Raw genomic sequence first — 57671 nt, forward strand, 5'->3', positions numbered from 1 at the left:
TATTGGTACGGCAACGCCTGCATATACACTTGATGTGAGCGGCGATTTCAGAGCGACAAAACTCTGGGATGACGATGCAAACTACTTTGCTGATTTGAAAAATGGAGGAAGACTTGGAGGAACGTGGCGGTTTGATGCAAACGTCGGTATCGGAACGGCAACACCGAACTCACCATTAGAAGTGAACGGAGACCTCCGTATCAGCGCAGGTTCGACAGGGAAAATTTACTTTGCCGATGGTACTTCCCTCAGTTCAGCAAACTTAGGCGGGACTGCTACAGGATTAAGCAACCCCGCAGACGCTCCGATTACGGCTGACGGTGACGGCAATGGCTCAGGCAGTATTGTGTTGAATACTGGCTCTACTGAAAGAATGAGGATTGCTAATACCGGCAACGTCGGCATCGGGACTGCGACACCAAGCGCAACGTTGACAATACAGGATAAGCCTTCAGGTGAATTTACTACGCAAGTAAAAATAGGTGGTACTCTTGTGAGTGGGCTCGCGGGGAGTGAATTTTCCGGTTGGGGAAATAATTTAGGTAGTTTTAGACCCTTAGGCTCAATTAAATTTATCATGGATTATGGAGCTGCTGACCCGAACATGAGTTCAAGTGTAAGATTCTACAATGCACAAGCATCTACACTTACAGAAGTAATGAGGATTGCAAACAACGGCAATGTAGGAATAGCGACAAATAGCCCGATTAGAACTTTACACGTCGATGGTGAGTTAGTCATTTCAAGACCTGATAATATGGCATATATCAATGTATGTGATAAATCCGGCAATGGTGGTGGAACGATATCTCTGCGGGGATTGACAGCGAATGGCGCGAATGATGCCCCTGCAAATATTCTTCTCAGCCCAGTAGGAGGCAACGTCGGTATAGGAACGACGACCCCAAGGGGACCATTAGAGGTTACAACTCCTTCAGGTAGCAACAAAGTAATCTTTGGCGCACCGAAGACTAACCTCTCAAATAGTGTGCTGTATTTCGACATTAATGATGCCAACCCAATAAATATTCAGGCAGCGGTTACCGGTAATTTCGCACATCCAAGGAACTTGGCTCTTCAAGCAATAGGCGGCAATGTCGGCATCGGGACGACGAATCCGCAAGCTCTCCTCTCCGTTGGTAATGTTACGGGACCGGGAATATCAGAGGCAACAAACAAAGGATTTATTGTCATCAACTCAAATGGCGCTGGTTCACCAACGGGAGGACAAGGACTTGAATTTAAGTCTTCCACAAGCAGTAATGGTTACGGGTGGATGATAAATTCCCCTGACTTAGCCAATGCAAATGTGCCTCTCGTTTTTTCTACTCGTGCCGCCAGTGCCGATTGGACTGAAGCCATGCGTATTACCAATGGCGGCAACGTCGGCATTGGTAAAACATCACCTGCCTACAAACTTGATGTCAATGGCATAATCAATGCAACCGATATTTATAAGAATGGTTCGCCATTAAGTTCAAGTCAATGGGTAACCGCCGGAAGCAGTATTTATTACAATTCCGGCAATGTTGGCATCGGAACAACAACCCCTTCTGCCAACCTTGAAGTTTCATCATCGACTTCATCAACTATCAAAATACAAGCTGGTTATGGTTGGAATAATTCCAGCCAATTATTGTTTATGAATAAGGATTTCCAAAGTTATCCGGCTGGAATTCGACTACGCATAAATACTAATAATTACAATAGTGCAGTATTATGTGTTTTTAATGGAGATTCAAGCTTTGGTACTTTTAGTGGAGTTTATATGGGGTTTCAAGATAATTATTGGTACAGCTGGTCCGACATGAGATTAAAAAAGGATATAAATGAACTCGATGGTGGTTTAGCCAAAGTGATGAAACTTCGACCTGTAAGCTACAAGTGGAAAACAAAAGAGAAGAGCAACGTCGGATTTATAGCTCAGGAAGTAGAAAAAATTATCCCAACAGCTGTTGATGTCCCGAAGAGCGATACTGATTATTATGGACTAAGTCAGGAAAAACTTATCCCCTATCTCACAAAGGCAATACAGGAACAACAGGCGTTAATCGAGAAGCAGGCGAACGAGTTGGTGCAGATGTCGGAACGAACGGCAGAACTGGAACGGCTCTACAAAGAACTCAAAGCCCGCGAACGCTAATCACTAATTGACCGAACACTTGAACTGAAACAAAAATGAAAGGTCAAGTCATGAAAAAGAGAACTATGTTTATGAAAATAACGGTGTTGCTTTCGTTGGTGATGTTTGTTGGCGGCGCTGTGTACGCGCAAACATGCGACCCGAAGTTCACTATCACTAATGTCATTCAGGTGAATGGCGCGGTATTGATGGGAACCGGTGAGAACAAATCTGCACTGACAGCAGGTGTGCAAACAGGATATGCAACAAAGAAACAGGCGACGAACAGTATCGCAACAGGATTCTGGAGTTTCATGTTGTTGGAACCGAAACCGCCGCTCGTCTTTGCAACCGATGGTGATGAATTGGATAAAATCACCGTTCGATGGAATCTTGTGCGCGACCCGGACGGTCCTCCGGTAACGGAAAACCAGGTGACACTGTACAAGAATGGAGTAGTGCTGGCAACTCCCAATGCGAATACAACTTCATACTTGGACTACAATGTTCAACCGGGACAACATTATGCATACGCGGTAACATCATCCAATACAATGGGTGAGAGCAGAACTGAATCCGATATTGGTTTTCTCAATCCCAACGGCATCGTTACCGGGCATATCCAAACGAATATGATGTCGGCTGTAGAAGGAGTCGAAGTGCGACTCACGCCGTTGCTCGGCAAGGCGCTCATGTTCGATGGCTCGAACGACTTTGTCGCACTGACCGACAGCGCGGTGAACGACTTCAGCGAAGGAACGATTGAAGCGTGGGTCTATCTCGGTGAGAACACGCAAGAGACAATTCTCTCGAAGCAGGAAGAAGGGGGACAGGCGGATGCGGTTTTTTCTATCGGCTACTTTGCCGATGCGAACGGCGCGCCGCAATCCGGCGATGCGGGAAGAATCTATTTTCACGGACACAACGGTGTGCAAGCGGCAAGCAGTTTCCGGACGCTGGAGATTTCGCGTTGGTATCATCTTGCTGTTGTCTTCACAGCGACAAACGTGCAGTTCTTCATTGATGGAAAAATGGATAACACCGTGTTCGGAAATTATTCTATTCCGCACAACACCGACCCGGAGAATCCGACCTTCGTGAAGTCAACCATTGGTGCGTGGCGCGGGTTGAATACCGGTTATTTCACCGGCATCATGGATGACATTCGTGTGTGGGATACAACACGAACAGAGAAAGAACTCCGCCGCGACATGAAACGAATTCTCAACGGCGATGAGCCGGGATTGGTTGGTTACTGGAAGTTCGATGAAGGTATCGGAGAAGAGTTGTTCGACGGAACGGCGAAGAACAAGGATGCAACGCTCTGCGGCGCGACATTTTCGGAATTCAAAGCGCCGGTCTATCATTCTGATTTCACCGACACACTCGGCAACTATGCAATTCGCGGTGTGAACTACGGTTCGGGAAAAACATTCTCGGCAATTCCATCCAAAGTCACCATCATCGGTCGCGCTCTGGAGTTTGATGGCTTGAATGATTACATCAACATTCCAAACACGAATTCGCTTAATGAATACATGACGACGAATGAGTTCACGCTGGAAGGTTGGCTAAAGCCGATGAAGATGATGGGCGCACAAAATATCCTTTCAAAGAGTGCGGGAACTTCCGGTTACAGCGTAGCGATGGAAAATCGCGAAGCGGTATTCTCTATCTATATAGATGGCACACAGCGCACACTCTCCACTCAACTCGATTCAAATGTTTGGCGGCACGTTTCCTTAACGTACAGTAGTGCAAACGGATTAGTGTTGTACAAAGATGGTGAGATTGCTGATTCACAATCAGTTTCCGGCAGTATCAGCGCGGCGAATGCTTCACTTCGCATGGGAGATTTTTCCGGTTTCCTTGACGAAGTACGAATCTGGAAAGTTGCCCGTACACAATATGAGATTCAACAAATCATGTATAGTACGACGCTGAACGCTTCGATGGAAACGAACCTTCTCGCATACTATCGTTTCAACGAAGGGAATGGAGACGTGATTTCGGATGAAACAGTGAATGGAAACTCCGGCACGTTGTTCAATGCCGATAGTACGATTTGGAGTGAAGATATTCCGTTAGATGAAAAGTTCGAGCATACGTTTATGCCGGAAACAAGAAACGTCACGCTCGGAGTGAACAGCCCGTTTGTTGATGATGTGGATTTCACTGACATTGCTCAACTTTCTGTAACGGGATTTGTGAAATTTGAAGGAACAAATTGCTTTGCCGATAGTGTGGAAATACTGGTGGATGGGATGAGTGCAATTCCGCGAGTCTATACAAATTCATCGGGAAAATTTGTAGCAGAGTTTGAGCCGGGTTCCACACATCGGTTGAGTGCCAAGAAAGGGAATCATGGTCTCATACCATCATTTCTTGAAGTGTTTCATATTACACAACCAGTTGTACTCAAGCAGCAATTTCAAGATACGACAAAGCGGAAACTCACGGGCAGTGTTGCTGGCGGAACATGCAGATTACCAATTGGCTCGTCATCACGCGTACGAGTGCAAAGCATCAGTGGTTGTATTGATACAACGGTCATGATGAATTCTTCAGGGTCGTTCACACTCAATAATCTCCCGCCAATACGATATTTAGTATCTGCCGCGCATGATGATGCAGGTATCAATGCTCAACTGGAGCAACAAGGGAAACAATTCTCATTGATTGATACGAATCAAAATGCTAGTTTTATTTATCGCGCTCCTTTACAGGTTCGTGTCGCGGAAGGATTGCCTGCAAATTCTTGTGGAGATATTGTGTTAAAGCAAGGAGATAAATACATTGTACGATTATTTGTTTTTGAGGATTATTTCGGAAATACATGTGCAATAGATACAGGAAAAATAATAAAAGATGATTATGTAACTCAAATCCTCGATAAAGAAATCAATTTCATAAATGGAATGGCGTACGATACAATTCAGGCTATGGGACCGAATCCGTTACCTCCGAATACCTGGAGAATAGAATATGTAGCAGTGGATAATATTGAAAGATCGGCGAGTACATTTCAGGAAGTTATCGTGACGGGACATCGTCCCCGTTCGCAGCAGTTTACCACAGTAAACCCAATGCGGCCAATAATGATTCTTCGCGATCCTCCTGGGGATAAAAGCTTCACTTCATTTATGAAGGATTCAACATACTCTGTCAAAAGCAAGGGATCATACCTTCATGCACATGGCGGTGGGGTAGAAGCTGCGCTTAAACTCGGTGTTTCCCTCACAACAGTATCGGGATTAGGATTTGCCGTAGAATTCGAGTCTGGTTTCAGGCATACGATTGGAGCAAATGTGGATTTTAATTATAAGTATCTTAATGATAGTGAAGTTGTTCGATCCACAACATTCCACTCTTCCTATTCGACAAGTCCCGAGGCAGACTTCATTGGGCAGGATGGCGATGTTTATATTGGCTATGCTTCAAATCTTGCTTACGGAGTTTCTGAGGTCATAAAATACGATACAGTAACATGCAACGTTGTCATTTCAAAAGCACTTTCGATGAACGAAAAAAACGCAACAACAACGTATATGTATTCTGAACGCCACTTGAAGCAGGCAATTCTTCCTCAACTCGATTCTCTCGGAGTATCTCCAACAATAACCGATTCAGCAAGAAAAGTCTATAAAGAACAAGCGAAACGATGGCGGCAATGGATTCAGTTAAATGCCGAAGAAAAGCAAACTGGTGCTAACCCTCAAAATATCACATGGGATGCAGGGGCGATCATTGAAAACAGCTATGCAGTGACGGACGAACGAACAATTAATTGGCAGGAAGAATGGGATTTGAATGAAGAAGTTTCGCTTGAACTCGGATTCGAATTCAATAAAGCGGGATTAACGACAAAGTTCAAGCAACATAATGAATTTAACGAAACATGGGGTGGTAGTACGGTGACATCATCAGCGAAAACATACACATACCATCTGGAAGATGATGATGCCGGAGATGTTCATTCCGTTGATGTTTATTCTACAAAAGATGGTCCTTACTTCAAATTATGGGGAGGTGCTACAAGTTGTCCTTGGGAAAGCACGACAGTGAAAAGGGATTTGGCGCAGATAAATGTTTTTCCATCTACTGCAATTAATGTACCTCCTGATGAGCCTGCCGTCTTTACGCTTATGTTGGGAAATGCAAGTGAGACCGATGAAGAGCGGGAATACAAACTCAGTGTTGAGCAGGCAAGCAATCCTGACGGCGCAATCATCGCCGTGAACGGCGTTGTGATTGAAGACGCAATTTCGTTCGAGATTCCTGCCGGACAGCAAGTGCCGGTGACGCTGACAGTCAGTAAAGGACCAACTGCGTATGTGTACGATGGTTTGGAAATGACATTCGAGTCTGCGTGTGATGCGAACATTAGTCAGACCGTGCAGTTCTCTGTGCAGTTCCATCAGTCGTGCAGTGAAATTGCATTGGAAGTTGTTGACCAAAGTTCTCTCGAACCGTGGCTCATTAACAAAGTAATGCACGATACAATGTTTGTGAAGATGTTCAACTACGAGCGAGAAGAATCGAACTTTGATTTAGTGCGATTGCAATTCCGTCCAAAAGGTTCGGTTGCAACTGCACAGTTGGTGAACGGGAAAATGATTCTTTCGGAAGAAATGTTTGAACCGCTCGGAACGAAACATACATCTGTACAACCTGTTTCAATGGTGGTGAACAAGAAAGGAAAAGGTGAACAGGAAACTGAATCGAACATGGATACTTGGATTACTATTCTCGAAATCCCGAAAGATAGTTTGCCGCAGTATCCGCAAACGTATGTTGTTGTTCCGTGGGATGTTCGTTTCCTTGCTGATGGAGATTATGAGTTGCGTGCGATTGCACAATGTCTCGGCGACCCGATAGTCAATGTTTCAACCTATCTTCCCGGTTTGATTGACCGTACTCCGCCGCAAGTCTTTGGCGTACCCGAACCCGGCGACGGAATGTATCAGCCCGGAGATAATATTTCCATCATGTTCAATGAACATATTGATTGCAGTATTCTCCATCCGATGAACAATGTGAAGTTGTTCAACGCACAGACTGGTCTTGAGATAGATAAGAATGTGTATTGCTTCGAGAATCAGGTCCTCATTACTCCGAACATTCAAGCGCGGTTTATTGAAAATCAAACACTCCGCGCGAAACTGATTGGCGTTACCGATGTGTACGGCAATGCCCGCGATGAAATCGTTGAATGGGAATTCTTCGTTGACCAAAATCCGATGCGATGGGATAATGCCGCCATCAGTCTTGTCATTCCGGAAAATCAAGGCACAACGTTCAACCGGCAAATTGTGAACACCGGCGGCTCGGCAATGAGCTTCGACATCACTGATTTGCCTGCATGGCTCACCGCTACACCGATGACGGGATACATTACACCTGGACAAACACAGGAAGTAACATTCACGGTGAGTCCGCAATTGGGTGGTGGCGTGTACAAAGACACGACGTTCGCGGCAACAGTACAAGGGGATGAACCGTTGCTTGTTGACTTGCGTGTTCTCTGTCCGGCGCGTGCGTGGTCAATTGACCCTTCAGAGTTTCAATACTCGATGACAATCACCGCGAAGTTGTATGTTGATGATGTGCTTTCGGAAGATACGTATGATAAGGTCGCGGCATTTGTCGGAGATGAAGTGCGCGGCATCGGGAATGTGGAATACGTTCCCGAACTTGAAACGTACGAACTCTTCCTCTCCATCTATAGCAATCAGACGAGCGGTGAAGAGCTTTCGTTCAAGATTCTTGATGCTTCAACGTGCCGGGAACTTGGTCAGATTGTTGAGCAATATAATTTCACAGCGAACACCGTTATCGGTACGCCTCTTGTGCCGGTAACGATTTCGACGACGACACAAATTGTTCAGCAACACAGACTACCGCGCGGATGGACATGGTTTTCGTTGAACACAGTCGCTACGAGCATGTCCACCAATACGGTGCTTGGCTCTCTCTCGGCAGAAAGCGGAGACATTGTGAAAAGTCAAACAACATTTTCTCAGTTTACTCCGTCGCTTGGGTGGGTGGGAACGTTAAGCACGTTCAACAATAAATCCATGTATCAAATCAAGTTGAGTAAAGTTGATACGATGCTCACCATCGGTTCACCGGTGAATGTTTTCAGAGATACCATTCCGGTTGTCGTCGGGTGGAACTGGATAAGTTATCAACCGCAAGTGAGCATGAGTGTGAACTACGCGTTACAATCACTTCAGCCGCTCAACGGCGATGTAGTGAAAAGTCAGTTTGCGTATGCGCAATATGTCGGTGGCATCGGCTGGGTGGGAAGTCTTGATTACATGAATCCGAAACTTGGCTATCTGTTGAAAACCGCAAGCGCGGGACGGTTGATGTATCCGGCGGGGTTGCCGTTGGTTTATCCGTTGGCGAAGGAAAAAATATCTGATGAACCTTCGATGTTGGTCGTGCAGAATCCGCCGGAAGGGTGGGCGATTAATCCGCATGATTTCCAATACTCGATGAATATCACTGCCATCATTACAAAGTCCGATGTTGATACGCTTGATGTTGTTGCGGCGTTTGTGAATGGAGAATGTCGCGGAGTTGTTCCTCCGTTGTACATTGAATCTCTGAAGAAATATTATTTCTTCCTCACCACGTATAGCAATACATCGGCGGGAGAACAAGTCGAGTTCCGGTATTACGAGGCGAGCGAAAACAAGACGTATAATCTTGCTCAACAACTGACTTTTGCGGTTGACGCTGTTCATGGAGAAGTTGAATCGCCGTTTGAATTCACGCTTTCACCATCGTCTGTTGATGAAAGTCCTGAACTTCCGACACAATTTGGCTTAAGTCAAAACTATCCGAATCCTTTTAATCCATTCACAATTGTCAATTATCAATTGCCAATTGACAATTATGTAACGATTAAAGTGTACAACGTTCTCGGGGAAGAAGTTGCTACGCTTGTAGATGGAGTTCAGGAAGCCGGTTATCAATCCATACGATGGAATGCAAGAGATAAGAACGGTCAACCGCTTTCGTCGGGAATATATTTCTACAAGATGAATGCAGGGAATCCTTCTTCTGGCACAGGACAAGGGTTCACTGATACGAAGAAGTTGATGCTGATGAGATAGAAAGAGGAATGTGCCACTCACTTTTTTCGTGAGAGTGTTACTGAACGTCTTTGCGAGCCCGCTTTAGCGGGAGAAGCAATCTCCTGAAACGAAACTACACGTATTGAGGAGATTGCTTCATCCCGTCCTGATAAATGATGGACGGGATTAGCAATGACAGTGTTACGGAATTTGGCAACAGGGCAATTGAAAGCAATAAAAAGAAAGCTGATTCCCCTGAAAAGGAGTCGGCTTTTTTGTTTCCCTTCTTTTCTGTTTGTACATTCTGCCAACTGTTCTCCAATCATCCTTCTCTGTTCTTACCAATTAACGCACTCATGATGTATTCACCATAACTAACAATATATTTTCAATTCACCCGCGAAAGCAACCGACGCATGTTTCTCTATTCTTTGATTAGAAACAGGACTCACCTTCCTACAAGAACACTCTTCTTGTTGTTTGTTTTCATTACCATCTATGCTGTACGGCTCTCAGCCCAGGAATTGTCATTGCGGTTTCAGCGGTTGACAGAGAAAGAGGGGATGAGCCATGCGTATTGTACGACGATTGTTCAAGACTCAACCGGCTTTCTCTGGTTCGGAACGTTCAATGGCTTGAACCGGTACGACGGGCAATCGTTCCGTGTGTTTTCGCATGACCCTCGTGTAACAAATTCGATTCCTGCCAATAACGTTCGTTTATTATTTATTGATTCAAAGAAGCGAATGATTGTCGGTACGCCAAAAGGCGCCACCATCTATGATGAAAGTACTCGTTCGTTTCGTCCTTTCCGTCTGAAGGGAGAGAACTCTCTTGATACTACCGTAACCGCATCGGAGATGATTGAAGACCGCTTGGAAAATTTATGGATTACCAACAGTCAGGGGTTAATGCGCGTCTCACCGACAATGGATGCACAGAAGTGGTTCAGATATTCAGAAGAAGATTCTCAAACACTGAGCGACAACAGAATAACATCTCTCTGTGTTGATTCATACGGAATACTTTGGGTAGGCACAAATAATGGAGTGAACAGGTACGATGCGGCAACAGAAACATTCAAACGATATTATGCCACAAAGGAGAACGGAACGATAAGTAATAGCATTATCACCTGTATCTATGAAGACAAACGGGGGACGTTGTATGTTGGAACGAACGGGAGTGGTTTTAACGAGTATCTCCGTGAGCAGGATGCATTTAGACGATTTATGATTGAGACGGGCAATAAGGGGAATCCATATAATCTGTCCTCGAATGCTATCACTTCGATGTTTGAGGATAACGAAGGAGTGTTCTGGATAGGTTCTGAGGACGGATTGATGATTTTCAATAGAGAACAAAAGCGATGTTCGATTGTGAAAAATAATCCGACAGACGAACGAAGTTTACTCCATAATTCGATTCTCCTCATTACAGAAGACCGTTCTCATAATGTATGGATAGCAACTGCGAGGGGAGTATGTAAGTACATTCGAAGACCGAAAGGATTCGATTATCTCTTCGACGCTTCGCCTTCAACCTATGAAGGCACGAATCTTATTATGGAGGTGTGTACAAATTACGAGGGGAAATTGTTTATCGGAACACGGGGCGCGGGGTTGAGGTCGTACAATCCTAAAACAGGAATGTTTGACCAATATCCGGCGGGTTACGGTTCGCCGGAGGCATTGAGCAGTACCATTGCATGGTCGGTGATAGAGGATAAAGATTCAACGCTTTGGGTCGGAACAGCGTGGGGATTGAACACCTTGAAAAAAGGGAAGCAAACGTTTGAACGGTTCGACCCGAATGATAAAGCATATCCTCTTCCGGGTACAAATATCGGCAGTATCATTCAAGACCATACTGGCGTGCTTTGGTTTGGGACAGAAAACGGAATCGCATCGTATGATTCCAAAACTCAGCAATGGAAGTGTTGGACAAAAGATGCTTCCGGGAATGAAAAACTTCCGGGAAAGGTTGTGAATGGTTTGTATGAAGATTCGGAGCGTCGGCTTTGGGCAGGTGCGGGAGACCGTCTGTGCCTGTATGACCGTTCGACTCACTCATTTATTGATTACGTTGAACAATCGAAGTGCAATGTGAAGTTCGGGATAAGTTTGATTACATGGATAACTGAATCGAGTCGCGGAACATTACTCATCGGCACGGATTTCGGAGTTGTAGAGTTTGATACACGAACGAACAGCGCAACGTACCTGATGAAAGAGGATGGGTTGCCGGATAATATCATTACAACCATTCTCGAAGATGCGGACCACAACGTGTGGATAACAACGCCGAAAGGGCTTGCTCTTTGGGAGAGGGAATCGAAAACGCTCACAACATTCAAAGAAGAAGACGGACTTGATGAGGGAAGGTTTGGCTCACGGGCAGTGGCAACAGACAATAACGGAACAATCTATTATGGAACAACGAACGGCATTATCGTTGTCCGACCATCGGAAGTACAAAAAAATCAGCATATCCCGAAGGTTGTCTTTACTTCGTTTAAGAAATTTAACAAAGAAGCGTTACTTGAACCCGATATCGCTCTGCGACAAAATCTCGAACTCCAATACGATGATTATGTACTCTCATTCGAGTTTGCCGCGCTGGAGTTTACTGGCGCGCGGGAAAATCAATTCATGTATAAACTTGAAGGATTCGATAACGAGTGGGTGAACAACGGGCATGAGAATTTGATAACGTACACGAACTTAGACCCGGGAAATTACACGCTCCGTGTCAAAGCATCGAACAACGACGGCGTATGGAACGAGCAGGGTGCATCGCTCGCCATTGTCATTCTTCCTCCGTTCTGGATGACGTGGTGGTTCATCACACTTTCGGTTCTTGTTGTTGGCGGAACAGCGTTCGGGCTTGTCCGTTCGAGGTATGTTCATCTGCAAAAAGCAAAACACGAGCGGGAAGTGTTCTCTCATCGCCTCATGGAGCAGACGGAAGAAGAGCGAAAACGGATTGCATCGGAACTGCACGACAGCATCGGTCAGCAATTATTGATTATTAAAAATACGTCGGAACTCGGCGTGAGGAAATCGAAAGCGCTGGAAGATGCTCTTAAACGGTTTCACGACATTTCTTCCATTTCGGAAAGCACGGTAAAACAGTTGCGGGAAATATCTCACAATCTTCGTCCGACGGAAATTGACCGCTTCGGCGTATGGCAGGCAATCAAAACATTGGTTTCAAGAATTGAAGCAACATCTGCTCTACGGTTCGTTGTGAATATCGGTGTGACTGATTCGGGATTTTCAAAGGAGACCGAGATGCACATTTTCCGCATCGTGCAGGAATCGGTGAACAATATCATCAAACATTCGGATGCGACTGAAGCAACGCTCACTGTTTCAAAAACAGACGGCTCAATCGCTCTGACGATTACTGATAACGGAAAGGGGTTCACAGTTCTTGTCGGCGATGGAATCGGTTTATCGAGTATGCACACACGGGCAAGAGCCATCAATGCACAATTTTCTATCAAAACTAATTCAGGAAGTGGAACGCGGATTCAACTCATCTTGCCCGCACCAATTAAGGAAGAAAAACTATGAACGACACTATTACCATTCTCATAGCGGATGACCATCCGTTGTTCAGAAAAGGTTTGAAGGAAATCATTGAAGAACAACCGCACTTGAAAATCATTAAAGAAACGAGTGACGGGAACGAGGCGTTGCAGTGTGTGGAGAAAGAGAAGCCAAACATTGCTATCCTCGATATTGAAATGCCGGGTATGAACGGGCTGGATGTTGCGCTCAAAGTTCAACAACGGCAACTCCCGGTAGATATTATCATGCTGACGATGCATGATAAAGAATCGTTTTTTAACAGCGCGATGGATGCGGGAGCGATGGGCTACGTCTTAAAGAACAGCGCCGTTTCGGATATTCTCGATAGCATTCAGAGTGTTCATGTCGGAAAATATTATATCAGCCCTTCCATTTCTTCCTTCCTGATGAATCGCGCGAAGCGGTCAAAGACCTATCAATGTAACGGATTGAATCAACTCACCGATATGGAGAGAACCATAATGCGACACGTTGCCGATGGAAAATCAACCAAAGATATTGCCGTGCGGTTGTGCATTTCGGTGAAGACGGTTGAAACACACCGGCACAACATCTGCACAAAACTCGACATTCACGGAACGAACGCTCTCCTTCGGTTCGCACTGGAACACGCTTCACAGTTGTAAACTGTTTCCGGTTTTCTGTTTCCAGTTGAAATAATCGGTAACCAGTTTCCAGTGTTAGGTTTCGAGTATCAAGCATCAAGAATTGAGCATCCGGGCTTGATATAGCCAAATTCCCCCTTAAACTATCCTTCAAAACAACCCCATCTTCTCAGATTTCAATGGGTACATGCTTTCATGGAGACAAAATCGGTGTCTTCATGGATTGAACCGCGCTTGGTTTTTCCGTTTATTGGGGGGGCGGTAATATAGTAATTCCAAGAAAGTTTGACTTCCATGCGGATAATGATAGTTGATGATAATGCGAAGATTCGCTCCATCATCCGCGATACGGTAGCGGAAGAAGGGGATGAAGTTTTTGAATATGAAAACGGTTTACAGGCAGTTGCCGCGTATGGAAGCGTGAATCCGGATTGGGTTCTCATGGATTTGCTGATGGACGCAATGGACGGTCTGACAGCCGCGAAACGAATTAGGGAATCGTTTCCCGACGCGCAAATCATTATCGTCACAAACTATGACGGTGTTCCCTTCCGCACCGAAGCGTATGCACTCGGCGCGAAGGCGTATGTGTTGAAAGAAGACATTGCAACGCTTCCGTACTTGATGAAGAATTTTTTTGAATCAAATCATGAACACTATGCTGTTACTTCGTAGCATGTGAAGATACGTGGTGGCGTATCGAAATTTATTGCCGTTGATTGCAATAACCATTGTTCTTTTTTCAATATCTCTCTTCGTTCTTTCTTAATCTAAGAGCGATTGCTCTCAAGCAAGCGCAATACATTTATCAGATGAACATCTGCCAACATTATTTCAATACTATTAAGAAAGGTTGATACCATGTATCGTTTAGTTATTTTTTTGATTTCTCTTAGTTGCCTCATCGCGATTGTCGGGTTGACGGTTGCACAGGCACAGAATGTTACCACGTCGGTTCAGGGCGTCTTGCGTGACCCGCAAGGTCGTTCGGTTGATGACGGAACGTATGAACTGTTGTTCAAACTCTACACGCAAGCCGCCGGCGGCACCGCGCTCTGGCAAGAAACGCAATCGAATGTTTCTGTTTCCCATGGCGTTTTCTCCGTGAAGTTGGGCGCGATCAATCCCATCTCGAATCTGAGTGCGACGCAAACATATTATCTCGGCGTAACGGCACCGGGCGCGGGCGAGTTATTACCCCGTGTAGAATTAACCAAAACATTTGCCGCGAACACCGCTGCTTCTGTTACAGGGCTGACCAATGTTGTTCCCTCTGACGGGAATGTTGGAATCGGCACGCTCACTCCCGTTTCCAAATTAGAAGTGTTGGGGGATGTCAAGATTAGTTCAGGCGGCAAACTCTATTTCCCCGATAATACATTTCTTGCCAGCGCACAAAGTGGAACGGCAGAACAAGTAACCGCCTCCGGCGATGCAAATGTTATTGCTGATAATGATAACAATGGAACAGGTAGCATTGTGATGACAACCGGTACAACAGAAAGGATGCGTATTTCAAATACAGGAAACGTTGGCATCGGGACGTTGAGTCCGGCGCAGCGATTGGAAGTTTCAAACGGGAACCTGAGAATTAACGGCGATGGGAACGGTGCATCTGGTATTACAGGAACACTCCAAATCACTTCGAGCAATTCGAATAAACCGTATATGAATATTACGAACGCCGGAAATGCCGCGCTACTGCTTGGCGCAGATGCAGATGCCGCTATTATTGGTTGGGATGTGAACGCACAGGATTTAGTTTTCCGAAGTAATGTAACATGGAACGCGTTTCCAAATACCGGAAACATTGCGATGACAATTAAAGGAAGTAATGGTAATGTAGGTATCGGAACGACAACTCCCGGAGAAAAACTTGAAGTTGCCGGAAGTGTAAAAGTCCATGGAACTGATTTCAAACTTGGAACGAATGACGGTCGTCCGATTGGAAACAGACCGAATCAAAGAGCATTGGTTCATGACACCGAAGATAGGTTGATAATTAATTATGGTGCTGATTTTGAAGGCGGAACCTATATTGATGGAAACGTTGGAATACAAACGAATTCCAATGAACCTCTCAAAGTTGTGAACGCATGGTGTGATGGGTGGTGGTGGAGAGATGCTTCAGATAGAATTTTGAAAAACGATATTCAAGACATGAGTAAATACGGTCTCAGCACGGTAATGAAAATGCGTCCCGTTTCCTATACATATAAGAACGATGAAAAGAAAGAACCGCAAATCGGTTTCATCGCACAGGAAATGAAAGAAGTTGTACCGGAAGTGGTGAGCGGTGAAGAAGGTTCGATGGGAATGTCGTACGGAAATCTTACGGCGGTACTTGTCAATGCAATAAAAGAACAGCAGAAACAAATCGAAGAGTTGAAGGCGGAAATTCAAGAACTGAAGAACAAGTAACGAGCAATCTTGAATAACTACATACTACTAACTTCAAGACAGGAATCACTATGAAAAACAAGAATAAGTTTTTGCAGTGGATGAACGCTCGACTATTATTCGGTTCCTTACAGTGTTGTCTCGGATTCTTCCTGGTTCTCACCTTTCTTTTTCCAAGGAATTCGACTGCACAATTATGCGACCCGAAATTCAGCGTTTCCAATCCAACCATATCCAACGGCGGCGCAAGCAAGATGCTCAACGATGACTATCAACTCGCGCTTACCATCGGACAATTTGTAACAGACACGGCGCGAAACGGTACATCGAAAAGCATTGCCTATGGTTTTTGGGGAACCATGCGCACCGAACCGCAGCCGCCGAATATCCGTGCAAGCGACGGCGACTTCGTTGACCATGTCGAAGTGCTGTTCGAGATTGTCCGGGACCCCATCGGTCCTCCCGTTACGGGAGAGACGATGAACCTGTACAGGAACAATGTCTTTCTTGCAACGCTTCCTGTTACGCAAACCGGCTACTCCGACTACAACACACAGCCGGGATATTTGTACAACTATGAACTCGTCGTCACCAATCGTTACGGGGCAAGCCGCAGAGGGAGCGATGTCGGTTTTGTCAATCCGAACGGAATAGTGACGGGACGAATTCAAACATCAATCCTCAAACCGGTTGATGAAGTGGAAGTGCGATTGTCTCCCACGCTCGGTTCTTCGCTCGGCTTTAACGGAACGAGCGACAGGATAGTTCTCACCGACAGCGCATACAATAATCTTTCATCGGGGACGATTGAACTGTGGGTGTACCTCGGTGAATATCAAAGCGGAACGCTCATTGCCAAGCAACACAAAGGCGGAGCGGCAAGCGGCGTTCTCTCCATAGGAAGTTATGCGGATGTGAACGGACAATTGCAATCCGGGAACGAGGGCTTTCTCTATTTCCACGGACACAACGGTGTTCCCGCCGCGGCGACTGTGAGCAATCTGAAGCTGAATAAATGGACACACATCGCCGTTACTTTCTCCACAACTGAATGTCGCTTCTATATTAATGGCGGATTGAACAACGTGGTGAGCGGCAATTATTCCATTCCGGATGATGTGCAACCGCTCGACCAAACAATTGTCAGAACGAACATCGGAAACTGGGAAGGGAAGAATAATTATTTCAAAGGGTATATGGATGATTTCCGGATTTGGAATACTATCCGTCCGCAAAAGACGATTCAGCAAAACATGAAACGAACGATGGGCGGTGATGAAGGCGGATTAGTCGCGTACTGGAAATTTGATGAAGGCGCAGGAACGAAGGCGTATGATTTATCGGTGAACAGGAACAAAGGAGAAATCTGCGGCGGCACATTTTCTTCGTTGTTCAAAGCACCGATTTATACAAGCGCGCTTTCCGATACGAACGGAAATTATTCCATCAAAGGAATTAATTACGGAAACGGAACAACGTTCTCGGCAATTCCTTCTAAGGAAACAATCATCGGACGCGCATTAGACCTTGATGGAGTGGATGACGAACTTTCAGCTCCTCCTGTCGGCGACACAGGTTTTTCACGCGGAACAATTGAAGCATGGATTTACCTGAACAGCAACGACGACGAACCGATTATTAATCTCAGGGTAGATGATGCAGTGACGAAGGGAATATTTTCTGTTGTGAATGGAAAGTTGCAGTTTACTTCCCAAGCCGGAACGACTGCTGAAAACGCGGCGACGTTCACGATGCAGGAATGGCATCATGTCGCGGTAACGTTTGATGAAAACGGTGTGCAGTTTTACGTTGATGGAGAAACCGGCTCAACAGTGAGTGGAAATTTTTCAATTGACGGCTCGAAAGATTTGGGAACGTTCACGCGAATCGCTTCGCTCGGAACAAGGTTCTTCAATGGAAGAATGGATGAACTCCGCGTGTGGAATGTCGTTCGCACACAGCAACAAATTCAGGCGAACATGAACGCGCCCATCGAAGGGCAACTCGCGGAACTCATCGCGTATTGGAAACTGAATGAAGGAGGCGGCAATACCGCAAGCGATGAATCGTTCAATACATACACCGCAATCATCGAGAATGCAGATAGTACGGTCTGGACAGATGAAATTCCGATTGAAGAAAAATTCGCTCACACATTTGCACCGGAAAGCAGAAGCGTTGCTCTTTCCCCGTCAAGTTCGCTCGTGAACGGAATAGACTTCACGGATAACTCGACGCTTTCGTTCACCGGCTTTGTGAAGTATGAAGGAACGAATTGCTTCGCCGAAGGGGTGGAAATTCTTATGGACGGAATATCAACTTCGCCCCAAACGTTTACCGGGAAGGACGGAAAGTTTATTATCGAGTTTGAACCCGGCTCAACACACAAAATCTATCCGAGATATAAAGAGCATAATTTCCTGCCGGCGTTTCTTGAGGTGAAGAACATCAAGCAACCGATTTTCTACACGCGTCCGTTTCTCAATCTGGAAAAACGAACCATCGAAGGATTCGTTGCGGGCGGAACGTGTAAACTTCCTATCGGAGTTTCGGAAGTGGAGATTGTCAGTGTGAACGGATGCATCAATGCTGTCGTTCAGACTGACCCGTTGAGCGGATACTACGTTGCAGGGAACTTACCTCCCATCAATTACAATGTATTTGTGCATCATCCGAATCCGGCAATTGCGTTTGATGGTGAACAGGTAAGCGTCGTTGATAGCAACATGGCGCACGATTTCATTTACCGCGCGCCGCTGGAAGTTCGCATCGAAAATATTCCGACAAACAATTGCGGCATGAAAGCAATTGATGAAGGAAAGAAAAAACTTGTTACATACAAAGTGTTTGAAACGTATGTGAACGGAGCTGAAATCAATGAGTGTCCGTTGGCAAGCGGCTTGGTTATCGTCATTGATAATCTAGGAAACATTCTCCGCACCGATACGCTCGAAATCGTTGCGGGCATCGCGAAAGATACAATCAAAGGCGGTACGCCCAACATTCTCAGCGGCGGCGACCATCCATATCAGAAAAATTTACAGGTGATTGCCATAGACGAATTGAACCGTCAGGTCTCATCGGAAGAGTGGTTGTACGTGTTCGGGGATAAAGCGAGACCGAATTTCTTCACGACAAAAACACCGCAAATTCCACTCTGGATTCTCCACGACCCGCCGGGAGACGAGAGTTACAGTTTCCTCACGCAAGACCAAACGATGACGAGTTCAATTAGTTTTTCCGCCGGGCGGGAAGAACTAAATGGCGGGTATGCCTCTGTTCACCTGGGCCCGAAAATTACAACATCCATCGGATTTATAGCAGAAACGGAACTCGAAGTTCAGGTCATTGCCGATTTCAATACAACAATATCGAACTCAATTCGACAAACATCTTCCACCGAGCAAACGTGGACAATGACAACTTCACAAACATTTTCCACTTCCGATAACGATGCCATTGTTGGCGGCGGCGGTGATGTATTCGTTGGAGGTGCGATGAATATGTTGTATGGTATTGCCGATATTCTTTCGCTCGATTCATTATGTCAGCCCGTTCTTACGTCCGATGCGATATTTATTCCTCAGGATTTTGCCACGACGTACATCTATACAGAAAGTCATATTCTGAACACGGTGATTCCTTCTCTGTATTTCCTTGGCGATACAACTTCCGCGCGGATGTGGGAGAAGGTCCTTCAAAATAATAACAACGCGAAAGCACAAGCACAGTTCATCAGGAACATCTCGTTCAGCGCGGGCGCGCCGTATGATAATTCGGAAATGACGGAACGTTCGATTACGCAAACGCTCGAAATGGAAATGAATTTCAATGAAGAATATGCCGTCGCGCTGGGATTCAAAATCAATGAAGTCGGAGTTGAAGGCGGTTACAACTGTGCAATTCAAACAACAACCGGTTCTTCTCAGTCTTCGTCTCAATCGAATGTGCAAACAACCGGCTATCATCTGGGCGATGATGATGCGGGAGATTATTTCACTGTGAACGTGAAGAAAGACCCAATTTATGGAACGCCGGTCTTTCAAGCGGTCTCCGGAGCGAGCAGTTGTCCGTGGGAAGAAAACACAGTGCCGCGTGAAGGAGTGGCAATCAATGTTTCGCCCAACATGCAAATCAATGTTCCTCCGGATGAACCTGCTGTCTTTACATTATCACTCGGCAACACAAGTCCGACAGGTGAAGATGCAACGTATAACATCAAAGTTGTTCAGGCAAGTAATCCTGATGGAGCGGTGATCGCGGTGAACGGAGTTATCATTGAGGATTTCCTCGCGATTGATATTCCTGCCGGAATGCAAGTACCGGTGACGATGACGGTGATGCGAGGTCCGGTTGAGTATAATTATGACGGATTGGAAATCATGCTCACCTCTGCGTGCGATGAACAAATCTTCGCAATGTCATCGTTCTCTGTCCACTACGAAGTGCCATGCAGTGAAGTGCAAATGGCGGCGCCGACAAACAACTGGTTGGTGACTTCCGAGAATCCTGATTCCATCTATGTAACGTTGAATGGATACGACAGGTTGAATCCTGATTTTCAGGACATTCGTTTTCAATATCGTATCGTTCCAAGTGCGTTGAATACATTTGGCGTGTTGATGGACGGAAACAAACTGATGATCAATCCCGATTTGTATGAGAAAGTTGGAACGCCGATCAAACCACCAAAAGAAAATATTGTTCAGAGCGATGGAACAATTACCGGGCTGTTAGATAATCCGTGGATAAACGCACGGGTAATTCCGAAAGCCGAACTGCCGACTGACCAAAACTATATGACATTTATCTGGGTTGTTACGCCCGATGTTGTCATGGATGGCGTGTATGAAATCAGGGCAATCTCGACCTGCTTTGCTCAGTCAATCAACGGCTCGTCTGCAATTATTCGCGGGCGCATTGACAGAACTCCGCCATCGCTTCTCGGCTCGACAGAACCTGTGGATGGTGTTCTTGGTCCCGATGACCAAATCATCGCTCGCTTCAATGAGAACATTGATTGCGCTGCATTGCATCCGTTGTTGAATGTTCATCTCATCAATTCAGGAACGGGCTTGGAGATTGATAAGACGATTAGTTGTCTCAATAACACAGTCATCGTCACACCGAATGTCCAAAATCGTTTCCTCGAAAATCAAGTGTTGAAATTATCCTTCACCGATGATGGAAGTTCGCCCGCGTCTGCCGTTCGTGATGTGTATGGAAATCGCATTCCGAATTCACTCAATTATGAATTCTACGTTGATAGAAATTCGATGCGATGGAGCGACCCGACATTCCAAACGATTGCAAACGAAGGGCAACCGATTACTTTCACGCGGCAAATCCTGAACATCGGAACATTCGCACAAAGTTATACGCTTGATGGTCTTCCATCATGGTTGACGGCAACTCCGGTGAACGCAATCATTCCCGCCGGATTCACACAGGAAGTAACGTTTACTATCAGCCCGCAACTGACAGGCGGTTTCTACAAAGACACAATCTTTGCAAGCACGGCAAACGGCGAAGAAGATTTATTGCTCAACTTCAGATTGCTCTGTGCGACGCCTGCGTGGTCAGTCAATCATGCGAATTATCAGTACTCGATGAATGTTGATGCACGGTTGTTTGTTGATGGAGAAGTATCAACGGACGGATACGATATGGTTGCGGCATTTGTCGGAAGCGAAGTACGCGGCGTTGGAAATGTTGCGTATGTTCCCGCTGCTACTGACTCGGAAAAATATCAGGTGTTCCTGACAATCTACAGTAATACAACACAGGGGGAACAACTCACATTCAAAGTGTGGGATGCTTCTACTTGTCGCGAACTGGGATTTGTCGAAGAAGCATATTCATTTTTGGCAGATGCGGTGTATGGGAGACCGGACAATCCGGTTCGGCTCACGGCGACAAGTCAGGTTGCTCAAAAACTTCCGTTGAATCAGGGATGGACGTGGTTCTCTCTCAATCTTCAGGCATCGAACATGGGAGTGAATTCACTGCTCAATTCCGTTGCGCCGACAACGAACGACATCATCAAAAGTCAAACATCGTTCAGTCAGTACGCGCAAGGGTTGGGTTGGGTCGGTACGTTGAGTACGCTCAATACGAAATCCATGTATCAGGCGAAACTCTCGGCGGCAGATACGATTGACTACATCGGTTATCCTTTGAATCTGTTCGCAAGCACTATTCCCGTTGTGCAAGGATGGAACTGGATTGCGTATCAACCGCAGACCGGTTACGAAGTCAATCATGCGCTGTCGCAACTGCATCCGCTCAATGGAAATCTGATTAAGAGTCAGACAGCGTACGCGATGTATGTCGCGGGGTATGGTTGGGTTGGAAGTCTTACGTTCATGAGCCCGAAGCAGGGATTCCTGTACAAGTCGTTGAATGCTGATTCATTGATGTATCCTCCGCCGGCTGTTGCTTCGAAAATTTCTCCTCAACAATCGGAGAAAGAATTTGTTCCGCTTGCAATGAACGGCTGGACATACGACCCGTATCAATTCCAGTTCAATATGCCGGTGACCGGTGTTGTGCAAAAAGATGAAACGGAAATTTCTGATAATGAAGACCTTGTTGGTGCGTTTGTGAACGGAGAGTGCCGCGGCGTTGCACAAGCGTTGTACATCGAACCGATGAACAAACATATGTTCTTCATGCTTGTGTACAGCAATATTTCATCGGGCGAAACAATCGAGTTCCGCTTCCTTGATGCGAGCAACGGAACTACCTACGCACTGGCAGAAGAACTTCCGTTCTCGCAGGATGGAATGGTTGGAACGGTGAGTTCTCCGTTTGTCTGGAAAGTATCTCATCCGCTTGCTGTTAGTAACGGGAAAGAATTGCCATCGGAATTCGGACTGAGTCAGAACTATCCCAATCCATTTAACCCGACGACAGTTATCAGTTATCAGTTACCGGTTGATTCGTGGGTGACGCTGAAAGTGTATAACGTGCTTGGCGAGGAAGTTGCGACGCTTGTTGACGGGTTACAGGTTGCAGGTTACCGGTATCATGAATGGAATGCGACGAGTAGTAACGGACAGCCGCTTCCGTCGGGAATATATTTCTATAAGATGACTGCCGGGGGTCTTTCGAATACGTTCACTCCAACATATTCGGAAACAAGGAAACTTATGTTATTGAGGTAGAAAAGAGAATTCATCGGGGCGGTGGGTTATACAACTCACTGCCCCGTTTGATAACTACATGCTACTACCGAGAAAAATACATAGTTTCATGTATTGAAATATCGTCTAAAATTGGGTAAAATTGGACGTTATAAATCGCCTCAATCATTTTTTATATGAATAAAACTTCTTCGCGTTTTTCTCTCTTGTTGCTGTTCGGGCTTTTGTTCCTCCTGTTCAGTCAGGAATTGTTGGCGCAGCCACCCTCGTGGTCGGTTGAGCCGGCTAACTTTCAGTACAACGCGAATGTCACGGCGATTTTTTTGTTGGATGATATCGTGAATGAAGATACGGCGAATGTGCTCGGCGCATTTGTGAGCAATGAAGTGCGGGGCGTTGCCCGAATCCTGTTCTCCGGCGGAGGGTGGAAATATTTTCTTACCGTCTATTCGAATGCTCTCAGTGGGGACACAGTGACGTTTCAAATGTATGTTGCTTCGCTCGATTCGATTCTCACTATCAAAGAAAAAATCAGATTCTTATCCGATTCGCTCTACGGCGACCCGGTCAATCCGGTGCAGTTACATGGCTCGGCATTGCCTGAACAAAGTTCGCTCTTCCTGCTATTACAAAAAGGATGGAACCTTGTTTCCGTTCCGCTTACAGTAAGTTCGTACTTGAAAACATCGCTCTTTCCCACTTCATCCTCCGATGCGTTTTTCTATTTGAATGGCTATCAACCGAAAACTACCTTGAAAAACGGAGAAGGATATTGGCTGAAGTTTGATGCTGATACATCGGGCAGCGCGCAAACAATTCAGTTGCAAGGGTATCCGAGAAGTTCAGACACGGTTAGTGTTTTCTCAGGTTGGAATATCATTGGTTCAATATCTCAATCTGTTTTATCCACACAAGTCGGGACGGTAAATACGACAATCACGTCACCGTTTTATGGTTTTAGTTCCGGCTACCAACAAGCCGAAACAATTCAACCCGGAAAAAGTTATTGGGTGAAGGTTTCTCAGGAGGGGAAACTTGTTCTGAGTTTAACGACAACCTCAATGCAGGTTAGTTCACAAGAAAGGTAATGTATGATGAAAGTATTGATTCAAACACAATTATTTTTTCTCATTCTCACATCGGTGTTTGCATTTGCGAACCCGCCCGATTGGTCGGTGAATCCGTCGAACTTCCAGTTTAACAGTACGGTGACGGGCGTGTTGTACGTGAACGATACGCTATCGCAAAGCGGAAATGTCGTCGGTGCGTTTGTCGGAAATGATGTGCGTGGTGTTGCAACACCGATTCGGGTCGGCGATTCGTGGATGTATTTCATGACGCTCTATTCGAACGCGGCAAGCGGTGAGACGGTTACCTTCAAAGCATACGTTGCTCATGCTGATATTATTGCCGATGCAAATGAAACGGTTCCGTTCGTTGCAAACTCGATTACCGGTTCGCCTGCGAGTCCGTTTGAGTGGCATGTCTATTTCAATTACGACTTCGCCCCGGTGTTGAGCGGAATCCCTGACCAAACAATTGAAGTCGGCGGGAGTTTTACAACGTTCGACCTCGATGATTATTTGACAACTCATGACAGCGATGACATACTGTGGAGTTATTCAGGTAACAATCAGTTTACAGTTTCTATAACACCGAATCACGTTGTTACCGTAACAGCGCCAAATGGATTTACCGGAAGCGAATCTCTCATCTTCACGGCAACTGACAACACCGCACATCAATATGCAGATTCGGACACTGCGGTGTTTACCGTTTTGCCGTTGGATATTCCGCCGCAGGTGAACGACATTCCGAATCAAACGATTGGACTTGGCGGCGCGTTCAATCAATTCGACCTTGATAATTATCTCACGCTTTCTGACGCAGGCGATGTAACGTGGAGTTATCAATTTCAAACAAGCATTGTCGGAACACCCGCTCCGACGTGGTCGGTCAATCCGTCTGCATTTCAATTTTCGATGAACATGACAGTGCGTGTTACCTCGCGCGGCAGTTCTGTTTCAGGTACAAATCATATCCTTGCAGGATTTTCCGGCAACGATGTTCGTGGAGTTACGCAGAGCGTATCGGTTGGTGACGGATATCTTTTCTTTTTGACATTATATGCAAACACTGAGGGGGAAGATATTTCCTTCCGGTTGTATGATGCGGCGACACAGGAAATTCTTCCTGTGTTTGAGAACGTGAATTTTTTACCGAATGCAGTCGTGGGTGAACCTGCAAATCCGTACCCGCTCTCAGCAGGAAATATTCTTCTCACGCTGGATGGCAACAATAATATCATAGCAACAGTCGTTGACCCAAATTGGGTGGGAAGCGAACAAGTTCTCTTTACCGCAACGGATGTCGGAACGCTTCACTCATATTCGGATTCGGATGCGATGACCTTCACGGTGATGAACGACCACACTCCGTTGGTAAGCGGTATCGCAAACCAAACAATCGAACAAGGAGAATCTTTCGCTTCGTTTGACCTTGATGATTATTTGTCAGAAAGCGATGGGGAGACCGTGACGTGGAGTGTCACCGGAAATACAAATCTTCAGATTTCCATCAATGGAAATAATCAGGTAACAGTTTCATCGAACAATGCAAACTGGTATGGAAGTGAAACGTTGATTTTCAAAGTGCAGGATGATTCTGCCAATGCATTCTTTGATACTGATACTGCAACATTCACCATCGAACCGCTTGACCACGCCCCGAACATCACGAACATTCCGAATCAGACCATCGGTTTGTTCGGTTCATTCCTTCCGTTCGATTTGGATTTCTATTTGCAGGAACAGGACGGCGATGAAGTTGAGTGGTCATTCGATTTTGTTACCAACCCGCGTGGATTCTCTTCGCCGACGTGGAGTATTAATCCTGCACAGTACCAATTTTCGATGAACATTACAGCGGAAATTGTCTCGCGCAATCAGACAGTGACGAATGGAAATTATGTTCTCGGCGCGTTCGTTGGGAACGAACTGCGTGGTGTAACAGAAGCGGTGCAGGCAGGAAGTACGTGGCTGTTTTTTTTGACAACATATTCGAACACAAATGGCGAGAATGTACATTTCAAATTATATGATGCCGCGTTGCAGGATGTTCTTCCGGTGAAAGAAGAAGTGACGTTCACGCCGAACGGTGTCGTAGGAGAACCGTTAGTGCCGTACCAAATGAGAGCGGGTAATATTTTGCTTTCGATGAATGCGTCAAACGAAATTACTTTTGAAATCGTGGACACACTCTGGACAGGAAGTGAAATGGTTCAGTTTACCGTGAGGGATGCACATCGTTCTCATCATTATACCGATGCGGATTTTGCAACGTACTCAATTCTGCCGGACCACTCACCGGTCGTTAGCGGAATTCCTGACCAGACAACTGAGCAAGGGCGTCCCTTTGCTTTGTTTGACCTTGATGATTACCTGCAGAAATTTGACGGAGATTCAGTTACATGGGGTGTAGGGTTCAGCACGAATTATTCGGTGAACATTAACGCTAACAATCAGGTAACAATTACGCCGCGTAACGCTCACTGGATAGGAAATGAGCCGCTTGTTTTTCAGGTGCGCGATGTTACAACGAACAGACTCTCTGACGTTGATACTGCTCTGTTTACAATTATTCCGTTTGACCATCGCCCGGTGATTTCAACTTCACTTTCTCAGGAAATCACCCCCTCGATGAACTTCACTTCGTTCGACCTCGATAATTTTTTAACTGAGATGGATGGGGATAACGTAACATGGAACTATTCATTCAAACCACCCGCACAGACAGACACGCCACCTTCATGGAATATCGTTCCGAGTAATTTTCAATATTCGATGACAATCACCGGAAGTGTTCGTTCACTCAGCAAAGTTCCTGCAAGCGCGGACAATCTTCTCGCTGTGTTTTCGGGGAACGAACTGCGCGGAGTTACTTCGCCGATGCAAGTAGGTGACTTGTGGTTATATTTCCTTACAGTGTACGCGAACACAGAAGGGGAACAACTTCGATTTCAATTTTATGATGCTACAACACAACGACTCCTGCCCGTCAAAGAATCGTTGCAATTTGTTTCCAACGCAGTGGTTGGCGCTCCGCTCACACCATTTCAAATCAACGCAGGATACATTCTTGCAACAATGAACGACGACAACGTTGTGAGTGTTGAGCGTACATTACCTGACTGGCTTGGAACCGAGTCACTTATTTTTGTCGCACAGGATGTCAGCACGATGCACGAATACACCGACACGTCGCTTGCGAACTTTACCGTAGTGTTGGATGCGTTCGGCAATTCTCAAACGAATCTCCTGTTTGGTGATATTCCGGTGACAACCACAAAAGCGGAAACACTTACCGTCGTCAACCAGGGAGTTGATGCACTTGAAATTTCTTCGGTGAGTGTTGATAATCCGGAATATGTTGTTACTCCAACAAACGCAACCGTTCCGTTTGGCGGGAGCGCACAGTTTATTGTTCGGTTTACTCCCACATCATCCGGACCGAAACCCGGCAACCTGACGTTCATTCATGATGCATACCGTTCTCCTCGAGTTCTTACGTTGACGGGAAGCGGACAATATCTCAACATCGTTGCAACGAAATACGGAAACGGCGACCTCACTCCGGTCGGAACGAGTGTTATCAGTTATTCCGGCGCGCAAGCGTATTCGGTCTCGCCGCATCACGGTCATCGTATTGACAGCGTAGTTGTTGACGGAACGAATCTCGGTGAGTTGACTGAGTACGAATTTTCTAATGTCATTGCACATCATTCCATCTCTGCATATTTCTCTTTGATACCGGCATACGGTGTCATGTATCGTACTGCAACTGCGTACGACTGGGCAACGCCTGTTGACCAGCGCGGATTGCGCCGTGCAATCAACAGGAGATATGACAAGGTTTTGTTTGAGTTTGATTTGACGGCTGATCAAACGAGACAACTACGATTAGAATTTAACATGAACGTACAGGCAGTCATCACGAAGGGAACAACTGTGCGTGATACTCTCATAGCGTTTACAGGAAAAATATATACAGGGAATTTGTCTGCTCTTATATCACAAGGTCAGACAATTCATATCACCGGTATCGGTGAGTTCGGCAGATTTATTACAAGCAAGTATGCATGGTCATCGAATGTTCTCAAACCGATTTTACGCCAGCAGTACAAACGGTTACAGTTGGGAATTCCGTTACCGAACTTGCACAACGTCGGGAAAGAAATGTTCGGTGTCGGACAGAAAAAAGGAGCATTCCCGGCAGGGTTACGGATTGGAATTGTTCAGGGACCAAGAGGCGGTGGTTCGGTTGTACACATGAAGTACGGAGATGTCATTAAGTCATTTGGAACTCAAACGGACACAGGATTGCTCCTTCATACAGAAGGACCACGATGTTTCAATGTTTTTGCGTCCGGTGATTCAATGACCAACCGGGAACGGAAACTCCCGCCAACGAAACAGAACAACAAACTTTTTGCAGAAGCATTGGCGCTGAAACTGAATATGGTTGCAAGTGCGACCGGAAAAATGCCGGTCGGGTTGGGTGAACTGACATTCAATGATACATCCGATGCAACCAATCTGTTCAACGGCTTTATGGTAAAACAGATTGTCGCCAAAGCAGATACGATGTTAAGTTGCTTGCCGCTTGCCGATGCAACGACAACGCTTGATGATATGTATGACGCAGTTGTTGCAATCAATAATTCTTTCCGTACGGATGGAAGGCTTGATACAATTAGTTTTGCAAAGACTACCCGCCTCACCGGTGTGAAGCGACTTGTTGATGTCTTGTACATGCACTCGACTCCGGGAGTTGCGACAAACATGTTGTTCATTGAAGATGAACTTGCCGAAGACGAAGAAGATGTGCCGGAATCATTTGCGTTATATCAGAACTATCCGAATCCGTTTAACCCGACGACGAATTTCGGATTTCGGATTGCCAATTTAGGATTGGTGTCATTGAGAGTGTATAGCTTACTTGGACAGGAAGTGGCAACATTGCTGAAGGATGAAGAAATGGAGGAGGGGGAATATGAAATTTCGTTCGACGCTATCAATCTTCCGAGCGGTGTTTATTTCTATCGCATTGATGTTGTTGGACAGGATGGAAGTCAATCCTGTTCTGATGTTAAACGGATGACATTGATAAAATAACTCAAATTCATTTGTAACGTTGAAGCCGGTTCCCGAAAGGAATCGGCTTTTGTTTTTCAAATCACACAAGTTTTCTCTATCTTCACTGCGCATGATTCACTCAGAAACAATTCTTGTCCTCGATTTTGGCTCTCAATATTCTCAGTTGATAGCACGCCGAATCAGGGAACTTGGTGTATATTCAGAACTTCAGCCGTTTAACATTTCAGTAGAAAAAATCAAACAACTGAAGCCGAACGGCATAATTCTTTCCGGCGGACCTTCAAGCGTGTATGAAGAAAACGCCCCGCATTGCTCGCCAGAAATATTCCGCATGGGGATTCCGATGTTGGGAATTTGCTATGGCTTACAGATGATTGCGTATCAACTCGGCGGCGAAGTTGACCCGTCTGCGAAACGGGAATATGGTCGGGCGGAAGTTATGTTTGATGATGCTACGGATTTGTTTGCAGGAATTGATGGAAACAAAACAACCGTATGGATGAGTCACGGCGATCACCTGACGAAATTGCCAAGCGGATTTGAACGCATCGCTCACTCGAACAATTCTCCCATCTGTGCGATTCGGAATAACGTGAAAAAGATTTTTGGAGTACAGTTTCATCCCGAAGTTATCCACACGGAGAGAGGAAAAGAGATTCTCGGGAATTTCCTTTTCAACATTTGTGAGTGTAAAGGAAATTGGAATGCCGGTTCATTCATCGAAAAGGAGAAAGAAGAAATCCGTTTATCTGTAGGGAATCAGAATGTTATCTGTGCCCTCAGCGGTGGCGTAGATTCTTCGGTGCTTGCAGTGCTGTTGCATGAAGCAATCGGCGACCAACTCTATTGCATCCACATCAATAACGGGTTGATGCGGAAAGAAGAAAGCGAATACGTCGTGAAACTGTATCGCGACACGTACCATTTCAATCTTGATTATGTTGATGCATCTGAAATATTTCTCGGCAAGTTACAAGGCGTGACCGACCCGGAACAGAAGCGAAAAATTATCGGGAACACGTTCATCGAAATATTTGATAATGAAGCACATAAAATCGGTAACGTTGGTTTTCTCGCGCAAGGCACGTTGTATCCCGATGTCATCGAATCAACCGCGTTTCGGGGACCATCGCACAAAATAAAAACGCATCATAACGTCGGCGGATTGCCGGAACGGATGAACCTGAAACTCATCGAACCGTTCAGAGAATTGTTCAAAGATGAAGTGCGCTCAGTCGGGCGAACGCTTGGAATGCCGGAGGAGTTGATTATTCGACATGCATTTCCCGGTCCCGGACTCGCCGTTCGCATCATCGGTGACGTCACGAAAGAAAAATGTAATTTGCTGAGAGAAGCCGATGCAATTTTTGTGAACGAAATTCACAAAGCAGGAATGTATGAATCGTTGTGGCAGGCGTTTGTGGTTCTGCTTCCTGTGCAAACCGTTGGAGTTATGGGGGACCAACGCACGTACGAGAATGTTGCCGCGCTTCGTGCTGTGACAAGTCAGGATGGAATGACTGCCGATTGGGCGCCTCTGCCGCACGAATTACTCGCGAAAGTTTCCAGCCGCATCGTGAATGAAGTCCGCGGAATCAATCGCGTTGTGTATGATATAAGTTCGAAGCCGCCCTCGACGATTGAGTGGGAATGATTTTTTTGATTTGCAAGGGTGCAGGGTGTAGAGTGCGCGGGCGAAATTATTGAGATATGCGATGTGGGATATGAGCGGTGAGCCATGAGCGCTGAGCAGTGATAAATGAAGCAATCACTATTCACAATTTACAATAACGCAATGAAGACTACCTGCAACAAATGACTAATGACGATTGACAAATGACTTCACACAAAGTACCAAGTACAAAGAACTAAGTACGAACAAAAGACGATTGACAAATGACAAATGACAACAAAAGAATAACATTTTTTGAAGAACTGAAATGGCGCGGATTGATACACTCTTTCTCGCAAGGCGTGGAAGAACATCTCGCGAAAGGAAATGTAACCGGCTACATCGGATTTGACCCGACGGCTTCGTCCCTGCATGTCGGTTCGCTGTTGCCGATTATGGGACTCGTTCATCTTCAACGATGCGGACACACACCGATTGCCATCGCAGGCGGTGGCACGGGAATGATTGGCGACCCAAGCGGGAAAACGCAGGAACGAAAACTTCTCACAAAGGAAGACATCGAAGCAAATCTCGAAGGTATCAAGAAACAACTTGCAAAGTTTTTGGATTTCGATGCAAAAGAAAATCCCGCGAAGTTGGTGAACAACGCCGACTGGTTGACAAAACTGAACATGGTGGATTTCCTTCGTGACATTGGGAAACATTTTTCCATCAATGAAATGCTCGCGAAAGATTCGGTGAAGAATCGCATCGAAAAAGAACAGGGAATGTCATTCACGGAGTTTTGCTACTCGCTCCTTCAGTCATACGATTTTCTTGAATTGTTCGACAGGTACAAATGCACATTGCAAATGGGTGGTAGCGACCAATGGGGAAATATCATTTCCGGATTTGATTTGATTCGGAAATTGCGCGGCGGCGACGCACATGGAATTGTGTTTCCGCTGATTACCACTTCAACAGGAACAAAGTTCGGTAAGACAGAAAGCGGAACAGTCTGGCTCGATGCGGAACGAACCTCGCCCTACAAGTTTTATCAGTTCTGGTTCAACACGGATGATAAAGATGTAGTAAAATATTTGAAGTTTTTCACACTTCTCGGTACCGAACAAATTGAATCGCTTGAATCTTCCATGCAATCCGCCCCGGAAAAACGTGAAGCGCAAAGTACGCTTGCTCAGGAAGTAACAAAATTGGTTCATGATAAGAACGCACTTGCCCAAGCGTTAAAAGCATCAAAGATTTTCTTCGGCGGAGAAATAACAGACGTAAGCGATGCCGAACTGGTGGACATCTTCAGTGATGTTCCATCGGTGGAAATCCCGAAGAGTCAATTCGAAGGAGAAGGGATGGCGTTGGTGGATGTCCTTGTGCAGGCGCAGGTAGCAAAGTCAAAAGGAGATGCGCGCCGTGCAATTGACCAAGGGGGAATTTACATCAATAACATTCGCACGAGCGGCGTGACGCAGAAAGTGGGAATGAACGAGGCAGTTCATGGAAAGTTTGTTGTTCTCCGAAAAGGTGGAAAAAATTATTTTTTGGTGAAAGTGGTTTAAATGATAATTCACCGCGGATTATACAGATTAATCGCGGATACGTCACGGATAAAATTAGGCTGGTTCAGTGTAAATCAGTGTAGTTTCCGTGTCATCTGTGGTTACATTATTTTACTTTGCTTGATAGCAGCGATTACTAAAGCGCAGCCGCTTCCTTCGACGGATATTTATCTTGCAAACATCTCAACCCAAGACTCACACCTCATAATAGATAACCCAATAAACGTCACGAATCGAAACGGCTACGATAACCAGCCCTCATTTCTCGGTCCAAAGTTATTGTTGTTTACTGCAATCTATGAAGATGAGCAAGCGGATATTTATACGTATAATATACAACATCGCTACATTACGAGATTAGCTCTGACGGAAGAGAGTGAATATTCACCAACTCCAATGCCTACAAGAGGATATTTCTCTGTCGTCCGGGTTGAGAAAGACTCGACACAAAGGTTGTGGAATTTTAATCCTGTGAATAGTACTCCCAATCTGATTCTCAAGACAATCAAGCCTGTCGGTTATCATTGCTGGATTGATAGCCATCGTGTGGCATTGTTTATTCTCGGTACACCGAATACATTACAGATCGTTGAACTTCAAACAGAGAAAGCAACAATACTCGATACGAACATCGGTCGTTCGCTCCATAAAATTCCCGGGAAAGAAGCGTTCAGTTATGTGAAGAAATGGAACGACTCAACGTGGTTCATTATTGAATATGATGTACAAACGAAAGAAATCAAACCCATCATTCAAACGTTGAGGGGGAGCGAAGATTATGTTTGGACTCCAAACGGTGAAATTCTCATGGGACGACAATCAAATTTATTTTGCTTCAAGCCTGAAACGGATTCGACATGGAGTGAGGTTGCAGATTTTTCAAAATTTGGTATCATGGACATCAAACGTCTCGCCGTTAGTCCCGATGGAAAAAGAATTGCAATCGTTGCAAATGATGCGGTGAAAAAGTAACTTCACTTCCATCGAACAATCGAATAATACTACACCATTTCAAATACTATCCGGAACTGTATGAAAACGAAATTCACGTGCTTCATCATTCTCTTTGTTCTTGTACTCACATCATGTCTGGCGCAGCCCGTCAGAATTACAATCAATGTCATAGCACCGTCTTCAACTCCAAAAGACGCAACGATTTTTATTGCAGGGAACGAACCAAAACTCGGCGATTGGGATCCGGGTAAAGTGAGCATGAAACAACTCTACGATTCACTCTGGACAACAGAACTAACTTTTCCGAAAGGATTATTCTTGGAATTCAAAATCACTCGCGGTTCATGGAACAACCAGGCAATGTATAAGCAAGGAGAAGTTCCGCCGAATACTCAGGCAACGCTGAACAACGACACGACGATTACGCTTCATCCAACGATGTGGAGCGATGAGGGGGAGAAAACCGGAGGCGGAGTTCTCGGAACCGTAACATATCATAAAAAATTACAAGGCGATGGATTGAAATACGAACGTGATGTGATTGTTTGGCTTCCCCCGTCGTATGAATCTGATACGTCAAAACGTTATCCGGTCTTGTACATGCACGACGGTCAAAATATTGTTGACCCGAACACATCGTTCATTGGCTACGACTGGCATGTGGATGAAGTTGCTGAGAGTTTAATCAAATTCAACAAGATGAAAGAAATTATTGTCGTTGGAATTTACAACTCGCCCGACCGTCGTGAAGAATACGCTCAAACGGAATTGGGTGAAGCATATCAAAAATTTATTGTCACGAAACTCAAGCCGATGATTGATGCGGAATACCGGACATTATCGGACAGAGAAAACACCGGAGTGATGGGTTCTTCGATGGGCGGACTGGCTTCGTTCCTTCTCGTGTGGAATTATCCTGAAGTATTTTCGATGGCGGGATGTCTTTCACCGGCATTTCCTGAAGAATCTATTAGTGGAGTAGAGCAATACAATGGAAACGAGAAAAATATCCGGCTGTACATTGATAACGGGGGAGTCGGCTTGGAAAAAGAACTTCAAATCGGATGCGACTTGATGCTTCCTGTTCTGCGAAAAAAAGGATTCAAGGACGGAAAAAATCTTGAATGGTTTCTTGATGAAAAGGCGGAACACAACGAGCGTGCGTGGGCAGCGCGGTTGTGGCGGCCGTTAATGTTCATGTTCGGCAGATAATCATTCACTTGGAATTATTATTATTATTGCACTTGCCCAGATGATTAGAATATGGTAAAGATTCGAAATTTCTCCGATGCGTTTGTTGCAGGGTTCGCGAAAGAAATACTTGAGTCTGAAACAATTCCTGTTTTGTTGAAAACTGATGGAAGGGGAACTGCGTGGGGAGAAGGGTATCCGCCAATGCACGCCGTTTATGAAGTATTTGTTGATGAAGAGTCGGCAGAAAAAGCGACTGAAATTTTGAAAGCATATCTTGGGGAAGAGTAACCGATACTAATCTTTTAAGCGCCGAATCTTCATTCGTGAATTGAGATTATAGAAATTGAAAAGTAGAAAAATATCAACGTCGTACAGTATAGTTTGGAAGATGGTGGAAAAAATTCCAAAAGGAAAAGTGGCAACCTATGGGCAGATTGCATCGTTCTGCGGATTGCCGGGACAGGCACGATTTGTCGGCTACGCACTTCATAATACTCCTTTCGGTGTAGAGATTCCATGGCATCGTGTTGTCAATGCACAAGGAAGAATTTCGTTCCCGAAAGAGTCCGTCAGTTACAAACGCCAAAAAGAACTATTGAAGAAAGAAGGGATTCTTATTATAAAAGAAAAGATTGATTTGGAATTGTATCGGTGGATACGGATGAAGTAAATCTCCCGTTCTCAAATCGTGTATCTGAAATTATTTAAGAAGTATCATCCGTTTCGTTTGAACGGATGATTCTGTTTGAAGTTGATAGAAATACACGCCCGCAGGAAACTTGTCCGCATCCCACCTCACCGAATATTCTCCCGCCGGTTTTTGTTCGTTGAGTAACACATCAATCTTCCTTCCCAAGAGATCGAATACGCTGAGTATAACAAATTCGAAATTGGCGATTCGAAATCCGAAATTCGTTGACGGGTTAAACGGATTGGGATAATTTTGTAACAGTGTCGTTTGCATCGGGATGGCTGGAGTTTCGGAGATTCCAAGCGCAGAGCCGGGAAAGAAAAATTCCAGAGCATCATCAATATGCGCGCGCCAATTCCCCCAACTGTGCCCTTCGTGATATTCATTGTACTGATATTCATATCCTTTTGATTGCAAAATCGGGATGAAGTTTCGTACCATCGGAACGAGAATATCAATATCGTACGTTCCAATGTCGAGATAGAGTTTCAAATCTAATGTTGCGCTATTCTGAAATCCGGAAGATAACGAACTGCCGATGTAACTTGATTGCGGTGCGGTATTTCCGAAAACATTCGGATAATTGAACGCGAGATACAGCGAGATATTTCCACCGTACGATGCCCCCATCACGGCGCGACTTGCCGGAGATTTTCTTGTTCGGTACCGGGAATCAATGTACGGCATTAATTCATTGATGATGAACGATGAGAATTGTGTTGTCTGGTTGCCGGCATATTCCGGTGTTCTGTTTACCGGAGGAACGAAGACCGCAATGATTGGTTGGATACGGTTTTGTGCGAGCAGATAATCAATCACTCTGTTCGCGTACGCGAACGAAACATATTCAAGCCCGTCGTGAAAAAGAATTATAGGGAAACTATCGCTTGAAGATTCGTAATTTGGTGGTAGATAGACTCTGACAGTTCTGGAATTATTAAGAATTGTACTGTGAAATGTTGTGTCTCGGAGAGTCCCATGCGCTATGTCAGAATAATATTGAATTTCCGGTGGTGAAACATACTGTGGCATACGCAGTTCAGAATTTCCATATCCTCCCGGCGCTCGGTTGGGATTTCGCGAGTCGGCTAACCAAGTACTTCCGTTCGCAAAGAACTTGTAATCTAAACGTGCATCGGATTCAAACTTCTTTGTAAGGTACCACAAATCAGTTGTAGAAAGTTTCAGCATAGAATATGAACTTGTGTCCCAGCCGTTCATATCACCAGGGATTTTTATTCTGTTAACGCTTCCCCGATAAATAAAATGCACCGTCGTATCATTTTCATAAAAGGGAAGTTGCGGATGTGCCGTCATGAAACTATCAACGATCGCAGTGCGTTCGTTGTATTGCGCGGCATTCACACGGTTGATGAAATCCTGAAATGTTTGGGAAAAAGAGCAGGGGGTAACAAGGATGATAAGAATCGCGATGTTGTAATAGTTCATGGGAAACTGTCAAGTTATAAGAAACTTATTTTCCCCACATAGGACTATGACCGTTACAAACGGTTGTGATTGATGTTCCGTCAAGCGTCATCAGTTGTATCAGGGATGTTCCTTGAATATCACGCTCCGAAAACAAGAGCAGTGTTTGCGATGGCGAAAGTTTTGGCTTGACATATTCAGGAGATTGATTCCGCTGTTCATGAAGTAATGTCTCATCCATTGTTAGCGGGTTGAGCGAAAACATTTTGTAGTAAATATCTTCATGCAAGATGGCGTGCTTTGCAGGGTTGTTTCCTTCAACAAACACCAGTTCGTTGTTCGGAAGCCACTCAAGTGCGTAAATCGTACCAACGCTTCTGTACGTTGCCCGTCTTCCGTTTGCAATAGTATAAATGAAAATTCTTTTTCCTTCGGAGAAGGAGACAAATGTTTCGTCAAGTGACCAAGAGACAATATCAACACAATCATTAAAGTTGATACCAAGTACTTCCTCGAATTCCCGGAGCGCGAACGTTTCCTGTGTCGTCAGGTTGATTAACCCGATTCCTTGTTCCTGAACGAATAACAGCCACTCTTCTGAAGGTGAAACGGAAAATCGTTTAATACCTTCGATGACTCCCAATCGTTTTTGCTTACCGTCTGTGTAGCATTTATAAATTGTATCGGACGAAGAATAAAAAAAACTATTATCGAAAATTGACCATTGCAAAGAAGGCGCGACGCGGGAATGACCGTTGCACGGGAGTTGTGTTTTTGTTTCAAAAACTTTTTCTCCGGTTTTGATATCAAGAACATAAAAATATTTTTCGGAACTGCTGAGAGGGCTATCATCCGGCGGATGTTGTTCTTCAACGATGAGAAAACTTCCATCGGCGCTGAGGGATGGTTGCAGTGCAGTTGATTCATCGAAGAGAGGTGCGATGAAATTGCTTTGTGTTGTGAAGAGTGAAGTTGAAAGTGGCTCTGTACATTTTCGTGAAAGGAAACTGCCGCCGTTCGAGGGTGATTCGCCATCACGGTAAAATATTGTCGTCGTTATATCTTCGTTCGGGATGTCAATAATGACGGGTTTAACGGAAGCGCAGGAAAAGAATACAAAGCATAGCGCTGAAAGAAAAATTATCAGATGAAGCGAAGTATTCATCGTTGAAACCGTTTGTTCGATTGGTGTTGTGTGTTGTTTACCGGCTATCGTATTGTTCATCATGGTTGCTCCTATAGATGATGGTAATAAATATTGTTTTAGAAAAAGATACTTCGATACGATGAAGAATATTCATGGTACGAAAGCAAAACTATCGCGTATGTTTGAAACAACCATTCGATTGAGGTGAAGATTCATTTCAATACATACGCCGTTTGTAAGAATCTAATCAAATCAAGATTCTTCTGCAAGATAATTAACAAAAGATATTATACAGGTTCGACTACAACCGCAGTTCCGTAACACAGAACTTCCGTCACGCCGCTCATCATTTCTGTTGTATCGTAGCGGACACCGATGAGAGCGTTTGCACCGATTTGCTGTGCGTGAAGCACCATCATCTCGAATGCTTCTTCGCGGGATTTCTCGCACAGTTCTGTGAAGAGAGAAATATTTCCACCGACGAGGGTTTGAAACGACGCGCCGATCGTCCCGAAGATGGAACGGGAACGAACGGTAATTCCCCGAACGACGCCAAGTTGTTTGAGGATACGGTACCCTTCGAACGTGAACGTGGTTGTCGTCATCGGGTGGCGCATAAGCGATTCTTTCATCGTCCGTTGCTGTTCTTCGGGGGAAAGTTTGTTGAAACACTCAAAGCAGATATTCTCTGTTTTAAGGTAATACCGTGATGGAAATTGTTTGCCGCATTTACTACAAGTAAGCATATAACTTTTTTAAGTTGTTGAGAAAAAGGAATTAACAAGGAAAGAACGAAGGGATGATAATCATTTCACTCGGGATTTCCATCGCATTGGATTTCTGTGCGAATGAAAAATAGCAAGTACTTGAATCTCCCTTGCCTCAATTTGATAAATAATAATGAACGGGAATCGTCTGATAACTGTTTTACGTGCCTCTCGATGACACCGTGGATATAAATGAGGGTCTCGTTTAATCCGTTGTAACGCCTCGTCAATACACAGCATGAATTCTGTATCGAGACCATTACGTTGTTGTCCGTACCATCGTGCGGCTTCCTGAAATTCCGTTTCAGCATCAGGATGGAACCGAAGCGTCATTTGAGACTATCTCTTATTGAGAAACTCCGACTTGATTTCTTCCCACGTTCGTCCTTGAGTCGGATTTTCCTTCAACGACTCGATTCTTCTGTCGAGTTCGTCATGTTGGCCCTGCGTCAATTCGAACGATTGGTTCTCCTGAGCGATGCTATCCCAAATTTCTTCAACGATGAGTAACCGCTCCGGAATGCTGAGTTTCTTTATTTCTTCTGTTACATTTGCTGACATGGATAAATTTCGATTATTGTTTTGCTAATGTTACAAATCTTGGGGCTGAAAATCAAATATCATTTGCTATAGACAATACTGAGCACTTTCGAGAGAGTTTAAATCGGTTCCTTGCAACCACCCTATAACCCCAATCAAACAAAGAACGAAACAACGGCAATACAGAAAGAAGATACACCGGAAATGTCCACCAAGTTTTCCTCAGTGTATAACGGTACACGTTTGCTCCTTCAATGAGAGTTCCGTCGTTCAATAGTAAGCGGACGTCTTGCAGTAGTTCAGTTTCGGTGAGGTTTAGTTTTTCTTTCACCCATTGTTCTTGTAACGGTGCAATCTCAATTCCCTTTTTTATCAGCAACTTTTTCAAACCAAGTACACCGCGACTGCATACACCGCAGGAGGCATCGTATAGAAGAGTACCGTTTGTAGTAATTGATTTCATCGCTCTAACTTTTTCGCTCAAAAATACAAAACCATCCAACGGAAATCAAACTTGTGTTAATTTCTGTCCCTTTTTTCTCCACAATCGAATCAAATACAAAACCACTCCCAGAACAAGCAGTACAAATGCATATTTGATTTCTTTTTCAAAATTATTTCTCATCACCAGAACATAAACAAATCCTGCAAAAGCAATCACTGCGGGGAGGGGATAGAGCCACATTCGGAACGGGCGGGGCATATCGGGCTTGCGTGAGCGGAGAACAATCACACCGGCAATCTGTGCAAGAAACTGAATGATGATGCGGATGACAACTAACGCAGCAATCACATCTGCCAGACGGAAGAGGCAGAAAAAGAGTGCGACAAATCCCAGCACAAGCAGGGAAACATTCGGGAAGCGGTGCTCAGGATGAACGCGTGTGAACGGCTTGAAGTAATCTCCTTCGAGCGCGGCGGCGTAGGGAACGCGTGAGTAACCGAGCAACAACGAAAAGACAGAAGCGAACGCCGTCAGCATGATGAGAACAGTTGCAAGCGAGCCAGCCCAATCACCGTAGAGCCGCTCCATGAAGACGGAAATGATGAACCGACGTGCATCCGAATTTGCCGTTTCACTCAGTTCCTGCCACGGAATGACGCCGAGAATGCTGATGTTCATGACAATATAAATTGCCGCAACGGCAAGAATCGAATACAAAATTGCGCGGGGAATAACTCTTCCCGGTTCTTTCACTTCGCCGGCGAAAAAGCAAACGTTGTAGTATCCCCAATAATCATAAATCGCAATGAGCATCGCGGCGCCGAGTCCATTGAAGAACGCGGAGTCAAGTGTAAATGCGTTCGGAGGAAAATCAAACGCACGTGCGCTGTTGAAATGCGTGACGCCCGCGAAAATAATCCATGCGATGGTGAGCATGACTGCCACCCAAAGATACTCGGAGATTTTTCCGATGATGTTGATTTTTCTATAGAGAAGAATGACGGCGAGCAGGCACGTTCCCATTGCAACGAACGTTCCGGGAGAAAGAACGATGCTGAATTTGAACAAACTCAGAAGCGGAAGAGCAAGTTCAATATCGTGCTGAAAGAGCGTTGTGCCGAGCGATGGAAAGAGATAACTTGCGTACAGCGAAAGTCCGATGCAACCGGATGCAATCGAAAGCGGCGCACTGAATGTTAGTTGCCAGATAAACAGGAACGACATTAGTTTGCCCCCTTTGTCGGGATTGTAGATTTCTTTCAGGTAGCGGTACGAGCCGCCGGAATTCGGCATTGCCGCGCCAAGTTCCGCCCAGACAAGTCCGTCGCAAATAACAAGCAACGCGCCGACAATCCAGCCGAGCATCGCTTGCGGTCCGCCCATCGCCGCGATGATAAGCGGAATGGTAATGAACGGTCCGACGCCAATCATGTCAATCATGTTCAGCGCGGTTGCGCTTGGAAGCGTTACACCGCGGATGAGTTGATGTTTTTCTGTTTCCTGTTGTTGAGTCATGATTTTCTTTGTGTGCTTCGCGTCTTCTTTCGCGTACTTAGCGGTAAGGATTTTTTAACCGCCCAACGGGTCGTAGACAAAGTACACGAAGGAGACGCTAAGGTCGCGAAGTATTTACTTTCCTTTTTGAAGTGAAAGAAGGTTGAAGAACAATTTCATGGCGCCTTCATTCATGTTTCGTAACTGACGGTACAACGCAAGCGAGCAATACGTGTACGTTCCTTTTCCATATCGGGCAAACAGGAGAGATGTTGAAGGTTGTTGTTCCTCTGTATCGCTCATTGAAAGTAAACGTTCGTAGCGTGAAGATGTTTTTGTTGTGTCATCGCTCGGGAGATAAATGTTTCGCTCCTGAGTCCATCCGCTACAATCACTCTCAGATATCTTATTAGGTGAATTGAATACTTCATGCTCAGGCTTGAGGATGGAGACAACAGCATTTTCTTCAGTAACACGTTCACTTGTCAGCGTAATCGGATAGGGAGCGAAATTCTTTCCGTTCCAATCGTTTGGTTTATGATAGAAGCAAATCAGATTTCCTCCGTCGTTGACGTACGAAAGCAATCGGTTGTTGTAAACGACGGCATCCGGACGGTACTCGTATGTTCGCAAATCAAGCAGGATAACAGAGTACTTACTCAAATCATCAGAGGCAAGATGATTTGAATCAAGCAACTCGTAGTTGATGTTGAACAACGAAAGTGTTTGCTCTACACTATTGTCATACGTCTTTACTAATCCGACAACAATATGTTCTGCATGTTGCGCTGTAACTTCATTTGTTGTTCTTGGTTTGATTTCAGGAAGCTGTATCTGAGGAAACGGAAATTGAGTGAGTGGAGGAATTTGTTTTTTCGTTGATGATATCCCTGAAAATAAATCCAAAGAATCAAAAGGAAATCGTTCTTCTTCCCGGACAAGATAATACTTGTGCTGACGGAAAAACGGTGACATTGAGTCAAGTGTAATCTTGTCCATCCCTTGTGAGCGATGCTTGTTGAGTGAGTTCAACGCAATCTGCTCAATGGTTTCTCCGGTTGCATTGCGTTCACTGACATCAATTGTTACCAATGAATCGGTTGGGGCATTTCCGCGATTCAGAAATCTGAAAAATAATTTTTTCGCTTGCCAGAGGGTGACATCATCGTTCAACTGCTCCGGATGAAACAGAGGGTCGGCCGCTTTTTCAAATGCTTCATACGCGGAGATTCCAACCACCTGGTGATTGCCATGTTGACGGTTCGGCTTGGTTGTAATCGTATCATGGTTCGTTATGATAACATCAGGTTTCAATGCTCGAATAAGATAGACAAGTCGTGCCAGTACGCTATCTTTGCTTCTCCACATCGAAAAAGTTTCTTTAGCAGTTTTGGAAAATCCGAAATCTGGGAAACCAAGAAAGAAAACATCGCTTTCGATAATTTTTACAGCCTCAAGCGTTTCTTTCGTTCGTAACACTCCTAACTCTTCTCCCAACTCCGAGCCGATTTCATTTTGTCCTCCCTCACCGCGTGTGAAAAAGATGCTGTATGTTTTCACACCTTTTATTTTTGAATAATACGCGAGGGTTGCACCGTCTTCATCATCGGGGTGAGCGGAGAGGGAGAGAAGTGTGAGAGTGGGAGAGTTGCTTTGTGCAAAGGTTTGCCAGGAACAAAACAGGCAAAGAAAAAGAACGTGGGCAACAATTCTACCTTTGTTCTGAATATCAATGAGAATAGGAGCGACCATGATGGGAACCAATTTACCGAATCCAATCCTGATTGTCAACAGTCCAAATTGCCTCCCTACAATTCAATTATTGACTTGAATATGATTCAATCGGCGGGCACGAGCAGACAAGATTTCTATCTCCATACGCGTTGTTAATTCTCCCAACCGCAATCCAGAATTTATTTCTTTTTGTGTGAGTTGATGGAAAGACGGCTTTCTCGCGAGAGTACGGAAACTTCCATTCATCACTCACAACCATTGCTGCGGTGTGCGGTGCATTCTTTAACACGTTGTTTGTTTTATCGTACTTGCCTTGAATGATTTCTTCAATTTCTTTCCGGATGGAAATCAGCGCGTCACAGTAACGGTCAAGTTCCTCCTTCGATTCGCTTTCCGTCGGTTCAATCATTAATGTGCCGGGAACGGGGAACGAAACTGTCGGCGCGTGGAAGCCATAATCCATCAACCGCTTTGAAATGTCTTCCGCTTCGACTCCGCTTTGTTCTTTGATGACTCTCGTGTCGAGAATAAATTCGTGCGCAACACGCCCGTTTATGCCTGTATATAAAATCGGGAATGAAGATTCCAATTTCTTTGCCATGTAGTTTGCATTCAGCATTGCAACCTGTGTCGCTTTCTTCAATCCTTCAGAGTCCATCATGCGGATGTACGCCCACGAAATCGGGAGAATACTCGGACTTCCCCACGGCGCTGCAGAAACAGTGCCGAGCGTTTTTGTACCGCCGCAAGGAATAACAGGATGCGAAGGAAGAAATTCTGCAAGATGTTGCGCTACGGCAATCGGTCCCATTCCGGGTCCGCCGCCGCCGTGCGGAATAGAAAATGTTTTATGGAGGTTGATATGACAAACATCCGCGCCAAGTTCCTGTGGTTTGCAAAATCCAACCTGCGCGTTCAGGTTCGCGCCATCCATATAGACTTGTCCCCCATTGCGATGAATGATTGCACACATTTCCTTGATGCCTTCTTCAAACACTCCATGTGTTGAAGGATATGTTATCATGAACGCGGCAAGATTGGCGGAATGTTGTTTTGCTTTCGCTTCCAAATCGTTGATGTCAACATTCCCATTCTCCTCACATCGAACGAGAACGATATTCATTCCCGCCATCACCGCGCTTGCGGGATTTGTTCCGTGTGCCGATGTCGGAATCAAACAAATATTCCTGTGTCCTTCTCCGCGCGATTCATGAAATGCTTTGATGACTAACAATCCCGTGTATTCTCCCTGCGCACCGGAGTTTGGTTGAAGCGAAACAGCAGCAAAGCCGGTAATCTTCTTCAACATTCCTTCAAGTTGCCTGAATAATTCCTGATAGCCCTGCGCTTGTTCAAGAGGAACGAACGGATGCAGACCGCCAAACTCTTTCCACGTAATCGGCATCAGTTCTGTCGTCGCGTTCAATTTCATCGTGCAGGAGCCGAGCGGAATCATACTCGTTGTGAGTGACAAATCTTTTGCTTCAAGTGAACGGATATAGCGCAACATTTCCGTTTCCGAATGATGCGAGTTGAAGACAGGATGTTGCAGGTAGTTTGATGTTCGCTTCATCAACCCAACGTAACCGTGTTTTTCTGATTTTGCAATTTCATTCAACGCGAACGGCTGGTGACTTCCTTCAGCAAAAATACTCCAAAGCGTTTCCACTTCTTCCGTCGTAGTCACTTCATCGAACGAAACACTGAGTGAACCATCTTCAAAATATCTCAGGTTGATGCGCTTCGATTCGGCCGCGTGCTTCAATCGTTGTTGCGTTTCTTTGCTTGATTGAATTCTGATTGTGTCGAAGTAATCATCATGAACAATCGTGTATCCTAATTTCTTCAACCCACGAGCAAGAATTTTTGTCAGATTGTGAACCTGCTCGGCAATTGCCTTGATTCCATCCGGTCCATGATAGACGGCGTACATGCTTGCCATAATTGCAAGCAATACCTGCGACGTGCAAATGTTCGATGTCGCTTTCTCGCGGCGAATGTGTTGCTCGCGTGTTTGCAGCGCCATGCGCAACGCCGGATTTCCCTGTGAATCAATCGAGACGCCGATAATTCTTCCCGGAACATTTCGTTTGAATTCATCTTTTGTTGCAAAGAATGCGGCATGTGGTCCGCCGTAGCCAAGGGGAACGCCGAATCGTTGAGTGTTGCCGAGCGCAATGTCCGCGCCAAATTCTCCGGGCGGAGTGAGCAAAGCAAGCCCTAACAAATCTGCCGCAACTGCAACCATCGCGCCAACGGTGTGTGCCTTCTCGATGAACGAACGATAGTCATACACAGCGCCATCGCTTGCCGGATATTGTAACAACGCTCCGAACATCTCTTCGGTAAACATCATTTTTTGCCATGTTCCGACAACGACATGAATATTCAACGGCTTCGCACGTGTGAGTACGACGGCGATTGTTTGAGGATGGCAATCATCTGAAACAAAGAACGTATTCTTTCCCGCTTTCCCCTTGATGTTGAACATCATCAGCATCGCTTCTGCGGCGGAAGTTGCTTCATCAAGCAATGATGCATTGGCAACAGGAAGCCCGGTTAAATCAATGAGCATCGTCTGGAAATTGAGCAACGCTTCCATCCGTCCCTGCGCGATTTCTGCCTGATAGGGTGTGTATGCAGTGTACCATCCGGGATTCTCAAGAATGTTTCGCTGAATGACCGCGGGCGTAATTGTGTCATTGTATCCCATGCCGAGCAACGAACGATACACGTTGTTCTTCGAAGCGATTGTCCGCAGTTCTGCAAGCGTTACTGATTCGCTTGCCGATGGGAAATTGAGTGGAGAGTTCGTTCTTAAGTTCTGAGGAATGACGCTCTGAACAAACTCATCGAGCGACGATGCGCCGACTGTTTCAAGCATCTGTTTGATTTCTTCTTCATCGGGTCCGATGTGTCGTTGGGAAAATTGTTCGTTCGGGGATAATTGTATGGACATATACTCTTCAGGGATTTCAAAAAATCAGGTCAAAAAAAATTCCGTCTCACACGTGAAACGGAATTTCTTCCAAAAACTATTTACCTATCTGCTCTCGATATTGTTGAGCAGTCAACAGTGAGCCGAGTTCGCCGGAGTCGGCAATGCTCAGTTTGAGCATCCATCCTCCTTCGTATGGTTCTTTGTTGACAAGTTCGGGAGTCTTTTCAAGTTGAGGATTCACCTCGACCACTTCGCCGGAAATTGGAGCGAACAAATCGGAGACTGCTTTTACCGCTTCGACTGTCCCAAACGCATCACCGCGTTTGAACTGTTTTCCAACTGCAGGCAGTTCGACAAACACCACGTCGCCAAGTTCACCCTGCGCATATTCCGTTATTCCGACAACACCGATATTTCCTTCGATGCGAATCCATTCATGTTCACTCGTGTATTTCAGTTGTTCAGGAAAATTCATTTCATCACCAATGGTTATTGTTACTTTTTAAATTTATCACTCTTTTCAATATAACTCGTGTCGTAATCCGACTTTTTGAACACGTCATCATTCATTACCTTCCGGTGAAATGGAACTGTGGTGTGAATTCCCTCGACGGTAAATTCTTCCAGTGCGCTCGATGCTTTTTGGATTGCCTCTTCACGGGTTGGCGCGTACACAATCAATTTGGCGAGTAATGAATCGTAGTACGGAGGAATCCGGTAACCCGTGTAGCAATGTGTATCAACGCGAACGCCATAGCCGCCGGGAAGATGAAAACTTTTAATCTCACCGGGAGACGGACGAAAATCGTTTTCAGAATCTTCCGCATTGATGCGACACTCAATGGCATGTCCCAGAGGTTTATATGCTTTTTTCCGTAAGCGCGCGCCTGCCGCAATCTCAATCTGCATCTTGATTAAATCCATCCCTGTCACCATTTCCGTCACCGGATGCTCAACCTGAATTCGTGTGTTCATCTCCATAAAGTAGAAATTCCGGTTCTTATCAACTAAAAATTCGACGGTGCCCGCGCCTTCGTAATTTACACTCTTCGCGCCTTTCACTGCCGCTACGCCCATTTTCTCGCGTAATTCCGGAGTAACAATCGGTGAGGGACTTTCTTCAATCAGTTTTTGATGACGTCGCTGAACGGAACAATCGCGTTCATTCAGGTGAATTGCATTTCCATATTGGTCGCCGAACACTTGTATCTCAATGTGGCGCGGTTGCTCGACAAACTTTTCTATATACACGTCAGCATTGCCGAATGCCGAACCCGCTTCGCCGCTTGCCATTTGAAATGCTTTTTCAAACTCGCTCGCTTCACGAACGATTCTCATTCCTTTTCCGCCGCCGCCCGCAGTTGCCTTAATCATCACCGGGTAACCGATTCCGTCTGCAATTTCTTTCGCTTCGTTGATGTCGCGGATAATTCCATCACTTCCCGGAACGACCGGCACACCGGCTTTCCGCATGGTCTCTTTCGCCGATGATTTATCTCCCATTGCGATAATTGCTTCGGGTGATGGTCCGATAAATTTTAATCCTTGTGCCTGACAAATCTCCGCAAACTGGGAATTCTCAGCAAGGAATCCGTAGCCGGGATGAATTGCTTCAGCGTTCGTAATCTCAGCGGCAGAAATTATTCGTGCCATATTAAGATAACTCTCCTTACTTTGCGGCGGTCCGATGCAAATTGCTTCATCGGCAAACTTGACGTGAAGCGAATCGCGGTCTGCTTCGGAATACACGGCAACCGTCTTAATTCCAAGTTCTCGGCACACACGAATGACACGGAGAGCAATTTCTCCTCGGTTCGCAATCAGGATTTTTTTAAACATCACTTACTGTATTTTTTAATAGGTCGGAATAGTATTGTCAATGGTCATTAGTCATTAGTCATTAGTCATTTGTGAATTCACAGTCAACAATCACTAATCACCAATCACTAATCACTAATCACCATCACGCGGGTTCGATAAGGAACAATGGCTGATTAAATTCAACCGGTTGTGCATTATCAACAATAATTTTGACAATACGGCCAGAAACATCCGACTCGATCTCGTTCATGAGTTTCATTGCTTCGATGATACAAAGAACGCTTCCTTTTTGTACCATTGTTCCGACTTCAACATACGGGTCGGCATCCGGTGCAGGTGAACGATAGAATGTACCGACCATAGGAGATTTGACTTCGTGATACGTCGCCCCAGGTTTTGCTTGAGGCGTTGCTTCGGCTTTCGGCATTTCAACGCTTGCAACAACCGGCGGCTGTGGTACCGGCATCGGAACGGAAGCAGGTGAGGTCTGAACTATCTGCGGCGCGTTCTTCGCTATCCTGATTTTCGTCCCCTCTTCTTCTATGAGCAGTTCGTCCACTGTGCTTTGTTCGAGCAAACGGACTAATTTCTTCACATAATTGATATCCATGTTCTCACCTGTAGTTGGTTGGTTAATTTTTTACTCGTTCGAGATAATCCCCCGTGCGTGTATCTATTTTTAATAAATCACCCTCGTTGATAAAGAGCGGCACATTGACCATCGCTCCGGTTTCTACCTTTGCGCGCTTTTGCGCTCCGGTCGCCGTATCGCCTTTCACTCCCGGTTCTGTTTCCACAACCTTCAACACTACCGATAAAGGAATATCCACGGAGAGAACATTCATTCCGTCCATCAACATTTTTACCATCGCTCCCTCTTTCAGAAATTGTGCCCCATCGCCGACCAACTCTTTGTCAACCGACATCTGGTCATATGTTTCCTGGTCCATAAAATTAAATCCCGAACCATCGGCATAGAGAAATTGAAATTCCCGGTTTTCGACGCGAATCTGTTCCACCGCTTCGCCGGCGCGGAAACGGATTTCGACCACTTTTCCTGATTTGATATTTTTCATTTTAGCGCGGACAAACGCCCGCCAGTTTCCCGGATTGACATGCTGGAACTCTACTATCGTCCAGATGTTGCCATCCATTTTAATACACATACCCGGGAAAAAATCTGATGTTGAAGCCATTAAAACTCCTTAGAATAGAACAATGTTGCAGAAATAATGTAATTAAAGCGGGAAAAGATAGGAAGAAAAGCCTACAAAAGCAAAGGGGAATTATTTCCCGATGTGCGTTTTGAGATATGTGATGTGGATTTGAGAAGAAAAAAGAAGCCGACACTTTTTTAAGTATCGGCTTTCTCAAATCCATTGTCGTAAGGTTCAACTGATGGTAAAAGTGCTGATATTCTACTCCATCACTCCACAACTCACCAATCACTCGTTAACCAATGAACGATTTACCGAAGCAGAAGAAGTTTCTTTGTTTCAAAGAACGTCTCCGTTCTTTCCATGCTTTCTGCACGCAGTTGATAGAAATACACTCCGCTCGAAAGCGATGATGCATCGAACTCAATTTCATACTCGCCTGCATCCATCGCGGCTTGGCTCAATAGCGTAGCGACTTCTTGTCCGAGAAGATTAAACACTTTCAATGTAACCAATCCGAAATCCGAAATTCGGAATCCGAAATTCGTCGTCGGGTTGAACGGATTCGGGTAGTTCTGGTACAATTCAAACGAGGTTGGCTCGAACGACATTTCGGTAAATGAATTCAATGCCTCCATCGAAGCGGCGTATGATTTATCAAGGAAGGGAATTGTCTCCAAACCGATCATGCCGGCAAAACGTAATCCCTGTCCCGTTACGACCGAGTCGCCGTTTATGAAAGCAATCGGGGAGTAGAACGCATCGTTCACTTCGTTAAGCAGTGAACGTAACTCTTCCAGTTCAGCGATTCCTGCTGTCGCGTACGTTCCGCCGGGTAAAGGTACCTCAAGATATTTCGTCAACACAGAATCAACACGATTCGCGATTTGTGTCAATGTCATTCCATCCCATTCACTTCCTTCTGAAACATAGACGAGCGAATCCAATCCTTTCGGGGTAATGCCTAACTTGCTCGAATACAAATTCAGTTTAAAGACTGCAAATGCCTGTGCAAGCGGATTCGTGTATGCTTCCGATGTTGGCCGCAGTTCTCGGATAAACCGTTTCTTTTTGCTTGAACCTTCTTTTCGAACCGTGTCGAACGGTGCGTTGTACGCGATGTTTGTGTGTATCGTTTTGTAAAACTTTCCTACATCCGTACCGCGCCCGAAGCGCATCCAGCCGTACCGCATCGCCGCGCTACCGGTTTGCGGTAATCCGAGATAGACTCCTTTTCTTTTATCGTACCGGTAGACAACTGAATCGCGCCAATTAGCAACATTGGGAAGAACAGCAGGTTTGCCTGCCAACACTTTTATTTTGTTCGCCTTTGCCGCGAGCGCTGTATCGACGCTGAACGTGCGGAACTTTACGGTGTCAGCGCCGCGCCCGCTCAGGAAAACTGTATCGGGAGAAGTTATTGCATCGTGTGTGAAGATGAGCGCCGTATTGGTCAATCCGATGGATGTTGGAGTAAACGTAATCGTGAATACCAGACTTCCCGATGAAGCAATGACACCGCTTGCCGGTTCTACAGTAAATTGTCCATCGTTCGAAATAACAGACGAAATACTCAACTCCGCATCACCGAAATTTGATACGGTGACACTGTCGATTGCTGATTCACTCACTAATAATTTACTGAATGAGAGACTTGAGGGAGAGGCATTGAATCCGGGAGAAACGCCTGTCCCGCTTGCTGTTACTAAATGCTGAGAGCCGGGCGAATTGGAAGCGAAGTATATGCTTGAACTCTGAGCGCCGGTTGAAGTCGGCGTGAATGCAACAATAAACAGTTGTGAAGCGGAAGGCGCGAGTGTCGCAGTCGTTGGTGAAATCAGGAACCTCACATTGCTTGTTGAAACATTAGTAATGTTCAAAGTTGCAGTCCCGGTATTTGTCACCGTCAATGTATCGTACGCTGTATGCCCGACAGTTACGTTGCCGAACGAACTCGTAGAGGAATCAATTGAGAATTGCGGCAACGCTCCGGTCCCATCAACGCGAATCGTATCTTTGACCGATATCGAATTACTGGTAAAAATAATATTCCCGGTTTTCGCTCCGCCTGTGGTCGGATAAAACGTGATGTAAAATTTCTTCGATGATAACGAAGCGATAGAACCATTGAGCGGAGTTACGAGGAATTGATTGTTACTCGAACTTACAGACGTAATAGACATCGTTGATGAGCCGAGATTGGTTACAGTAATACTGTCCCGTTTTGTTGTGTTGACATTCACCAATCCAAACGCCAGCGAATCGGGGGTGGCGGAGAAGACAGGGTCAACCGAGCCGACATTAATCATTATATCGTCAAGATAAAGTGATTGTCCATTGTTATCCTGATGCTCAAACGCGAGGAAGGAGGGACCGGTGTAATCATTCAACGAAACAACAAACTGCTTGTAGGTTGTCGAATAAACATTCGGGTCGCCGAGTGTTGTATCGCCGGAGTAACATGCGTACAATGTATTAGTAAAACTTGTAGAGATACTGTCGGTCTGAGAAAGTTTGATATAGAGTGTGTCGGGTTGTCTATCCTGTATAAATTCGCGTCGTACATAAAAACGCACTTCTTTCGTCCCGACATAACCGAGCGAAAACTTTTTCGAGATGAGCATTTTTCTTCCGGTTAATCCGGCGGTTTGATACCGGTTGAACGCAGCAACGCTTCCGCTTCTCGGAGTTACCGATGTTTTTCTCCATCCCGAATCGCCGAGAACGGTTCGCGCTGTCCAACCTGATGGTGGAAATAATGCGCCGTCGAAGTTTTCATAAATTCCCGGAATGTAATTCACGAAATTTTTCCCGCCGTGCGTTGTTCCGTCCGTGATGGTTAACTGATAATTTCCGCTTACCGGAGTCTTTAATGTCCATCCCGGCTGTTGTTCGACTGTAACAGTGAATTGCCCGTCTTTGATGTTTGCGAAAACATAGTTCCCGCTGGCATCGGTTGTTGCAGTTGCTGTACTGTCGCCGGTGAGATTGATTGTCCAATTGCTCAGTGCAACATCGCCCGCGTCATTTGTTCCGTTATTGTTTGCATCGAAGAAGGCAGTGCCGTAAATGCTACCCGTTCCCGAACCCATCGAGGTTTCCCAAAAACCTCTTCCGTATGTTGCTGCACGGAGTTTGTTCGAAGCAGTATGGAATTCCAATTCGTTCACTACAACATTCGGCAAACCGAGTGAGAAGGGTGACCATGAAGTCCCGCCGTTCGTTGTGCTATAGACGCCCACATCTGTTCCGACAAACATATTATCAGTAGATGTCGGATGAATCACGATGCAATTTGTAGGAATGCTCGGCAATCCGGAAGAGATACTTGTCCATGAACTTCCTCCGTTGGTTGTTTTATAGACTTTCGAACTTCCATAACCGGAGATTGTAACAAACGCAATATCTTTATTATTGGGGTGAACAGCGATATATGTTTTTGATGCGGATGGGAGTCCACTCGTAATATTTGTCCACGAACTTCCACCGTTCGTTGTTCGGTAAATCCATGAATAATCTCCGGCGTAGATGGTGTTCGTATCGGACTTTGCAATAGCTATTGAGGCAAGTGTTCCTCCGCTTAATGCTCCGCTGATAGCGGCCCAGTTGGTTCCGCGATTAGTTGATTTATATACTTTCGTCGTTCCGACATAAATTGATTTCGGGTTGATAGGATTGATAATGTACGGAGTAACCCAACCACCGCTTTCTCCAAGCCCGCCTGAAATATATGAAAAGGAATTACCTCCGTTTGTCGTCCGGTAAATATCTCCGTAGTACAATTCTGCGTAACCGATATTCTCGTCGGAGTAATCAATCAGAGATTCCATTCCATCGCCGCCGAGAATTTGTTCCCACGCGCCGTTTAGCACACGATTTGTTCCGTTATCTTGTGTACCACCGAAAATTCTGTTCACGTTTGTTTGTGAAACGCCGAGACGATAAAATTGTGTGATGGCAAGTCCACTACTGATATCGCTCCATGATGAACCGCTGTTCGTTGATTTGAACACGCCGCCATCGTTGCCGACAAACAATGTTGCATTGTTGGTCGGGTGAAATGTCATCCCGTGTTGGTCTGCATGTATATACGGATACCCTGCGCCGGAATACCAATGTGTAATTTTTGTCCACGAAGTTCCACTCGTTGTTGATTTATACATGTTCACGCCACCAACATACACCACTGCCGCATTTGTCGGGTCAACATCAAGCACTAAATCATACCAGCCCTGTCCGTCGCTTCCTGTTCCGTCCCACGAAAGGATATTCGGCGTGTTTGATTGTAACGACCAACTTGCACCCGCGTTTGTTGTCTTATACAAACCATAAAATCCATCTGTTGCATTCACATACAAAGCATACACTGTTGAAGGAGAAGAAGCCGCAACGGCAATCCCGATTCTTCCGGGAGGACTTGCAGGCAACCCGACGCCGGATAACAGAGAAAAAGTTGCGCCGCCATCTATTGATTTGTAAACACCGGAATTGTTTTTCGTTGCATACCAAACTGTCGGGTCAGTTTTATTCACTTCAAGGTCACGAGAGGTTCCCGATGAAACCAACGACCAGTTCGTACCAGCATTCGTTGTCCTGTAGATTCCACTGTTCGTTGTTGCAAGTAAAATGTTTGAATTGGTTGGATGAGCAACGAGAGCCCGAATTGTTGCTGTTGATGATGTCGAGTAATTCAATCCTGTCGTTGACCATGTAGTTCCACCATCAACCGATTTCAACACACCGATGCTGTACGTATCACCCGCATCCGCATCGCCGGTTGCCATATACATAATGTTCGAATCGTTCGGGTCGAACACGATAGCCGTGACGCCAAGCGAAGCGAGTGCATCAGTGTTTGATGTCCACGTTGTGCCGCCGTTTGTTGATTTCCACAATCCACCGGAGGCAGAACCGGCAAATATCATATTCGTGTTTGACGGATTTACGGCGACGCAATTCACGCGTCCCGCGCCACCGCCGCTCGATGGAACTACCGATGGACCGATAAGTGTCCATCCAGCCGCGTTCACATCTTGTGATGAATATTGAGCACTATACTCCTTCATTCTTTGATAAAGAATATCGGAGGCGGGTAAATCACCGTTTTCGTCAACACGTTGTTGCCAGAACCACTCCCACCGTTTGAACTGTTTCCAGCCTTTTCCTTTTGCTTTGGTATCTTTTCCTTCCCAGTATTGATTGAATGCTTGTTGAAGTGAATAAAGATTCCGTTCGTTCGTTCCCGGTTTTTCTTTCCATGCCTGTGCATGGACAAATGTGAAAACGAGAAAAAGGGTGGCTATAAGGTTGAATAATATTTTACGCTGCATGAAGTACTATAATAATTGACAATGAGATAGTGCTAATCTACAAAAAAGAAATGGAATTAATTGTGACAGTTGTTGTCTCAATTATTCTTTTACCTTGATAGTAAATCAAAAAGAAAAATGAGTGTATCCGGATTGTTGGGCGACAAAAAGAATAGCAACATAACCATCAGTATCCGAAAATTAATTGTAGGGTAGTTCCAAAAACTTCAATAAAATGTTTAACCGCAAAGCACACAAAGAATACGCAAAGTGGCGCAAAGAAAATAGGGTTTTTGGAACTACCCTGTATCCTATGTTTGACACACTATAAAAAAAAGAGACTGTCAATTGATAAGAATATTAATTGACAGTCTCTTTTGTGCTGTAAAAAAAAGATTACTTCTTGCCGACTTTCTCTTCCCGCAGAACCTTCTTCGCAAAGTAAAACACCATGAACGCGACGATAACAAAATCAATCAAAGCGCCGAAAAAAGGACCGAGGAGAAAATGGAATGGACCAATATCAAGCGTGGCGGTTCTCCATGCACCGCCGGGAATAAAGAAGGTCACAAACGGCATCAGGAGTCCGTCAACTGTTGATGTAATTAAGGAGTTCAGTTTGCCACCGATAATAACTGCAATTGCAAGACCGACAACGCCGTACTGTTTTAAAAAATCAATAAATTCTTTGAGCATGTGAATATTCCTTGTGATGAGATGTTAGAAAAATGTGTAACTTAAACCCAGAGCAATCGTTTCTTTGAATTGTGTGCGTGGCGAGACTTTCTTGTCGTTGAGCAGTTGAAGATTGAGGTTCGCACTTATGTATTTACTTACCTTTGCGGTAATAGAATTATCCGCTCGTAAGACAGTTTCATCGAACGATTTCAAGGGGGAGAAGAATTCTATCTTTGAAGTGAAAAGAAGATTCTCTTCTAATTGCCATGAAATATCCGTAACCAATTCAAGTCCACCCTCAATTCGAGTTTTTTCAATCTCGGTTGTTGTTGTCGGATCGTCAGAGTATTGATTGTAATTTGATGTAATAATTTCTCTGAGCGCTACACCAAATCGAGTTTTGAGTTCGGTGATAGGTTGGTAACCAACGCCAAAACTTTGCGTTAGGTAGCCGGGGTCGAAAAATTGAGAGACTAACGAATCACTTCCCATGTTATCGTAGATATACCCGGGAGCGAATTGTGATTTTACCGTTGTCGCGCCATAGGGATTAATAAACGTTCCAAGTTTATACGTAACGATGGATTCGAAATCAATTTTATCTTCTGTTTTTCGAATGCCCTGAGACCCAAGTCTTGTTTGGCCGAACGCTAATTTATAGGTGTTTGCCCAAACAATTTCATCTCCTTCACGGGAAGATTTTCCATCAATAACTATAGTCCACGCGAGAGCGTTTTCCCCGCCTTGAGCCCAATCCGTGAGCGCTACTTGCGTCAAATTCAAACCCGAAACGAGACTGTGTTTCCATTTTGTTGTTTGAACACTATCTGTTTGTGCGACAACGATAGTTGTGAGAAATAAGAAAAAAAATAATGAGATAACCTTCATGCTTTGTTCCTAAAAAAATGTGGTTAGAGTTGAAATAAAAAGGAGAGTGCCTGTGCGGAAGGCACAGGCACTCGAAATGAAAAGTTATTTTGTGCGGAAGAATTCTATGCGGCGATTTTTCTGCCGACCTTCATCCGTTTTGTTGTCTGCTATTGGATTCTTTGAACCGAATCCTTTTGTTGTAATGCGGTTTGCCGAAATTCCTTTGTTGACCAAGTATGCCTTTACAGATTCCGCGCGTTCTTCGGAAAGTTTCATGTTCTTGGTTCTGCTTCCGACATTATCTGTGTGTCCCTGGATTTCAACTTCGAGTTCAGGATTTTCCATGAATGTGTTGTACGCTTTCTCCAGTGCTTTTTCAGACTCAGGGGAAATATCAGCGCTCGCTGTTTGGAAAATTATTCCTTCTAACACGAGGTTTTGTCCTTTTTCAATTTTGATGGTCTCTTTTGGAATATCATCCTTTGCCTCCAACGGATTCGTTCCTCGTCCTACTTCCGTACCGTCGTTCACAGTTCCGTTGTCCGAATCAGCGACGAGCGGATTTGTGTTATGCTTCGATAATTCATCGTTATCTGAAAGTCCGTCAGCATCGCTATCGGCTTTTTTCGGATTTGTTTTATGTTTGTTGAGTTCGTCACCATCATTCAATCCATCCCCATCGGTATCTGCTTTTGTCGGTTCGGTATTGTGTTTTGAAATTTCATCAGCATCGTTTAATCCATCTTCATCCGAATCCGCTTTGTTCGGATTGGTGGAATACTTCTTCGCTTCGTCCGCATCAGATAAAATATCGTTATCCGTATCTGCTTTCTTCGGGTCTGTCTGATAGTTATTGACTTCTTCACCGTCTTTCAAACCATCACCATCGGTGTCGGGATTTCTTTTGTCTGTACCTAATTCTTTTTCCTGGTCGTTCGTTAAACCGTCGCCATCTGCGTCTGCAGAACCGCTTTCAATTGTAGTCATCAAACCGAGGAGAAAGCCAAGGTAGTTATCGTTTTTAGAATCTGTTTCCGTTACATCGAAATTGTCTGTTGAAGTTAAATTATATCCGACGTTCGCATCGAACGCTACGTTATCCGTGATGTAATAAACCAACCCTACACCGAATGGTAAGTTGCCTGCCCACCCATCGGTTTTTCTGTTTTTATCAGCATTGTTCGGAACTTCATCAACTACGTATCGAGTTGTTCCATACCCTGCATATGCATACGGATACCAACGTTCAAAATCAAGCGGGTGAACAAGGAGTCGGGCATCAATCGGCATGAGAAATGTGCTGAATTCACTGCCGGAGATTCTTCCCATCCCGCCGCCAAGTTCAAGATGAAATTGCGGGGATAGTCCGTAGCGGAGGAATGTTCTTCCTTGGAATCGTAACTCCTCCTCAAATTCTGTGGAGCCATAAATTCCACCGTAATCAAGTCCGGCGCTCAATCCCGATTTCTCAATTTGGGCGATGAGTGGAATAGTCGTTAATAAAAAAAATACTGAAAGAAGAGTAAAATATTTAGTCATGTTCAAATTACCTGTGTAATTATATTGTGATTGAAAAGTGAAAATCGCTTAACCAATGAATATTCATCAAAATTAGAAGTTTTCAGTCAATGGTAAACAGGAAAACCTGCGTAATTTACAATTCCGAAACTAAATAAAGAAATAAAAACATCTCTCCCGGCAAATTTTTTTTTGACTGAATTTGAGCTTTGAACATGGCAGGAAAAGATGAATACGATGGTAAGATAACCCTACACAGAGAGCCTTCGGCTGGTACGAAGGCTCTCTATGATTCTCAAGCACCAATCCACACAGTTGGTGCGTGAGTTCCCCAACACTTGACTATCTAAGCGACTTCAGGTAACGCGTAGATTTTTGGTCCCATAATATTGTTGTTCACTGCTTCTGCATCGAATCGATTTAGTTTATGAATAACCTGTGTCACGCGTTCCATACTTGTAAGAATACGTTGAGTTAAATCTTTATAATCATCCGTTCGAAGTGGATGCGATGAGTTAATGATGTCAGAGCAAAGTTTGATGATAGCCAACGGATTATTTAATTCGTGGTCAATCGTGTGAATGATTGTTTGAATTGCATCAAGTCGTTGTGCGCTTATTTCAAGTTCCGAATTTTTTAAACGAAACTCTTTTTTCTGAGAGACCGAAACAATGGTTTTTTCCAAC

33 protein-coding genes (2 of these 33 cut by a window edge) are annotated in these 57671 nt (G+C 45.1%); 15 read left to right on the top strand and 18 right to left on the bottom strand.

The window, feature by feature from the left end:
• The 15 genes from HY960_05165 to HY960_05235 all read left to right on the top strand — a co-directional run.
• A protein-coding gene (locus HY960_05165; protein MBI5215122.1) for a tail fiber domain-containing protein crosses the window boundary here: on the top strand, positions 1–2143 show its 3' portion. 920 nt of this gene lie to the left of the window's left edge; 2143 of the gene's 3063 nt are visible here — the last part of the coding sequence; its start codon lies off the left edge, out of view; it ends in the stop codon at positions 2141–2143.
• Between the two features lie 50 nt (positions 2144–2193).
• Entirely contained in the window at positions 2194–9246 is a 7053-nt protein-coding gene (locus HY960_05170; GenBank protein ID MBI5215123.1) for a T9SS type A sorting domain-containing protein, read from the top strand.
• A 434-nt stretch (positions 9247–9680) separates the two neighbouring features.
• Positions 9681–12785 carry a hypothetical protein gene (locus tag HY960_05175; protein ID MBI5215124.1) on the top strand — a complete coding sequence of 1035 codons (3105 nt, stop codon included), beginning with the start codon at positions 9681–9683 and terminating at the stop codon, positions 12783–12785.
• Positions 12782–13429 (top strand): response regulator transcription factor, encoded by a 648-nt coding sequence (locus HY960_05180; protein ID MBI5215125.1) that lies wholly within the window; start codon positions 12782–12784, stop codon positions 13427–13429. The genes HY960_05175 and HY960_05180 overlap by 4 nt, the downstream gene beginning before the upstream one ends.
• A 273-nt stretch (positions 13430–13702) precedes the next feature.
• On the top strand, positions 13703–14083 hold the full coding sequence (locus tag HY960_05185; GenBank protein MBI5215126.1) for a response regulator: 381 nt from the start codon (positions 13703–13705) through the stop codon (positions 14081–14083).
• 186 nt (positions 14084–14269) lie between these two features.
• A complete protein-coding gene (locus HY960_05190; GenBank protein MBI5215127.1) occupies positions 14270–15829 on the top strand; it encodes a tail fiber domain-containing protein in 1560 nt (519 codons plus the stop codon).
• 50 nt (positions 15830–15879) lie between these two features.
• Positions 15880–22974 (top strand): T9SS type A sorting domain-containing protein, encoded by a 7095-nt coding sequence (locus HY960_05195; protein ID MBI5215128.1) that lies wholly within the window; start codon positions 15880–15882, stop codon positions 22972–22974.
• Positions 22975–23129: 155 nt separating this feature from the next.
• On the top strand, positions 23130–24041 hold the full coding sequence (locus HY960_05200) for a hypothetical protein (GenBank protein ID MBI5215129.1): 912 nt from the start codon (positions 23130–23132) through the stop codon (positions 24039–24041).
• A gap of 3 nt (positions 24042–24044) precedes the next feature.
• Positions 24045–29126 (top strand): T9SS type A sorting domain-containing protein, encoded by a 5082-nt coding sequence (locus tag HY960_05205; protein MBI5215130.1) that lies wholly within the window; start codon positions 24045–24047, stop codon positions 29124–29126.
• 85 nt (positions 29127–29211) lie between these two features.
• Positions 29212–30762, top strand: coding sequence for a glutamine-hydrolyzing GMP synthase (gene guaA / locus HY960_05210; protein ID MBI5215131.1), 1551 nt, complete (start codon positions 29212–29214; stop codon positions 30760–30762).
• A 263-nt stretch (positions 30763–31025) separates the two neighbouring features.
• A complete protein-coding gene (locus HY960_05215) occupies positions 31026–32297 on the top strand; it encodes a tyrosine--tRNA ligase (protein ID MBI5215132.1) in 1272 nt (423 codons plus the stop codon).
• Positions 32298–33269, top strand: coding sequence for a hypothetical protein (locus HY960_05220; protein ID MBI5215133.1), 972 nt, complete (start codon positions 32298–32300; stop codon positions 33267–33269).
• Between the two features lie 60 nt (positions 33270–33329).
• Positions 33330–34463 (top strand): histidine kinase, encoded by a 1134-nt coding sequence (locus HY960_05225; GenBank protein ID MBI5215134.1) that lies wholly within the window; start codon positions 33330–33332, stop codon positions 34461–34463.
• 51 nt (positions 34464–34514) lie between these two features.
• Complete coding sequence (locus tag HY960_05230) at positions 34515–34733, top strand: DUF2007 domain-containing protein (protein MBI5215135.1); 219 nt, start codon at positions 34515–34517, stop codon at positions 34731–34733.
• Positions 34734–34833: 100 nt separating this feature from the next.
• Positions 34834–35115 carry a methylated-DNA--[protein]-cysteine S-methyltransferase gene (locus HY960_05235; GenBank protein MBI5215136.1) on the top strand — a complete coding sequence of 94 codons (282 nt, stop codon included), beginning with the start codon at positions 34834–34836 and terminating at the stop codon, positions 35113–35115.
• A 30-nt stretch (positions 35116–35145) separates the two neighbouring features.
• Here HY960_05235 and HY960_05240 read toward each other — a convergent pair whose 3' ends face one another.
• The 18 genes from HY960_05240 to HY960_05325 all read right to left on the bottom strand — a co-directional run.
• Complete coding sequence (locus HY960_05240; protein ID MBI5215137.1) at positions 35146–36585, bottom strand: T9SS type A sorting domain-containing protein; 1440 nt, start codon at positions 36583–36585, stop codon at positions 35146–35148.
• 25 nt (positions 36586–36610) lie between these two features.
• The gene (locus HY960_05245; GenBank protein MBI5215138.1) at positions 36611–37792 is read right to left on the bottom strand and encodes a hypothetical protein; all 1182 of its coding nucleotides are present in this window, start codon (positions 37790–37792) and stop codon (positions 36611–36613) included.
• A 206-nt stretch (positions 37793–37998) separates the two neighbouring features.
• Positions 37999–38328: a YbjQ family protein gene (locus tag HY960_05250; protein ID MBI5215139.1), complete on the bottom strand. Its 330-nt coding sequence runs from the start codon at positions 38326–38328 to the stop codon at positions 37999–38001.
• Positions 38329–38517: 189 nt separating this feature from the next.
• Positions 38518–38811 carry a type II toxin-antitoxin system RelE/ParE family toxin gene (locus tag HY960_05255; protein ID MBI5215140.1) on the bottom strand — a complete coding sequence of 98 codons (294 nt, stop codon included), beginning with the start codon at positions 38809–38811 and terminating at the stop codon, positions 38518–38520.
• A gap of 6 nt (positions 38812–38817) precedes the next feature.
• Positions 38818–39039 (bottom strand): addiction module protein, encoded by a 222-nt coding sequence (locus HY960_05260; protein MBI5215141.1) that lies wholly within the window; start codon positions 39037–39039, stop codon positions 38818–38820.
• A gap of 52 nt (positions 39040–39091) precedes the next feature.
• On the bottom strand, positions 39092–39481 hold the full coding sequence (locus HY960_05265) for a DUF393 domain-containing protein (GenBank protein MBI5215142.1): 390 nt from the start codon (positions 39479–39481) through the stop codon (positions 39092–39094).
• A 45-nt stretch (positions 39482–39526) separates the two neighbouring features.
• Complete coding sequence (locus HY960_05270) at positions 39527–40978, bottom strand: APC family permease (protein ID MBI5215143.1); 1452 nt, start codon at positions 40976–40978, stop codon at positions 39527–39529.
• A 114-nt stretch (positions 40979–41092) separates the two neighbouring features.
• Positions 41093–42709 carry a PIG-L family deacetylase gene (locus tag HY960_05275; protein MBI5215144.1) on the bottom strand — a complete coding sequence of 539 codons (1617 nt, stop codon included), beginning with the start codon at positions 42707–42709 and terminating at the stop codon, positions 41093–41095.
• 67 nt (positions 42710–42776) lie between these two features.
• Positions 42777–45650 (bottom strand): aminomethyl-transferring glycine dehydrogenase, encoded by a 2874-nt coding sequence (gcvP, locus tag HY960_05280; GenBank protein MBI5215145.1) that lies wholly within the window; start codon positions 45648–45650, stop codon positions 42777–42779.
• A 76-nt stretch (positions 45651–45726) separates the two neighbouring features.
• Positions 45727–46107, bottom strand: coding sequence for a glycine cleavage system protein GcvH (gcvH, locus tag HY960_05285; GenBank protein MBI5215146.1), 381 nt, complete (start codon positions 46105–46107; stop codon positions 45727–45729).
• A 20-nt stretch (positions 46108–46127) separates the two neighbouring features.
• Complete coding sequence (gene accC, locus HY960_05290) at positions 46128–47471, bottom strand: acetyl-CoA carboxylase biotin carboxylase subunit (protein ID MBI5215147.1); 1344 nt, start codon at positions 47469–47471, stop codon at positions 46128–46130.
• A 124-nt stretch (positions 47472–47595) separates the two neighbouring features.
• Entirely contained in the window at positions 47596–48063 is a 468-nt protein-coding gene (locus HY960_05295; protein ID MBI5215148.1) for an acetyl-CoA carboxylase biotin carboxyl carrier protein, read from the bottom strand.
• A gap of 22 nt (positions 48064–48085) precedes the next feature.
• Positions 48086–48649: an elongation factor P gene (gene efp, locus HY960_05300; protein MBI5215149.1), complete on the bottom strand. Its 564-nt coding sequence runs from the start codon at positions 48647–48649 to the stop codon at positions 48086–48088.
• A gap of 272 nt (positions 48650–48921) precedes the next feature.
• Positions 48922–53940, bottom strand: coding sequence for a choice-of-anchor D domain-containing protein (locus HY960_05305; GenBank protein ID MBI5215150.1), 5019 nt, complete (start codon positions 53938–53940; stop codon positions 48922–48924).
• Positions 53941–54315: 375 nt separating this feature from the next.
• Positions 54316–54621, bottom strand: a complete 306-nt coding sequence (locus HY960_05310) for an MscL family protein (protein ID MBI5215151.1) — start codon at positions 54619–54621, stop codon at positions 54316–54318.
• Between the two features lie 18 nt (positions 54622–54639).
• Positions 54640–55485: a DUF3078 domain-containing protein gene (locus tag HY960_05315; protein ID MBI5215152.1), complete on the bottom strand. Its 846-nt coding sequence runs from the start codon at positions 55483–55485 to the stop codon at positions 54640–54642.
• Positions 55486–55569: 84 nt separating this feature from the next.
• Positions 55570–57006 (bottom strand): OmpA family protein, encoded by a 1437-nt coding sequence (locus tag HY960_05320; GenBank protein ID MBI5215153.1) that lies wholly within the window; start codon positions 57004–57006, stop codon positions 55570–55572.
• 325 nt (positions 57007–57331) lie between these two features.
• A protein-coding gene (locus tag HY960_05325; GenBank protein ID MBI5215154.1) for a response regulator crosses the window boundary here: on the bottom strand, positions 57332–57671 show its 3' end. Its footprint extends 350 nt past the window's final position; only the last 340 of its 690 coding nucleotides appear in the window; the start codon falls outside the window, past its right edge; its stop codon occupies positions 57332–57334.

Source organism: Ignavibacteriota bacterium (assembly GCA_016212665.1).
Classification (GTDB): domain Bacteria; phylum Bacteroidota; class Ignavibacteria; order UBA10030; family SZUA-254; genus FW602-bin19.

Coding starts and splice junctions, on each gene's coding strand:
- HY960_05305 (MBI5215150.1), bottom strand. CDS start 53,940: ATGCAGCGTAAAATATTATTCAACCTTATAGCCACCCTTTTTCTCGTT.
- HY960_05255 (MBI5215140.1), bottom strand. CDS start 38,811: ATGACGCTTCGGTTCCATCCTGATGCTGAAACGGAATTTCAGGAAGCC.
- HY960_05265 (MBI5215142.1), bottom strand. CDS start 39,481: ATGAAATCAATTACTACAAACGGTACTCTTCTATACGATGCCTCCTGC.
- HY960_05205 (MBI5215130.1), top strand. CDS start 24,045: ATGATGAAAGTATTGATTCAAACACAATTATTTTTTCTCATTCTCACA.
- HY960_05170 (MBI5215123.1), top strand. CDS start 2,194: ATGAAAAAGAGAACTATGTTTATGAAAATAACGGTGTTGCTTTCGTTG.
- HY960_05190 (MBI5215127.1), top strand. CDS start 14,270: ATGTATCGTTTAGTTATTTTTTTGATTTCTCTTAGTTGCCTCATCGCG.
- efp (MBI5215149.1), bottom strand. CDS start 48,649: ATGGCTTCAACATCAGATTTTTTCCCGGGTATGTGTATTAAAATGGAT.
- HY960_05230 (MBI5215135.1), top strand. CDS start 34,515: ATGGTAAAGATTCGAAATTTCTCCGATGCGTTTGTTGCAGGGTTCGCG.
- HY960_05250 (MBI5215139.1), bottom strand. CDS start 38,328: ATGCGCCACCCGATGACGACAACCACGTTCACGTTCGAAGGGTACCGT.
- HY960_05225 (MBI5215134.1), top strand. CDS start 33,330: ATGAAAACGAAATTCACGTGCTTCATCATTCTCTTTGTTCTTGTACTC.
- HY960_05275 (MBI5215144.1), bottom strand. CDS start 42,709: ATGGTCGCTCCTATTCTCATTGATATTCAGAACAAAGGTAGAATTGTT.
- HY960_05195 (MBI5215128.1), top strand. CDS start 15,880: ATGAAAAACAAGAATAAGTTTTTGCAGTGGATGAACGCTCGACTATTA.
- HY960_05320 (MBI5215153.1), bottom strand. CDS start 57,006: ATGACTAAATATTTTACTCTTCTTTCAGTATTTTTTTTATTAACGACT.
- HY960_05260 (MBI5215141.1), bottom strand. CDS start 39,039: ATGTCAGCAAATGTAACAGAAGAAATAAAGAAACTCAGCATTCCGGAG.
- HY960_05185 (MBI5215126.1), top strand. CDS start 13,703: ATGCGGATAATGATAGTTGATGATAATGCGAAGATTCGCTCCATCATC.
- HY960_05180 (MBI5215125.1), top strand. CDS start 12,782: ATGAACGACACTATTACCATTCTCATAGCGGATGACCATCCGTTGTTC.
- gcvP (MBI5215145.1), bottom strand. CDS start 45,650: ATGTCCATACAATTATCCCCGAACGAACAATTTTCCCAACGACACATC.
- HY960_05295 (MBI5215148.1), bottom strand. CDS start 48,063: ATGGATATCAATTATGTGAAGAAATTAGTCCGTTTGCTCGAACAAAGC.
- HY960_05235 (MBI5215136.1), top strand. CDS start 34,834: ATGGTGGAAAAAATTCCAAAAGGAAAAGTGGCAACCTATGGGCAGATT.
- gcvH (MBI5215146.1), bottom strand. CDS start 46,107: ATGAATTTTCCTGAACAACTGAAATACACGAGTGAACATGAATGGATT.
- HY960_05315 (MBI5215152.1), bottom strand. CDS start 55,485: ATGAAGGTTATCTCATTATTTTTTTTCTTATTTCTCACAACTATCGTT.
- accC (MBI5215147.1), bottom strand. CDS start 47,471: ATGTTTAAAAAAATCCTGATTGCGAACCGAGGAGAAATTGCTCTCCGT.
- HY960_05245 (MBI5215138.1), bottom strand. CDS start 37,792: ATGATGAACAATACGATAGCCGGTAAACAACACACAACACCAATCGAA.
- HY960_05270 (MBI5215143.1), bottom strand. CDS start 40,978: ATGACTCAACAACAGGAAACAGAAAAACATCAACTCATCCGCGGTGTA.
- HY960_05240 (MBI5215137.1), bottom strand. CDS start 36,585: ATGAACTATTACAACATCGCGATTCTTATCATCCTTGTTACCCCCTGC.
- HY960_05200 (MBI5215129.1), top strand. CDS start 23,130: ATGAATAAAACTTCTTCGCGTTTTTCTCTCTTGTTGCTGTTCGGGCTT.
- HY960_05220 (MBI5215133.1), top strand. CDS start 32,298: ATGATAATTCACCGCGGATTATACAGATTAATCGCGGATACGTCACGG.